48 protein-coding genes (2 of these 48 only partly in view) are annotated in these 57,513 nt (G+C 68.0%); 22 read left to right on the forward strand and 26 right to left on the reverse strand.

Annotated elements, in window-relative coordinates:
* Window positions 1–295, forward strand: partial view of a CobW family GTP-binding protein gene (locus ACFQ9R_RS16455; RefSeq protein WP_378991481.1) — the 3' end only. The gene continues 737 nt to the left of window position 1, outside the view; only the last 295 of its 1,032 coding nucleotides appear in the window; the start codon falls outside the window, past its left edge; it ends in the stop codon at window positions 293–295.
* Between the two features lie 2 nt (window positions 296–297).
* On the opposite strand, the gene ACFQ9R_RS16460 is transcribed toward ACFQ9R_RS16455, so the two are convergent.
* From ACFQ9R_RS16460 to glp, 3 genes are read right to left on the reverse strand one after another with little or no spacing between them, the layout of a single operon-like run.
* The gene (locus ACFQ9R_RS16460) at window positions 298–729 is read right to left on the reverse strand and encodes a molybdenum cofactor biosynthesis protein MoaE (protein ID WP_378991482.1); all 432 of its coding nucleotides are present in this window, start codon (window positions 727–729) and stop codon (window positions 298–300) included.
* The gene (gene moaCB / locus ACFQ9R_RS16465) at window positions 722–1,804 is read right to left on the reverse strand and encodes a bifunctional molybdenum cofactor biosynthesis protein MoaC/MoaB (protein ID WP_378991483.1); all 1,083 of its coding nucleotides are present in this window, start codon (window positions 1,802–1,804) and stop codon (window positions 722–724) included. Before moaCB ends, ACFQ9R_RS16460 begins: the two co-directional genes overlap by 8 nt.
* The gene (gene glp / locus ACFQ9R_RS16470) at window positions 1,801–3,006 is read right to left on the reverse strand and encodes a gephyrin-like molybdotransferase Glp (RefSeq protein ID WP_378991485.1); all 1,206 of its coding nucleotides are present in this window, start codon (window positions 3,004–3,006) and stop codon (window positions 1,801–1,803) included. Before glp ends, moaCB begins: the two co-directional genes overlap by 4 nt.
* A gap of 143 nt (window positions 3,007–3,149) precedes the next feature.
* Here glp and moaA point away from each other — a divergent pair, with 143 nt between their 5' ends.
* From moaA to ACFQ9R_RS16485, 3 genes are read left to right on the forward strand one after another with little or no spacing between them, the layout of a single operon-like run.
* Window positions 3,150–4,208, forward strand: coding sequence for a GTP 3',8-cyclase MoaA (moaA, locus tag ACFQ9R_RS16475; protein ID WP_378991486.1), 1,059 nt, complete (start codon window positions 3,150–3,152; stop codon window positions 4,206–4,208).
* Complete coding sequence (locus ACFQ9R_RS16480) at window positions 4,201–4,443, forward strand: MoaD/ThiS family protein (protein WP_056812377.1); 243 nt, start codon at window positions 4,201–4,203, stop codon at window positions 4,441–4,443. Before moaA ends, ACFQ9R_RS16480 begins: the two co-directional genes overlap by 8 nt.
* A gap of 2 nt (window positions 4,444–4,445) precedes the next feature.
* Window positions 4,446–4,835, forward strand: coding sequence for an iron chaperone (locus ACFQ9R_RS16485; protein WP_378991488.1), 390 nt, complete (start codon window positions 4,446–4,448; stop codon window positions 4,833–4,835).
* On the opposite strand, the gene nadE is transcribed toward ACFQ9R_RS16485, so the two are convergent.
* On the reverse strand, window positions 4,832–5,656 hold the full coding sequence (nadE, locus tag ACFQ9R_RS16490; protein ID WP_378633155.1) for an ammonia-dependent NAD(+) synthetase: 825 nt from the start codon (window positions 5,654–5,656) through the stop codon (window positions 4,832–4,834). The two genes, ACFQ9R_RS16485 and nadE, sit on opposite strands and share 4 nt — an antisense overlap.
* A 6-nt stretch (window positions 5,657–5,662) precedes the next feature.
* Window positions 5,663–6,310 (reverse strand): TetR/AcrR family transcriptional regulator, encoded by a 648-nt coding sequence (locus ACFQ9R_RS16495; protein ID WP_378991491.1) that lies wholly within the window; start codon window positions 6,308–6,310, stop codon window positions 5,663–5,665.
* Window positions 6,311–6,406: 96 nt separating this feature from the next.
* Here ACFQ9R_RS16495 and ACFQ9R_RS16500 point away from each other — a divergent pair, with 96 nt between their 5' ends.
* The 5 genes from ACFQ9R_RS16500 (at window position 6,407) to ACFQ9R_RS16520 (ending at window position 11,057) form a co-directional block, all read left to right on the forward strand.
* Entirely contained in the window at window positions 6,407–6,976 is a 570-nt protein-coding gene (locus ACFQ9R_RS16500; RefSeq protein ID WP_378991493.1) for an NAD(P)H-dependent oxidoreductase, read from the forward strand.
* A gap of 387 nt (window positions 6,977–7,363) precedes the next feature.
* On the forward strand, window positions 7,364–7,597 hold the full coding sequence (gene nrdH / locus ACFQ9R_RS16505) for a glutaredoxin-like protein NrdH (RefSeq protein WP_358063548.1): 234 nt from the start codon (window positions 7,364–7,366) through the stop codon (window positions 7,595–7,597).
* Between the two features lie 30 nt (window positions 7,598–7,627).
* Window positions 7,628–8,101, forward strand: a complete 474-nt coding sequence (gene nrdI / locus ACFQ9R_RS16510) for a class Ib ribonucleoside-diphosphate reductase assembly flavoprotein NrdI (protein WP_378991494.1) — start codon at window positions 7,628–7,630, stop codon at window positions 8,099–8,101.
* An 11-nt stretch (window positions 8,102–8,112) separates the two neighbouring features.
* Window positions 8,113–10,242: a class 1b ribonucleoside-diphosphate reductase subunit alpha gene (nrdE, locus tag ACFQ9R_RS16515; protein WP_378991634.1), complete on the forward strand. Its 2,130-nt coding sequence runs from the start codon at window positions 8,113–8,115 to the stop codon at window positions 10,240–10,242.
* A 32-nt stretch (window positions 10,243–10,274) separates the two neighbouring features.
* On the forward strand, window positions 10,275–11,057 hold the full coding sequence (locus tag ACFQ9R_RS16520; protein WP_378991495.1) for an NUMOD3 domain-containing DNA-binding protein: 783 nt from the start codon (window positions 10,275–10,277) through the stop codon (window positions 11,055–11,057).
* A 68-nt stretch (window positions 11,058–11,125) separates the two neighbouring features.
* On the opposite strand, the gene ACFQ9R_RS16525 is transcribed toward ACFQ9R_RS16520, so the two are convergent.
* Both ACFQ9R_RS16525 and ACFQ9R_RS16530 read right to left on the reverse strand, forming a co-directional pair.
* Complete coding sequence (locus tag ACFQ9R_RS16525; RefSeq protein ID WP_378991496.1) at window positions 11,126–11,566, reverse strand: RDD family protein; 441 nt, start codon at window positions 11,564–11,566, stop codon at window positions 11,126–11,128.
* Between the two features lie 71 nt (window positions 11,567–11,637).
* Window positions 11,638–13,122, reverse strand: coding sequence for a cellulase family glycosylhydrolase (locus ACFQ9R_RS16530; RefSeq protein WP_378991497.1), 1,485 nt, complete (start codon window positions 13,120–13,122; stop codon window positions 11,638–11,640).
* Window positions 13,123–13,240: 118 nt separating this feature from the next.
* On the opposite strand from ACFQ9R_RS16530, the gene ACFQ9R_RS16535 reads away from it, so the two are divergent.
* Both ACFQ9R_RS16535 and ACFQ9R_RS16540 read left to right on the forward strand, forming a co-directional pair.
* The gene (locus tag ACFQ9R_RS16535) at window positions 13,241–13,369 is read left to right on the forward strand and encodes a hypothetical protein (RefSeq protein WP_378991498.1); all 129 of its coding nucleotides are present in this window, start codon (window positions 13,241–13,243) and stop codon (window positions 13,367–13,369) included.
* Between the two features lie 156 nt (window positions 13,370–13,525).
* Window positions 13,526–14,014, forward strand: a complete 489-nt coding sequence (locus tag ACFQ9R_RS16540; protein WP_378991499.1) for a DUF3558 family protein — start codon at window positions 13,526–13,528, stop codon at window positions 14,012–14,014.
* A gap of 17 nt (window positions 14,015–14,031) precedes the next feature.
* Here ACFQ9R_RS16540 and ACFQ9R_RS16545 read toward each other — a convergent pair whose 3' ends face one another.
* Both ACFQ9R_RS16545 and ACFQ9R_RS16550 read right to left on the reverse strand, forming a co-directional pair.
* Window positions 14,032–14,487, reverse strand: coding sequence for an RDD family protein (locus tag ACFQ9R_RS16545; RefSeq protein WP_378991501.1), 456 nt, complete (start codon window positions 14,485–14,487; stop codon window positions 14,032–14,034).
* A gap of 41 nt (window positions 14,488–14,528) precedes the next feature.
* On the reverse strand, window positions 14,529–15,521 hold the full coding sequence (locus ACFQ9R_RS16550; RefSeq protein WP_378991502.1) for an LLM class F420-dependent oxidoreductase: 993 nt from the start codon (window positions 15,519–15,521) through the stop codon (window positions 14,529–14,531).
* Window positions 15,522–15,706: 185 nt separating this feature from the next.
* Between ACFQ9R_RS16550 and ACFQ9R_RS16555 the strand changes: the two genes are divergently transcribed.
* Window positions 15,707–16,234: a hypothetical protein gene (locus tag ACFQ9R_RS16555; protein WP_378991503.1), complete on the forward strand. Its 528-nt coding sequence runs from the start codon at window positions 15,707–15,709 to the stop codon at window positions 16,232–16,234.
* Here the strand turns inward: ACFQ9R_RS16555 and ACFQ9R_RS16560 are convergent.
* Entirely contained in the window at window positions 16,213–16,899 is a 687-nt protein-coding gene (locus ACFQ9R_RS16560) for a DUF899 family protein (protein WP_378991504.1), read from the reverse strand. The two genes, ACFQ9R_RS16555 and ACFQ9R_RS16560, sit on opposite strands and share 22 nt — an antisense overlap.
* An 80-nt stretch (window positions 16,900–16,979) precedes the next feature.
* On the opposite strand from ACFQ9R_RS16560, the gene ACFQ9R_RS16565 reads away from it, so the two are divergent.
* Together ACFQ9R_RS16565 and mgtE are read left to right on the forward strand one after the other, a co-directional pair.
* Complete coding sequence (locus ACFQ9R_RS16565) at window positions 16,980–17,555, forward strand: TetR/AcrR family transcriptional regulator (protein ID WP_378991506.1); 576 nt, start codon at window positions 16,980–16,982, stop codon at window positions 17,553–17,555.
* A 361-nt stretch (window positions 17,556–17,916) separates the two neighbouring features.
* On the forward strand, window positions 17,917–19,365 hold the full coding sequence (gene mgtE, locus ACFQ9R_RS16570; protein WP_378991507.1) for a magnesium transporter: 1,449 nt from the start codon (window positions 17,917–17,919) through the stop codon (window positions 19,363–19,365).
* On the opposite strand, the gene ACFQ9R_RS16575 is transcribed toward mgtE, so the two are convergent.
* From ACFQ9R_RS16575 to ACFQ9R_RS16585, 3 genes are all read right to left on the reverse strand, one after another.
* Window positions 19,362–20,342: a peptidase gene (locus ACFQ9R_RS16575; protein ID WP_378991508.1), complete on the reverse strand. Its 981-nt coding sequence runs from the start codon at window positions 20,340–20,342 to the stop codon at window positions 19,362–19,364. The two genes, mgtE and ACFQ9R_RS16575, sit on opposite strands and share 4 nt — an antisense overlap.
* 136 nt (window positions 20,343–20,478) lie before the next feature.
* Entirely contained in the window at window positions 20,479–21,423 is a 945-nt protein-coding gene (locus tag ACFQ9R_RS16580; RefSeq protein ID WP_378991509.1) for a hypothetical protein, read from the reverse strand.
* A gap of 19 nt (window positions 21,424–21,442) precedes the next feature.
* Window positions 21,443–22,429: a hypothetical protein gene (locus tag ACFQ9R_RS16585; protein WP_378991510.1), complete on the reverse strand. Its 987-nt coding sequence runs from the start codon at window positions 22,427–22,429 to the stop codon at window positions 21,443–21,445.
* A gap of 393 nt (window positions 22,430–22,822) precedes the next feature.
* Here ACFQ9R_RS16585 and nrdF point away from each other — a divergent pair, with 393 nt between their 5' ends.
* Window positions 22,823–23,785, forward strand: coding sequence for a class 1b ribonucleoside-diphosphate reductase subunit beta (gene nrdF / locus ACFQ9R_RS16590; protein WP_056812336.1), 963 nt, complete (start codon window positions 22,823–22,825; stop codon window positions 23,783–23,785).
* Window positions 23,786–23,837: 52 nt separating this feature from the next.
* On the opposite strand, the gene ACFQ9R_RS16595 is transcribed toward nrdF, so the two are convergent.
* Window positions 23,838–24,815 (reverse strand): cupin domain-containing protein, encoded by a 978-nt coding sequence (locus ACFQ9R_RS16595; RefSeq protein ID WP_378991511.1) that lies wholly within the window; start codon window positions 24,813–24,815, stop codon window positions 23,838–23,840.
* Between the two features lie 112 nt (window positions 24,816–24,927).
* On the opposite strand from ACFQ9R_RS16595, the gene ACFQ9R_RS16600 reads away from it, so the two are divergent.
* The gene (locus ACFQ9R_RS16600; protein ID WP_378991512.1) at window positions 24,928–25,623 is read left to right on the forward strand and encodes an alpha/beta hydrolase; all 696 of its coding nucleotides are present in this window, start codon (window positions 24,928–24,930) and stop codon (window positions 25,621–25,623) included.
* Between the two features lie 18 nt (window positions 25,624–25,641).
* On the opposite strand, the gene ACFQ9R_RS16605 is transcribed toward ACFQ9R_RS16600, so the two are convergent.
* Window positions 25,642–26,604: a helix-turn-helix transcriptional regulator gene (locus ACFQ9R_RS16605; protein WP_378991513.1), complete on the reverse strand. Its 963-nt coding sequence runs from the start codon at window positions 26,602–26,604 to the stop codon at window positions 25,642–25,644.
* A 63-nt stretch (window positions 26,605–26,667) separates the two neighbouring features.
* Between ACFQ9R_RS16605 and ACFQ9R_RS16610 the strand changes: the two genes are divergently transcribed.
* Entirely contained in the window at window positions 26,668–27,819 is a 1,152-nt protein-coding gene (locus ACFQ9R_RS16610; protein WP_378991514.1) for an epoxide hydrolase family protein, read from the forward strand.
* A gap of 244 nt (window positions 27,820–28,063) precedes the next feature.
* On the opposite strand, the gene ACFQ9R_RS16615 is transcribed toward ACFQ9R_RS16610, so the two are convergent.
* Together ACFQ9R_RS16615 and ACFQ9R_RS16620 are read right to left on the reverse strand one after the other, a co-directional pair.
* Entirely contained in the window at window positions 28,064–29,617 is a 1,554-nt protein-coding gene (locus ACFQ9R_RS16615; RefSeq protein ID WP_378991515.1) for an AMP-binding protein, read from the reverse strand.
* Window positions 29,611–30,903 carry a lipase family protein gene (locus ACFQ9R_RS16620; protein WP_378991516.1) on the reverse strand — a complete coding sequence of 431 codons (1,293 nt, stop codon included), beginning with the start codon at window positions 30,901–30,903 and terminating at the stop codon, window positions 29,611–29,613. Before ACFQ9R_RS16620 ends, ACFQ9R_RS16615 begins: the two co-directional genes overlap by 7 nt.
* A gap of 95 nt (window positions 30,904–30,998) precedes the next feature.
* On the opposite strand from ACFQ9R_RS16620, the gene ACFQ9R_RS16625 reads away from it, so the two are divergent.
* Complete coding sequence (locus ACFQ9R_RS16625) at window positions 30,999–31,676, forward strand: TetR/AcrR family transcriptional regulator (protein ID WP_378991517.1); 678 nt, start codon at window positions 30,999–31,001, stop codon at window positions 31,674–31,676.
* 22 nt (window positions 31,677–31,698) lie between these two features.
* On the opposite strand, the gene ACFQ9R_RS16630 is transcribed toward ACFQ9R_RS16625, so the two are convergent.
* The 9 genes from ACFQ9R_RS16630 to ACFQ9R_RS16670 form a co-directional block, all read right to left on the reverse strand.
* Window positions 31,699–33,330 (reverse strand): PQQ-binding-like beta-propeller repeat protein, encoded by a 1,632-nt coding sequence (locus ACFQ9R_RS16630; protein ID WP_378991518.1) that lies wholly within the window; start codon window positions 33,328–33,330, stop codon window positions 31,699–31,701.
* A gap of 187 nt (window positions 33,331–33,517) precedes the next feature.
* Window positions 33,518–34,426, reverse strand: a complete 909-nt coding sequence (locus ACFQ9R_RS16635) for a dioxygenase (RefSeq protein WP_378991519.1) — start codon at window positions 34,424–34,426, stop codon at window positions 33,518–33,520.
* Between the two features lie 86 nt (window positions 34,427–34,512).
* A complete protein-coding gene (locus tag ACFQ9R_RS16640) occupies window positions 34,513–35,607 on the reverse strand; it encodes an ABC transporter substrate-binding protein (protein ID WP_378991520.1) in 1,095 nt (364 codons plus the stop codon).
* Window positions 35,608–35,655: 48 nt separating this feature from the next.
* Window positions 35,656–36,444: an ABC transporter permease gene (locus ACFQ9R_RS16645; protein WP_378991521.1), complete on the reverse strand. Its 789-nt coding sequence runs from the start codon at window positions 36,442–36,444 to the stop codon at window positions 35,656–35,658.
* On the reverse strand, window positions 36,444–37,262 hold the full coding sequence (locus ACFQ9R_RS16650) for an ABC transporter permease (protein ID WP_378991522.1): 819 nt from the start codon (window positions 37,260–37,262) through the stop codon (window positions 36,444–36,446). Before ACFQ9R_RS16650 ends, ACFQ9R_RS16645 begins: the two co-directional genes overlap by 1 nt.
* On the reverse strand, window positions 37,259–38,269 hold the full coding sequence (locus tag ACFQ9R_RS16655) for an ATP-binding cassette domain-containing protein (RefSeq protein ID WP_378633221.1): 1,011 nt from the start codon (window positions 38,267–38,269) through the stop codon (window positions 37,259–37,261). Before ACFQ9R_RS16655 ends, ACFQ9R_RS16650 begins: the two co-directional genes overlap by 4 nt.
* Window positions 38,266–51,792 carry an amino acid adenylation domain-containing protein gene (locus ACFQ9R_RS16660; protein WP_378991523.1) on the reverse strand — a complete coding sequence of 4,509 codons (13,527 nt, stop codon included), beginning with the start codon at window positions 51,790–51,792 and terminating at the stop codon, window positions 38,266–38,268. The genes ACFQ9R_RS16655 and ACFQ9R_RS16660 overlap by 4 nt, the downstream gene beginning before the upstream one ends.
* 144 nt (window positions 51,793–51,936) lie before the next feature.
* Window positions 51,937–52,356 (reverse strand): AMP-binding protein, encoded by a 420-nt coding sequence (locus tag ACFQ9R_RS16665; protein WP_378991525.1) that lies wholly within the window; start codon window positions 52,354–52,356, stop codon window positions 51,937–51,939.
* Between the two features lie 188 nt (window positions 52,357–52,544).
* A complete protein-coding gene (locus tag ACFQ9R_RS16670) occupies window positions 52,545–53,348 on the reverse strand; it encodes a VOC family protein (protein ID WP_378991527.1) in 804 nt (267 codons plus the stop codon).
* A gap of 297 nt (window positions 53,349–53,645) precedes the next feature.
* On the opposite strand from ACFQ9R_RS16670, the gene ctaD reads away from it, so the two are divergent.
* The 4 genes from ctaD to ACFQ9R_RS16690 all read left to right on the forward strand — a co-directional run.
* Window positions 53,646–55,388 (forward strand): cytochrome c oxidase subunit I, encoded by a 1,743-nt coding sequence (gene ctaD, locus ACFQ9R_RS16675; RefSeq protein ID WP_378991529.1) that lies wholly within the window; start codon window positions 53,646–53,648, stop codon window positions 55,386–55,388.
* Between the two features lie 81 nt (window positions 55,389–55,469).
* Window positions 55,470–56,699, forward strand: a complete 1,230-nt coding sequence (gene serB / locus ACFQ9R_RS16680; protein WP_378991635.1) for a phosphoserine phosphatase SerB — start codon at window positions 55,470–55,472, stop codon at window positions 56,697–56,699.
* A 79-nt stretch (window positions 56,700–56,778) separates the two neighbouring features.
* Entirely contained in the window at window positions 56,779–57,204 is a 426-nt protein-coding gene (locus ACFQ9R_RS16685) for a hypothetical protein (RefSeq protein ID WP_378991531.1), read from the forward strand.
* A 110-nt stretch (window positions 57,205–57,314) separates the two neighbouring features.
* Window positions 57,315–57,513 carry the 5' end (the start) of a peptidyl-tRNA hydrolase gene (locus ACFQ9R_RS16690; protein WP_378991533.1) on the forward strand. It continues 584 nt past the right edge of the window, so only the first 199 of its 783 coding nucleotides appear in the window; its start codon is at window positions 57,315–57,317; its stop codon lies off the right edge, out of view.

Genomic DNA, 57,513 nt, shown 5'->3' on the forward strand with positions numbered 1-57,513 from the left:
GCTGGTGGCCTTTCTGGAAGATCCGCCGTCAGGACTGTTCCGTGCCAAGGGATGTGTCGCGTTCGCGGTGGCAGGGGAGCGCCGCAAGTTCGAAGTCCACCTGGTAGGCAGGCACGTGGTCGTCACCCCCGGAAGCTGGGCGCGCGGCGAGCGCCGTGTCTCGAATCTGGTGCTGATCGGTGCCGGACTGGATACGGTCGCGGCGTTGAAACGCTTGGACGACACCGTCTTCGACGGCGAGACGCCGTTGGACGAGCAGGAGATGCTCGGCGTGTGGCGGTACGCCACGCAGTAGCGTCAGCCGCAGGCGTTGACCCATTCGGAAAGCCCGTCGGCGAACAACTGCCGCTTCCAGATCGGCACCTCGTGCTTGATCCGGTCGACCAGCTCGGCGCAGACGGTGAACGCCTCGGCCCGATGCGGCGCGGCCACCGCCACCACGATCGCCAGTCCGCCGATCGTGAGCGACCCGATGCGATGCGTCGCCGCGACCGGAAGTCCGCTCGCCTGCGCCACTTCCGCGCAGATCGCGTGCAGGAAGCGCTCGGCCTGGGGATGCGCGGAGTACTCCAGCGAGGTCACCGCCTGGCCACCGTCGTGGTTGCGCACCTTGCCGGTGAACACCACCACCGCGCCGAATTCCGGTCCGTCGACCGCCTTTTCGACGGCGAGGGGATCGAGGTCGTGATCGCTGATGGTCGCCAGCCGAACCGCACCGAAGTCACTCATGGTTGCCGCCTCCGGCTACTTGCGCGAGCAGATGATCCAACAGCGGTTCCAGCACCGCCGTCCCGTCCTTCACCCCGCCGGGCGAACCGGGCAGGTTCACGACAACGGTCCCACCGGCCAGCCCGGCAACGCCGCGACTCAGCGCGGCGAGGGGGAACTTCGCGGTCCCACGCTGCCGAATGGCATCGGCGACACCGGGTAGCTCACGATCGAGCACGGCGCGGGTGGCCTCGGGTGTCGCGTCGGTGGGCGAGGCACCGGTGCCACCGGTGGTGACGACGAGCGCCGGCGCCCCGCTGAGTGCGTCGGCCAGCCCGGCGGCGATCTCGGCATCGGCGTAGACCAGTGGCCCACGCACCGAAAAACCTCGCGCGGTCAGCCAGTCGACGAGGACGGGCCCGGTGGTGTCGGTGCGGGTACCGGCCGCGGTACCGGTAGACGCGACAACCACGACCGCGGTCCGCGAAAAGATCGGGGCGTCAGGCGATTGCGCCGCAGCGCCGCCCTGGGATTCGGTGGTCGCCGGCAGCGCGGACTCGGCACCGGCGCTCGCGTCCACCTGTGCCGATCGGTCGAGCGCCGGTGTGCCGGTGTCGGATCGATCTTCGGGTCGCACCCAATGCCCGTGCTTTCCACCCTCTTTGGTGACCAGCCGAACCCCGTTCATCACGGCAGCGGGATCCACCGCCTTCACCATGTCGTGCAGGGTCAGCCCGGCCACGGCTACCGCGGTCAGTGCCTCCATCTCGACCCCGGTGGGCCCCTTGGTCTTCGCCGTCGCCTCGACTGTGATGGTGGTCTCGGTGAACCCGAACTCCACCTTCACCGACGACAACGCCAGCTGATGACACAGCGGAATCAGCTCGGAAGTCTTTTTCGCACCGGCGATTCCGGCCAGTCGTGCCGTGGACAGCACATCGGCCTTGGGCATTCCCTCGGCCCGCACCAACGCGACCACTTCCGCGGTCGTCTGCAATTCGCCTGCGGCGACAGCGATCCGGGTGGTGTCGGCTTTCGCGCTGACGTCGACCATGCGCGCGCGACCCTCGCGGTCGACGTGGGACAACTCGCTCATAGCGATAAGATTCGCACAGCGACACCGGCGGCCAGCGAGGTGACCTCGGCGGGAACGTCGACCAGGACATCGGCCCAGGCCATCCCCGCGATGAGATGTGAGCCGGGGCCCGAGATCACTTCCACCCCGTCCTCGGTCAGCAGGCCGCGTAGGTATTGGCGACGACCGGCGGGGGAGCGAAGCGGTGTGAGCAGAGTCGTCTCGCCGCTCACGAGCTCCGGCAATCCGGCCAGCGCGCGTACGGCGGGGCGCGCGAACACGGCGTAGGACACCATCGTGCTCACCGGGTTGCCCGGGAAGCTGAGCACGGGGACCTCGTCGACCACCGTGTAGCCCTGCGGTCCGCCCGGCTGCACCGCGACCGAGCCGAAGGTCCCGCCGAGCGGGCCCAGCACATCCTTGACGACCTCGAAGTCACCCTTGGACACGCCACCGGAGGTGAAGACCAGGTCGGCGACGGCGGTCGCGGCGTGCAGTACCGAGGCGAACACCGCGGGGTCGTCGGTGCTGTGCGCGACCTCGACCACCTCGACACCGTCGGCCCGCAACGCGGCGGCCAGCGCGATGCCGTTGGAGTTGTAGATCTGGCCCGGGGCCAGCACGGCGCCCGCGGGCTGGAGTTCGTCCCCGGTGGTGATGCAGACAGCGCGTAATCGGCTCAGGGCAGGCACCGTGGGCAGGCCGACAGCGGCCAGTGCGGCGATATGGCGGGGCGCGAGCACCGTGCCTGCCCGCGCGACGAGCTCGCCGGTGCGCACATCGGTACCGGCTTCGCGCACGAATTCGCCACGTCCGCGGCCACGTTCGACCACGATCCGTCCCTCGCCCGCCTGCACATCCTCGACCGGCACCACACAGTCGGCGCCGGGGGGCATCGGCGCACCGGTCATCACCTTCACCGCGGATCCGGCGGGCAGCGCGTCGGTGCCCGGCCTACCCGCCGCCACCACGCCGGCCACCGGCAGCGTGACCGGGGTGACGGCCACATCGGCCGCCCGCACCGCGTAGCCGTCCATCGCCGAGTTACGGAACACCGGCAGATCGATCGGCGACACCACATCGGCCGACAGCGTGCGGCCGAGCGCCTCGGGGACCGGCACCTGTTCATCCGGGCGGTCGGCGAGGCGGGCCAGCAGCGCGGCGACGGTGTCGCGGTACTCGTCGACGCTGCGCGCCGACGCGGTAGCGGGCCGGGGAGTCATGCTGCCCAGCTTAATCGTCGGTGTCGGGGCCGGTCGGGGTCGCGTTGCTCACGGTGGTGGGTGGGCGACGGTGAGCTGACGAGTTCGCGAAGAATCGGCCCGGCGCACGGAATGTGACGGGCCTTACGGGTCATACTGTAGAGATGACGCTGGTCGAGATGGGGATACCCGCCGTGCGATCGGAGCGGCCGTCCCTGGACGGCAGGCCCGAGACGCCGTTCCTCGTCGACCGCTTCGGCCGGATCGCTCGCGACCTGCGCGTGTCCATCACCGAGAAGTGTTCGCTGCGCTGCACCTATTGCATGCCCGAAGAGGGCTTGCCGCCGATCCCGCGCCAGGAACTGCTCACCGCCGACGAGATCGTGCGGCTGGTGTCGCTGGCGGTGCGCGAGCTGGGTGTGCGGGAGGTGCGGTTCACCGGCGGCGAACCGCTGATGCGTCGTGAACTGGAACAGATCATCGCGGGCTGTCATGCGGCGGTGCCCGGCACCCCGCTGGCTATGACGACGAACGGCGTCGGCCTGGAACATCGCATCCATAAGCTCGCCGCGGCCGGTCTGACCAGGGTCAACGTCTCCCTCGACACCGTCGACCGGGAAGATTTCACCCGCCTCACCCGCCGCGACCGGCTGGAGTCGGTCCTCAACGGCATCCGTGCCGCGCGCGACGCGGGGATGGCGCCGGTGAAGGTCAACGCCGTGCTGATGCGCCAGAATCTGGCGGGCGCGGCCGACCTGCTCGCGTGGTGCCTGGCCGAACAGTGCGAACTGCGCTTCATCGAGGAGATGCCCCTCGACGCCGACCACGAGTGGGCCCGCGATCACATGGTGACCGCCGCCGACCTCCTCGACGTCCTCGGCGAGCGCTTCACCCTGACCCCCACCGCCCGTGCCGACCCGTCGGCCCCGGCCGAGAAATGGCTGGTCGACGGTGGCCCGGCAACGGTCGGGATCATCGCCACGGTCACGCGCAAGTTCTGCGACAGCTGCGACCGCACCCGGCTCACCGCCGACGGCATGCTGCGTTCGTGCCTGTTCAGCGACCAGGAGTTCGACGTGCGCACCGCGCTGCGGGCAGGCGCCGACGACGACGAGGTCGCCGAACTGTGGCGCGGTGCCATGTGGCAGAAATGGGCCGGTCACGGTATCGACGCCGCCGGTTTCGTCCCCCCGGAACGCACGATGGGAGCCATCGGTGGTTGAGGTCCGCTATTTCGCCGCCATCGCCGACGCGGTCGGCAAGAACACCGAATCTCTCGACCTCCCCGACGGCGCCACCGTCGCCGACCTGCGCGCCACTCTCGCCGCCACCTATGGCTCCGACATCGACAGCCTCGTCGGCGTCTGTGCCTTCCTCATCGGCGACGAGCTCACCCGCGACCCGTCGGCCATGCTCCGCGACCGAGTCGACGTTCTCCCGCCTTTCGCGGGCGGCTAGCCGTGGTCCAGAGCAAGGCCCCCGACGTAGCGACCTACCTCGCCGAAGTCCCGGCGGATCGCCGCGAGGCGCTCACCAGGCTGCGCGACCTGTGCCTCCAGGAGCTGCCGGGCTTCACCGAGGTGCTGTCCTACGGGATGCCCGCCTACGAACGCGACGGCACCGGCGAGGTCGCCTTCGCCGGCCAGAAGCACTACATCTCCTTCTACCTCCTGCGCGCGACGTCCGCGCGGCGTTCGCCGACCGTCTCGCGAGCCAGGACATGGGCAAAGGATGCCTGCGCTTTCGCAAAGAACCGGACTACGAGCTGGTTCGGGACCTGCTGCGAGCTACCGCGTCCGGTGAAGGCGCCCAGATCTGCTGATCCGGTGGGGCCGGGAGCACGCCCCTAGCGCCACCAGGTGTCGAGCGGTGTCACCGGGACGGTGCGCTTGTGGCGGGTGTTGGTGAAGATCGACTCCACGCGGGCGGCCACCTCGGGGGTGACGTCCTTGCCTTCGAGGTAGTCGTCGATCTCGGCGTAGCGCAGGCCGAGTGCGTCCTCGTCGGCGAGGGCGGGGCGGTCGTCTTCGAGGTCGGCGGTGGGGACCTTGGACCAGATGCTCGAGGGGGCGCCCAGTTCTTGCAGGAGGGCCGCGCCCTGGCGCTTGGTGAGACCGGTGAGGGGAGTCAGGTCGACACCGCCGTCGCCGAACTTGGTGAAGAACCCGGTGACCGCTTCGGCCGCGTGATCGGTGCCGACCACCAGCAGGCTTTCCTGGCCCGCGAGGGCGTACTGGGCGACCATCCGCTCACGCGCCTTGATGTTGCCGCGCACGAAGTCGCGCAGGCGCTCGTGATCTAGCGCGCCCGCCACCTCGATGCCCACCGCATCGGCGCTGGGCCGGATGTTCACCACGACCGTGCGATCGGGGTCGATGAAATTCAAGGCGGTCTGCGCGTCGTGTTCGTCGGCCTGCACGCCGTAGGGCAGCCGCACCGCGAGGAACTTCGCCTCGACACCGTCGGCGCGCAGCTCCTCGACGGCCAGCTGGCACAGCCGACCGGCCAGCGCACTGTCCTGGCCGCCACTGATCCCGAGGGCGAATCCCTTGGCCGGGGTGGTGGCCAGGTAGTCCTTCAGGAAGTCGACGCGCCGCCGGACCTCCTGCTTCGCCTCGATCTCGGGCAGCACACCCAATTCGGCAATGATCTGTTCACGCAGTGTCCCCATGCGGTCTCACTCTACTTGGGGGACAGGCGAAACGACCCGGCGAACGAGCCATTCCCAGTTGTCGCCGATCTGATCGCGCGTGTAGCCGAGCACTTCGACCTGGTGGATGACCAGCGCCGCCGTCAGTGTGGACAGCAGGGTGTCGGCGATCAGCGGAACCTCACCGTCGACGCCGATCGCGCGAAGCAGCAGCATGACGTGCGCCTTGTGCAGGGCGTAGGGTCCGCCACCGAAACGCCCGTCCTTCTCCGCGGCCTGGTGCAGATCGCCCTCGACCTCGATATCGAGCAGCCGGGTGCGCCCGAAGGCGATCAGCCGCTCGACCGGGCCTGCCTCGGGACCGAGCGGCGCGGGCCCGAACATGAACGCGGCCTGGAATTTCTGCTCGGAGTGATCCAGCAGGGCCAGCATGAGCCCGGTCCGGTTGCCGAACCGGCGAAAGACCGTGCCCTTGCCGACCCCCGCGCGTTTGGCGAGCGCGTCCATCGTGAGGCCGTCGACGCCGTGCTCGCGCACCAGCTGCTGGGCCGCGTCGAGCAGCAGCGCGCGATTGCGCGCGGCGTCGGCACGTTCGACGGGTTCCGCGCTGCCGGGCAGCGGCCGCCCGATCCCCAGCAGGGGCGGCTCGTCGGACTGGGGTGTGCCATAGCTCACGCCGCTCACACGTCCTCCGCGGGAAGTAATCGGACCGGGGTCCGGTTAATGTCGGATGAAACTTGGATCATTCCACTGAGTACACCAGGAGTCGCAATGAGCGAGACCCGCATCCTTACTCTCGTCGGAAGCCTGCGCGCGGGCTCCATCAATCGCCGCCTGGCCGAGGCTGCCGTACAGACCGCGCCCGCCGGTGTCGATATCGCCATCTACGAGGGTCTCGGCGAGATTCCGTTCTACAACGAAGACCTCGACGTTCCCGGCGAGGTGCCCGCGCAGGCCGAGGCACTGCGTGCCGCCGTCGCCGCCGCCGACGCCGTCCTGCTGGTCACCCCCGAGTACAACGGCACCCTGCCCGCCGTGCTGAAGAACGCCATCGACTGGGCCTCGCGTCCGTACGGCGCCGGTGCGATCAAGGGTAAGCCGGTCGCCGTGGTGAGCGCGTCGATCAGCCCGAACGCCGCGGCGTGGGCGCACGGCGACACCGTCAAGTCCGTCGGCGTGGCGGGCGGCGTCGTCGTCGAGTCGGCGCATGCGCAGTTCGCGACCATCGGCGAGCGCTTCGCGCAGACCCATCCGGCCGAGGACGCCGAGGCGCTGACCCAGCTCGGCGCGACCGTGCACGAGTTGGTCGCCGCGGTGAACGGCACGTTGGTCACGGCGTAAGCTGGTCGTTCGGCAGGGCGTCGCATCCGTCACGGATGCGACGCCCTTTCGCTGTCCACCGAGTTTGCTGAAGACTCGCCGGTAGATGAAATCGTGATCTGAACCACTGTTTTCCCTGCTGGCCGGTGGCCCGTCCTGGGACTTACCGCGTGGGAATTACATCCGTGCGACTCGCAACACCTTGTGTTGTTCCCATCTGTCGGACACTAGGTGTAGTGTCTGTCGTACTGGAAGACGGTGTGGAGCCACCACTGATCGGGCCCAAGGGAAGGGGTTGCGAGCAGGGCTTTCTTCGCTAGATCCAGGAGTTTGCGCAGCATCACCCGTTCGTGCATTGCATACGGATCACAGGCTGTGGATCAGGCATAGGAGAGAGGGACTTCCATCATGACCATCACCGTGTACACCAAGCCCGCTTGCGTGCAGTGCAACGCCACCTACAAGGCTCTCGACAAGGTCGGCGTGGACTACGACGTCATCGACATCTCGGAGAACGACGAGGCGCGTGACTTCGTCATGGCGCTGGGCTACCTGCAGGCGCCGATCGTCGTCGCGGGTGACGATCACTGGTCGGGCTTCCGTCCCGATCGCATCAAGGCGCTCGCCGTCGCGGCTGCCTAGTTCGCACCGGTTCGCCGGTAAGGAGGCGCCATGCCCGAGCAGAGGACTCCGGGCGGGCTGGTCTACTTCTCCAGCGCTTCGGAGAACACTCATCGTTTCGTCGAGAAGCTCGGTCTTCCGGCAACTCGACTTCCGCTACACACCACCGCTGAATCGCCGCGGATCGACGAACCCTACGTGCTGATCACCCCCACCTATGGTGGTGGTCGGCACGTCATGGGTGGAGAGCGTCCCGACAAGGACCTCGTTCCGCGGCAAGTCGCCAAGTTCCTCAACGACCCACACAACCGCGCGCTGCTGCGCGGGGTGATCGCGGCCGGCAACACGAACTTCGGCGATACCTATTGCGTTGCAGGAGACATCATCTCGCAAAAATGCGGGGTGCCGTATCTGTATCGCTTCGAACTCATGGGAACCGCTGAGGACGTCGCGCGCGTCCGAGAGGGATTGGGATTGTTTTGGCAACAGCAACCACAGCACCGGCAGGCAAGTCAGCACGCCTAGAGCAGTCGGCGGTGCGCGGCGAGGCGGGCGAGGTGCTCGACTACCACGCCCTCAACGCGATGCTGAACCTGTACGGCCCCAACGGCGAGATCCAGTTCGACAAGGATCGCGAGGCCGCGCACCAGTACTTCCTGCAGCATGTGAACCAGAACACCGTCTTCTTCCACAATCTGGACGAGAAGCTGGACTACCTGGTCAAGGAGAACTACTACGAGACCGAGGTGCTCGACCAGTACGGTCGCCCCTTCGTCAAGCAGCTGTTCCAGCAGGCCTACGCCAAGAAGTTCCGGTTCCCGACCTTCCTCGGCGCGTTCAAGTACTACACCTCGTACACGCTCAAGACCTTCGACGGTAAGCGCTACCTGGAGCGTTTCGAGGATCGCGTCTGCATGGTCGCGCTGACGCTGGCCGCCGGCGACGAGGTGCTGGCGAGCAACCTGGTCGACGAGATCATCGACGGCCGGTTCCAGCCCGCCACCCCCACCTTCCTCAACTCCGGCAAGAAGCAGCGCGGCGAGCCCGTGTCCTGCTTCCTGCTGCGTATCGAGGACAACATGGAGTCCATCGGGCGCTCCATCAACTCCGCGCTGCAGCTGTCCAAGCGCGGTGGCGGTGTCGCGCTGCTGCTCAGCAACATTCGTGAGCACGGTGCCCCGATCAAGAAGATCGAGAACCAGAGCTCGGGTGTCATCCCGATCATGAAGCTGCTGGAGGACTCCTTCTCCTACGCGAACCAGCTGGGTGCGCGTCAGGGCGCGGGCGCGGTGTACCTGCACGCGCACCACCCCGACATCTACCGTTTCCTCGACACCAAGCGCGAGAACGCGGACGAGAAGATCCGCATCAAGACGCTCTCGCTCGGTGTCGTGATCCCCGACATCACCTTCGAGCTGGCGAAGAAGAACGAGGACATGTACCTGTTCTCGCCCTATGACGTCGAGCGTATCTACGGTGTGCCGTTCGCCGATGTGAACGTCACCGAGAAGTACTACGAGATGGTCGACGACAAGCGCATCCGCAAGTCGAAGATCAAGGCGCGCGAGTTCTTCCAGACCATCGCCGAGCTGCAGTTCGAGTCGGGCTACCCCTACATCATGTTCGAGGACACGGTGAACCGGGCCAACCCGATCAAGGGCAAGATCACCCACTCGAACCTGTGCTCGGAGATCTTGCAGGTCTCCACCCCCTCGGAATTCAACGATGATCTGTCGTATTCCAAGGTGGGCAAGGACATCTCGTGCAACCTGGGTTCGCTCAACATCGCCAAGGCGATGGATTCGCCCGACTTCGGTCAGACGATCGAGACCTCGATCCGCGCGCTCACCGCCGTCTCGGATCAGACCCACATCTTCTCGGTGCCCTCGATCGAGCAGGGCAACAACGAGTCCCACGCCATCGGCCTCGGTCAGATGAACCTGCACGGATACCTGGCCCGTGAGCGGGTCCACTACGGCTCCGAAGAAGGTGTGGACTTCACCAACATCTACTTCTACACCGTGGTCTACCACGCGATTCGGGCCTCGAACCTGATCGCCAAGGAGCGCGGCTCCGCGTTCGGTGGGTTCGCCGACTCCAAGTACGCCAGCGGCGAGTACTTCGACAAGTACACCGACCAGGCATGGGAACCCAAGACCGACAAGGTGGCTCAGATGTTCGCCGACGCCGGCGTGCGCATCCCCACCCAGGACGACTGGCGTCTGCTCAAGGCCTCGGTGCAGGAATACGGCATCTACAACCAGAACCTGCAGGCCGTGCCGCCGACCGGTTCGATCTCCTACATCAACCACTCGACCAGTTCGATCCACCCGGTGGCGTCGAAGATCGAGATCCGTAAGGAAGGCAAGATCGGCCGCGTCTACTACCCGGCCCCTTACCTGGACAACGACAATCTCGAGTACTTCGCTGACGCATATGAAATCGGCTACGAAAAAATCATCGACACCTACGCCGCGGCCACGCAGCACGTGGACCAGGGCTTGTCATTAACCCTGTTCTTCAAAGACACTGCAACCACCCGCGACATCAACAAAGCCCAGATCTACGCCTGGCGCAAGGGAATCAAGACGCTCTACTACATCCGATTGCGCCAAATGGCCTTGCAAGGGACTGAAATAGAGAATTGCGTCAGCTGCATGCTGTAATTCCTCGTTAGCAAACTCGGCGCGGAGGTCAGATGGGCACGGCAACTGCTGGTGTGATCTACGGAGTTCGCCTCCGCGCCGAGTTCGACTACCGCTACGTAGGGCTGACAACAAAGTCGGAGCATGTGCGACTCCGTCAGCACTTCAAGGTCGCCAGCACTGGTCGAAAGACCCCGTTCTATGACTGGCTGCGAAAACAGGACCGCGACGAGGTGATAGCGGATGTCCTGGATTGGGTATGGGGCCTGAAGAAGCTCGGTCGGGCTGAGATCGATTGGATCGCGTACCTTCGTAAGGAAGGCCAGCCGCTACTCAACCTGGCTGATGGCGGACTCGGGCCTGTTGGGGTGGTCTGGACTGCGGAAATGCGGGAGGCGGCGCGGATCCGGTCGACTGGTCGGCCCGGTGTGAGTCGGTACGGCGAAGAGAATCCATTTCACGGGCGCACTCACTCGGCTTCACAGCGAGAGAAATGGTCGCTCGAACGCAAAGGCACATACGAAGGCGAAGCCAATCCGAACTATGGGAAGTTCGGCCCAGAACACCCTGGATTCGGCCGTGTGATGTCGGAGCAATCGCGTCTGCGCCTTTCGGAGACGAGAACCGGCGCGGGAAATCCGAACTACGGGCGGACAGCCAGCGCCGAGACTCGAGCGAAGATGTCTGCTGTTCGGAAGGGGCGGCCAATGCCCTCTAGCAGACGTAACGCACACACTCGCTATCATACGAACAAGGCTGTGTTCAAAGAATCTTGTGCGTATTGCGTTGAGGATCTTGCGACGCGCGACGATCCCAAACCGGATGCCGATAGCTGAACCCTCGCTGCCAGCAGATGGGTCAGGCAATCCAAATTCTTTGTCGCGAGCCGATCCGGTCCCTGGTGTCAGTCGGTAGTGCTGAAGAGGTCGAAGCAGGACCAGCCGCCGCGGAACCACTGGACGGTGAGCTGCCAGGTCGATGGGTAGGTGCCGTCGGCGTAGCGCAGTCGGAGTCCGTACCGGCACTTGCCGATCGTTGTCCGGGTGAGGTGCTGGATGACCGTGCGGTGCAGGAAGGACGCGCTCAGCCAGGCGAGGAGGCCGTACAGGACGGCTGTCGGGCCGGGTGCGAGGTACCAGGCGGTGGCGCCGATCGCGGCGTGCAGCGTCATATCGATGAGGAACGCGGGGATCACGCCGGTCTCGTCGCCGCTGGAAGTGCGTCCGGTGAGCGGGAATTCGTCTGTCGAGCGCTCCCGCGTTTCGGATGTGACGAACATCGGCTCGGCGTCACGTTCGTATCCGCGCTCCCGCGTCGCGTGCCGGGACGGTGCTGCGTTGCTCATGGAGGTCAGCGTGGTCGACACCGCTTAACAAGCACCCGGTGCCGACCTTGCCGACCTGATCACCGCCGGTGTCAGCCCGCGGATCCCGATGACAGCCAGGGGAATCCGGAGGCCGAGCCGGTGCCACCGCCGGAGGGAAGATCCGCTCCCGCCGAGCCGGGGCGGTGGATGCGAACGGTGACCGGGTCGGTGCCGTCGGCTTCCACGGTGACGATGCGCGCGCCGGGCGCCGAGGTGACCCGGCCGCCGGTGACCTTCACCTCGTAGCCGTCCGGATGGAACAGATCCGAGACGTAGATCTCGGTCGGCGCCGAGGCCTGGCGAGGCCGGTACCGATACGCGAAATCGCCTGTGCTGGAGTCGAAGACCATGCCATCGGGAATTCCCGCGGTGGCTTGTGGATAGGTGCGGACCAGTTCGCGCCCGAGTTCACCGCGGAAAGGATCACCGTCGCGGGCGCTGTAATGCCAGTAGTGCCAGCCGACGAACCGTTCGTCGGCCCGGGTGGTGGTGTTGCGCAACACAGTCGGATCGCCGTCGCCGAATTCGGTGACCATGGTGGGGATGTCGGTGCGGTCGGCGAACGCGTCGATGTTCGACCAGGTCCGGTCCTGCTGCGGCGGGCACAGGGCGCGCAGCTCCTCGGGCAGGCCGAGGTAGATCGCGAGCTGGCTGGGAATGCAGTAATCGTGCGGGGAGAAAACGATGTTCGGGCTGGTGATCGGTGGATTCTTGCCCAGGTGGCTGGGCATGGTCTCGTTCCAGGTGACATTCGGTTCCCAGAACACCGGCACCGTGGCATTGCGTGCCCGCACCGCATCGGTCAGCTGTTGCAGCGCCCGTTGATATTTCACGTCGAAGTCGGGGCAGCCGTCGGGATAGCAGGTGAGAAACGCTGAGCCGGGCCACGGTTCGTTGAGCAACTCGATCCCGAGCACGCTCGCGCGCCCGGTCATGCGCTCGGCGAGCGCGCCCAGCGCCACCCCCAGATGGTTCAGCACCCCGTAGGTGTTGTTCCACACCTCGTCCCACCCGGCATTCATGCTCGGCATCAGGTAGTACAGCGGGAATCCGGGATTCGGCTCACCGTCCGCGGGCCGGGCGCGGATCGCCCATTCGGGAAACCCGTTGCCGTTCCAGATCTTCGACAATCCGTCCTGGTGATTGTCGAGCAACGTGTAGATGCCGTGCGCGGCAAGGGTATCCACGACATTCTCGACCCGGTCTAGGTAGGCGGTATCGACAACACCCGCCGTCGGCATCAGTCCGTCGAACGAGACCCCGAGCCGGACTGTGGTGAACCCGTGCCGAGCCAGTGTCGCCGCCGCTTCGTCGGTGAGGGTGAATCCGTCACCGGGTTGCAGGTAGGGCGCGTCCTTGTCGACGGTGTTCACCCCGTGGAGCAGCACGGTGCGTCCGTACCCGTCGATCAACGCCGACCCCTGTGCCCGCAGGGGCGTCAGCGGTCTCGCGGGGTCGGCGGTCACCGGGGCGCTGCTCACGGCCAGCCCGGCTGCGAGTGCGAGCGCCGTCATCCAGCGCACCGGTCGCCTCATCGTCCTCATCATCTGCGTCCTCGATCCCCAGGTGGACGCTCGTTCAACTGAACGAATGTCCAAGTCTGTTGGCGAGAGAACATAGCCGGACCGCCATGATGTGGTCAAGGCCACAATCATGAAAGAGCCTGAATCGCTTCGTGTTCGATGCCGGATCTGCCTCGCCGCCGCTGTCGACGAGCTGCTGGCCGCGGGCTGGGCTATCGCGGATCCGCTGTCGGAGCACGCCGGCAGTGAACGGGGGTAACCCTCGGCCTGTGGCCGGTGCGGGGTGTGAGTGTTCGTCACAGTCGTGGTGTGAGTGAGGTGGTGACCGGACCAAGTCTTGTCGAACGATCGCTCGGTGAGGTTGCGAGCCTTGTTAACGTGGCCGCGTTTTGCGATGCACGGTGAGAGGGAACGGATGAAGCGCGCGCTCATGGTGGTAGCGACCGGGGGATTGGCGTTGGCGACGCTCGTCGGATGCTCGAGCGCGGAGCCCGAGGCCGCGCAACCGAAGGCATTGTTCGAGCCGTGCACCGGAGTCACCGCGGACGCACTACAGAAGGCCGGTGTCGACCCCGCGACGAAGGTGGCGGCAGGTGCGGTGTCCGCCGGTTGGCAGACCTGCGAATGGACCGGCGCCACCGCCTACCTGAGGGTGTTCTCGACCTCGCGAACTCTCGCGGAGTTCGAGAAGGAAGCAGGTCCGACACCTTTCACCGACTACACGGTCGCGGGCCGCGCCGGCCGTCGCCTCGGCGACACCCCTACCTCCTGCGACATCCTCTTCGCCGCGTCCCAAGGCGTCATCCGCATGGTCGTGGTGAACAACCCCACCCAGCAGACCGCCGATGCCTGCGCCACCCTGCGCCACATGGGCGATTCGATCATTCCGACCTTCCCGACCTGAGCCGAGTCCGACTGGGTTCAGCCGAACGAGCAGCAGAGTTCGATGGTGCAACCGACGCCGCGAAACCATTCTGCGACGAGGCGGCCGAGGGTGGGGTAGGTGCCGTCGGCGTAGCGGATTCGAAGGCCGAACAGCGACTTGCCGAGCGTTGTTCGGGTGAGGCGCTGGACGAAGGTCCGGTGGATGAACGAGGCGGCCAGCCAGGCCAGGGCGCCGTACGCGAAGGCCACCGGGGTCGGGAACACGAACCAGACAGCGGCGCCGATCGCGAGGTGCAGTGCCATGTCGATGGGGAACGCGAGCCACATCCAGGTGGAGCTGCCGTGTGCGTTCGTCGCGAGCAGCGGGAACTCGGGTTTCGGCTCCGGCTTGTCGGGGACCGCGGGAACGAAGATCAGTCTGCCGTCAACATCTCGCTCGTATCCGGCGGCGAGAACCTTCGCCTCGTTCCGCACGGTCACCGGGTCGCTCATGGACGAAAAGGTAGGTGGCGACGCTTATGACCGGCCGTGGATTACGCCAATGCCGGGATCACCTCGCGTTCGAAGAGTTCGATGCCGGAGGTGTCGTAGGCGGCTTCCGGGAAGTTGACGATGGTGTAGGCGAGGCCGAGGTTCTTCACCTTCGTGAGGCGTTCGACGATTTGTTCCGGGGTGCCGACGGCCGCGCTGGCTGCGAACTGTTCGTGCACACGGGCTTTCGCCTCATCGGCGCCGAGGAAGGGAGTGAAGCGGTCGACGATGGTCGAGAGTCGTTCTTGTACTTCGGTTTCGGTGGTACCGACAATGGCGTTGAAGTTCGAGCTGCGGGTGATGGCGGAGAAATCGGTACCGACCTCTTCGCAGTGCTGGCGCAGGATGTCGGACTTGCGGGCGAACTCGTCGGGGTCGCCGCTGAAGTTGGTGTAGTCAGCGTATTTGGCGGCGATGCGCAGGGTCTTCTTCTCGCCGCCACCGGCGATCCAGATCGGAATCCCGTTCTCCTGCAACGGTCGTGGGTGCACGATGGCGTCGTCGACCTGGTAGTACTTGCCGTCCAGGGTCGCTCGTCCGGTCTTCCACGCCTCGCGGAAGATCTGGACACCTTCGTCGAGGCGGCCGAGGCGCTCACCGGCGGACGGGAAGCCGTAACCGTAAGCGCGCCACTCGTGTTCGTACCAGCCGCCGCCGATGCCCATCTCCACCCGGCCACCCGAGATGAGATCGACGGTGGCTGCCACCTTGGCGAGGTAGGCGGGGTTGCGGTAGCTCATGGCAGTACACATCTGGCCCAGCCGCACCCGGGAGGTGGTGGCCGCGAACGCCGCCATCAACGTCCATGCCTCGTGGGTGGCTTCGTCGGTGGGAACGGGCGTGGTGTGGAAGTGGTCGTAGACCCAGATCGACTCCCAGTCCGAGCCCGCGTCGAACCGCTGGGCCAGTTCGCGCATCACCGACCACTGGTCGGCCGGTTCGATACCGACCAGATCTAGCCGCCAGCCCTGGGGAACGAAGATGCCGAAGCGCACAGGTTTTCTCCTGGAGTGAATGGAACTCGAGCGGCGCGCCACACGCCGCGGCTGTCGAGATCCACTGTTCCACTTCTGCGCGCTCAGGCAACTATTGTGCGCGCACCGCGCTGAACCCTGGACCGGCCGTTATGCGCCGAAAATCAGTTGGCACGCGGGGAAAACCCGGGCATGCTTGCAGACGTATGAACAATATTTCGCTACCCCGCCTCGGCGTCGACTTCGGCCGAGTGATTCAGGGGGCCGCGCTCACACCGGGCGCCGCGGACACCGTATTCCTGTCGGGCGGCTTCGACGAAGCAATGAGCACTCCACCCGGTCCCGACGCGTTCGCGGTGCTCAACCGGCTGGTGAGCCGCTTCGACGGCAACGCCTGGGTGATCTCGAAATGCGGTCCGCGCATCGAACAGCGCACCAGGCAATGGCTCGACCATCACGACTTCGCCGCCCGCACCGGCATTGCCCGAGAACACTTGCGCTTCTGCAGAACTCGCGCGGGCAAGGCGCCGCACTGCGCCGAACTCGGCATCACGCACATGATCGACGACCGGCTCGAAGTGCACGCGACCCTGCGCGATCTGGTGCCCAGGCTGTACCTGTTCGGCGCGCAGACCGGGCCGATCCCGTCGTGGCTGACCCACACGCCCGACTGGCCCGCGGTCGAGCGTGCGGTCGGCGCGGATCTCGCAGGTCAGACGCTCGGATCGCCGTAGGACGCGGCGATGTCCTTGCTGCTCGGCCACCCGCTGTAGGTCGGTGATTGCGGCCAACCCTCGGGGCTGTCCTGCCATTCCTCTTGGCGGCCGTAGGGAAGCGCGTCGATGAGGCCGAAGGTGTAGGCGAGTTGTTCGGTGCCGCGGCCGTCGGTGTGCCAGCTGCGGTAGACGGTGTCGCCGTCGCGCAGGAAAGTGTTCACGGCGAAACCCGCGCCGGGGCCCGCGCCCATGTCGGCGCCGAACGGGCTGTCGGCGGTCGAATACCAGGTCATCGCGTTCCCGACGCGCTTCTTGTAGGCGAGTGCCTCGTCCATCGGCCCCTGCGTCACGATGACGAATCGCGCGTCGTAGCCGTCGAGGAAGTCCAGTCGTGCGTACTGCGCGGTGAGGCCGGTGCAGCCGGGGCACTGCCAGGTGTTTCCCGGTGTCCACATGTGGTGGTAGGTGATCAGTTGCGAGTGTCCGTCGAAGACCTCGGCGAGTGAAACGCCGCTGCCGTCTTCGGCTGTGAGCGTGTAGTCGGGCAGGCGGACGGCGGGCATGCGCCGGCGCTGGGCGGCGACGGCGTCGAGTTCGCGGGTCGCGGCCTTCTCCCGGATCCGGAGCTGATCGAGTTCGGCCTGCCAGACGTCCTGATCGACGATGGTGGGCAATGCGGTCATGGTGAGCCACCCTTCAATGTGTACGGCGTGCACATTTGATATGTTCACACCGTACACTCTGGCGAAAGGGGCTTCAAGAGTTGGCCTATCACCACGGTGATCTCGCGGCGGCCTTGGTCGAGGCCGGGCTGGAACTCACCAGGGCCGGCGGCCCCGGCGCCTTGACCATCCGTGCGGTCACCCGCCAGGTCGGCGTCACACCGAACGCCGCCTACCGGCACTTTCCCGACCGGCGTGCCCTGCTGCGCGCGGTCTCGGACGCGATCGAGTCCAGGATGGCCGAGGGGATGGAGCGCGGCCCCGCGACCGGTCGTGCGAGCCTGCGCGCGGTCGGTCTCGGCTATATCGGGTTCGCGCTGCTCGAGCCCGGCTGGTTCGCGGTCGCGTTCTTCGGTGCCGGTGACACCTCGCCCGAGTCGGTCGTCGACTCGCCCGCCTACCTCGCCCTCGCCGACGCGCTCGACATGATGGTGCACATCGGCGAGCTCGCTCCGGCGGCGCGTGCGGGTGCGACCTGGAGTTGCTGGTCCACCGTGCACGGATTCGCGGAACTGGCGTTGCGCGGGCCGTTGCGGCACCTGGACCGCGCCGAACTGTGGCCGCTCGCCGAGCAGGCCGTCGACACGGTCATCGCGGGGCTGCCGTCGGTGGTGTGATCGGTATCACTGTGACCAGTGGTACGCGAGCTGAAGGTGAAACGATCGGCCCTCGCATGTAGTCTCATCAGTGGAAGGGTGTGCCCGAGTGGGTACTCCAAGCGATCCGCGGAGCGATCACCCGCGGCGACTGCGAGGAGGTGGGGTTGCAATGCGCAACGAACCTCCCAGTCGAAGGCCGCGCGGCGTCACCCCTTCGTCCTCGTACTGCCGATCCTGACCTGCTCGGTCCGGTCTGTGCGTGCCGGCCTCGGTGGTGGACGCCCCGCGGTGTGAACCACCGTCACTCGTTCCACTTCTCGCGCATCCTGTAGCTGTCCGTGCCGCAGGCGTGCGCGCTGTCACGCCAGAGGACTCGATCATGTCGAACGTCGATCTCGTCACCACCCGTCATGTGCCCACCGAAACCGTTGTGCCCGAAGTGGTTTCACCACGCCGCGCGGCGGTGGAAGACCACGCTGTCACCGAGGCGCTCGCGATCCTGTCCGAATCGGTACGCGACATCGTCGAGACCCACCGGGTCTGTGGCGGCCTGGACTGGCTCGACAACCGGCCGCCGCACGTCATCGCCGACGCGCTGGCCCGCATGGACGCCGTGCAGGCCGGTGTCGTGTTCCGGCTGCTCGACAAGGAGCGCGCGCTCAGCGTGTTCGAGGAGCTGGAGCCGGTCGACCAGCAGCAGATCCTGCAGGGCCTGCGCGAGAAGAGCTTTCGCGATCTCGTCGAGGCGATGGACCCCGACGACCGCGCCCGCATGCTGCACGAAGCGCCCGCCAAGGTCGCCAAGAAGGTCCTCGCCGGGCTGAGCCCGCGCGAGCGCCGGATGACCGCCACGCTGCTCGGCTACCCCGAGGGCTCGGTCGGGCTGTACATGACGCCGGAAGTCGTTGCGCTGCCGGACAATCTGACCGTCGCGCAGGCGCTGGGTTGTGTGCGCGCCAAGGGCGCCAACGCCGAAACGGTCTACACGCTGCCCGTGGTCGATCGCGGCCGCCGCCTCACCGGCATCGTCGAACTGCGCGAGCTGGTGCTGCACGCGCCGGACGCGATGGTGTCCGAGCTCGTCGTCACCGAGCCGCCGTTCGTGCGGGCCACCGATGCCGCGGAGAAGGCCGCCCGGCTGATGAGTTCCACCAACCTCATCAACCTGGTGGTCGTCGACAGCGAGGACCGGGTGGTCGGGCTGCTCACCATCGACGACGCGATGGAGGTGCTCGAGGCCGCCGACAGCGAGGACGTCGCCAAGCAGGCCGGTTCGGCGCCGTGGGAGGGCCACTACATGGCCGCCAAGGTGTTCCAGCTGGCGCGGTATCGGGCGCTGTGGTTGATGCTGCTGCTGTTCGCGGCGACCCTGACCGTGAGTGTCACCGACATGTTCGCCACGACGCTCGAACAGGCCGCGAGCCTGGCGCTGTTCATCCCGTTGCTGATCGGCGCGGGCGGCAACGCGGGTGCGCAGGCGGCGACGGCGTGCGTGCGCGCGCTGGCCGTCGGCGAGGTGCGGGTCTCGGATCTGTTCAAGGTGATCTGGCGCGAATGCCGGGTCGGGCTGGTGCTCGGCAGCATGCTGGCCGCGGCCGGACTGCTGATCGGCACGGTGTTCGTGGGGCCGAAGATCGCCATCGTCGTGGCCATCACGTTGGTGGTCATCTGCGGCTGGGCGGCGACCATCGGCGGCACGATGCCGTTGCTGGCCAAGAAGTTCCGGATCGACCCCGCGGTCGTGTCGGCGCCGATGGTGACCACCCTGGTCGATGCGACCGGGCTGATCATCTACTTCACGACCGCGAAGCTCGTGCTGGGGATCTAACGCTGCGGAAAGAGTGTGAGCGCCTGTGCCATGACGTCTTTCGCGACGTCGTCGGTGGCGGCGACCACCTCGACCACGGGGATGCGCCTGCCGAAAACGGTGGATTCGGCGGGCAGTTCCGGGCCGACGGCCGCGGTGTAGATCGGGATCGAGCTGTCGTACACCGAGACCGAGCGGTGCACGGTGCGGCCGTTGATGTGGTCCTCGGTGCTGTTGGCGGCGAGATACTCGGGCACGCGGTACTCGTAGCTCACGGTGATCTTCTCGCCGCGATAACCGAACAGGCACTGAGTGAGTCGCTGTTCGTCGTCGGGGACGGCGCCGGCCAGTCTGCCCCGGACCGTGCACGGATCCGCGCCGAGCAGCACCGTCGGCGCGGTGTCGGGGGAGGTGCCCTGTTTCGGCGACTGACGCCAGCGCTCGATCATGCCGGGCACGAGTTCGTCGGCGACCGCGCACGGGTTCTTGCCCGGTGTGGAAAGGCCGAGATAGAAGGCCGCGCTCGACGGGAACTGGGCGGTCACGCCGCAGGCGCGCGGTTCACCCGTATCGCGGTCGGGGACCGTGCGGACGTTCGCGTCGCCGATCTGCCGCGTGGTGCCCCGGCCACCGGCCGACAGGCTGCTCAGCAGGGTGGCGTGCCAGGTCAGGGTCGAGCCCTCACCGGCTTTGTCGCTGCCGATGATGGCCCGGCACGAATCCAGGCCGACGGTCACGCTCTTGACCTCGCCGAGCCGTGCCAGCGTGTCGCGCGGAAGCAGCGCGCAGACATCGACCTGGCGGGTCGCCTGGGCGACCTCGGCTCGCTGGGCGAAATCCTGGGGGACCTTCGACCAGAACTCGGGGGGCTGGGCGGGTATCACCGGTGCGGGCGGCGGCGGCAGCTCCCCGTAATCGGGTGGGTTGCCCGCGTCGTCACTCCCGCATCCGGCGCACACGAGCAACGCGGCAGCGGCCAGCGCCATCCTGCGATCCATCGGCACCCCTGTCCTCGACAGATACGGGCCCGGACCCGCGCCCGACCACCGAGTCTGCCCGTGACGGCAACTCTCGTGCAAACGTCACGCCAGGTCGTTCTCAGAACGTTGTCGTCATCGCACCGGCGCTCAGGTGTCAGCGAACCAACGGCAAGGTTTCGCGCATGACCTTCTCCGCGATCGTCGAGTGGGCGGTGACCGAGACCGTCGGCACGCGCCGACCGAGCAGGGCGTCGGTCGGTCCCGGTGCGAGTCCGGGACCGACGACGGCCGACAGCGACGCCATGTCGGCCTGGGCCGTATCGAATCGGTACACCTGGCGCGAGCCCACGGTGAAGGCCGGGGTGTCGTCGATGATCGAGCGTTCCTCGTTGTAGTCGAAGGTGACGATCGCGTCGTGCCCGTCGACGCTCATCTTGCACGTGGTGACGCGTTGATCGGCCACCGGCACCCGAACGCCGAGCAACGGCGCGACCGCGCACGGATCGGCTCCGGTGATCACCGCCCGATCCGAATCCGGCGAGGAACCCTGGGGCGGCGCCTCGCGCCACTCGGTCAACGCGATCCGCACCAGCGTCTTCGCCGTCGCGCACGCGTCCTGCGGCGCCCGCACGCTGAAGGACAGGTCGGCGCCCGCCACGAACCGCGCCCACGCCTGACAGGCCCCGCGCACCTGCGGATCATCCGACGCGGCGGGCTCGTCGTTGAACAGCACCCGCACGTCGCCCATCGACTCCTCGTCCACCGGGCCGTCCATGCTCGGCTCGCCCTCGAACATCACCCCGGTGCTCCAGGTCGCGTCGATGCCGGTGAGATGCCCCGGCACGGCGATACTGAGCCGGCACTGATTCGGATGCACGTTCTCGATGTCGCGCACGGTGCCGAGGGTGCCCAGTGCCACGCGGGGGAGCAGCGCGCACACATCGATCGCCCTGACCTTGCGCAGAACCGCGACCTTCTCCTGGTCGGAAACCGCTGCGGTGGACCAGAATCCACCCTCGGGCATGGAGTCCGGTGCGGGTTCGCTTCCGCAGGCGACCATCGTCAGCACTGCGGTGGCGATCAGGATGAGCTGTCGCACAGGGGTTCTCCTTGTCCGGTCAGGTGGCGGGGAAGAGTTCGGTGGTCGAACGGAGGACGGATTCGAGGGCGGCACGGTCCGTGCCGAAGACCCGGATGGTGGGGACGGCGGGGCCCATCAGCTCGGATCCGGGACCGGGCAGGCTGGGGCCGACTATCGCTGTGTACGAGACGTATTCGCTCGTGTCGTCGCTGGGGCCGTACCCTGTGTGGCCGTTGACGGTGAAGAGGGACTTGCCGGTGTCCGCGTAGCCGCGCGCCTCGTAGCCGTAGTCCACATCGATGGCCGCACCTCGGAAAGTGAACTGGCAGGACCATATCCGTAGGTCGAGGACGGTGACCGCAGTGTCGAGCGCGGTGGCGACCTCGCACGGGTCCTTGCCGTGCAGCGCGGTCCGCGGGGTGTCCGGGGAGGTGCCCTGTGCTGGTTCGGCGGCGAGTCCGCCCATCGCGCGGGCCAGTGCGGACTGGGCGGCCGGGCACGGTTCGGTGCCCAGTGGTGTTCGCACGTGGACCGGGAGCGTGGTCGTATTGGCGAAAGCCGCGGTGGCGAGACAACTTCGGTCGAGCTGTCCTTCGACCTGGGGGCCGTTGTCGAGATCGCGCAGAACGCCGACGGTGATGCCGTCGACCTCCTCGCGCCGGGACTGTCCCCAGCCGTACCCGGTCGGCGCGACACCGATCGCCCAGCTGACCGAGGTGCCCTTGCCGCTCTCGGTGGAGTCGAACGTCGCTTCGCACTTGTTCGGGCCGTCGTTCTCGACCGCGAGCAAGGTGCCGATCTTCGCCAGGTCGGTTCGGGGGATGAGCGCACACGGGTCGATCGCGCGCAGCCGGCGCAGCAGTTCGAGGCGCTGATCGTCGGAGGTCGGCGCCGTCTTCCAGTACGCGGGCATCGCGGACGCCGCCTCGATCGGGGTGACCGGCCGGTGCCCGGGCAGCTCCTCCTGGCAGGCGGTGAGCCCGATCATGACAGCGGCGGCCACCGCGCAACGACGCCACAGCATCGACAATCCCCCTCGCGCGGGACGACTCCCGCCTCCCTCCGGCTCACGTTCGAGCCCTGTCGAATGCCCAGTGTGCCGGAATCGGCGCCCCGTATCCGCACCGGGCCAGGGTGCGCCGGGCAGTGGCGGCGCTCACCGGTGCGGCGGGTGCCGGCACACATGTGGCGAATCACTGGCGATGCGATGGTGGTGAGTTCGCGATCGTGCCGCACAATGGGGGCCGCGTGTGTGGTGTGGGTGTTCGGCCGGTCGGGTCGAGTTCCGCGCGCCGCAACACAAGCTGTAGTGCTCCCCGAGGTTGTCACCCACTACGAGTAGTGTTTGTGGGTGAAGGGCTTCGCGCACGGCGGCGGGTGCGGGTCAACAGGTCTGGCGGAAAGGTGTGGAGGCGGAATGAAGCTCATCGATCGGGCGTCGGCCATCAATTGGAATCGGGTGCCCGATGAGAAGGATGCCGAGGTCTGGGATCGGCTGACCGGCAACTTCTGGTTGCCCGAGAAGGTCCCGGTGTCCAACGACATCCCGTCCTGGAACACCCTCACGCCCGACGAGAAGCAGCTCACGATGCGGGTCTTCACCGGCCTGACGCTGCTCGACACCATCCAGGGCACCGTCGGCGCGGTCTCGCTGATCCCCGACGCGATCACCCCGCATGAGCAGGCGGTGTACACCAACATCGCGTTCATGGAGTCGGTGCACGCCAAGAGCTACAGCTCGATCTTCTCCACCCTGTGCTCCACCAAGGAGATCGACGAGGCCTTCCGCTGGTCGGAGGAGAACCGCAACCTGCAGCGCAAGGCGGAGATCGTCCTGGGCTACTACAACGGCGACGACCCGCTCAAGCGCAAGGTGGCCTCCACGCTGCTGGAGAGCTTCCTGTTCTACTCCGGCTTCTACCTGCCGATGCACTGGTCCTCGCGGGCCAAGCTCACCAACACCGCTGACATGATCCGGCTGATCATTCGCGACGAGGCCGTGCACGGGTACTACATCGGCTACAAGTACCAGAAGGGCCTCGAGCTGGTCTCCCAGGCCGAGCGCGACGAGCTCAAGAACTACACGTTCGAGCTGCTCTTCGAGCTCTACGACAACGAGGTCGACTACACCCAGGACCTCTACGACGAGGTCGGCCTCACCGAGGACGTCAAGAAGTTCCTGCGCTACAACGCCAACAAGGCGCTGATGAACCTCGGCTACGAGGGCCTGTTCCCGAAGGACGAGTGCGAGGTGAACCCGGCGATCCTGTCGGCCCTGTCGCCCAACGCCGACGAGAACCACGACTTCTTCTCGGGTTCGGGTTCCAGCTACGTCATCGGTAAGGCGATCAACACCGAAGACGAGGACTGGGAGTTCTGAGCGCGCCAGTACTGTGAACGACGGCGCACCTGTTCGGGTGCGCCGTTGTTGTCTATGGCGCGGTCTTCGGATGACCGCGTTTGCGCCACCGCAGCGGTGGCATGCCGAACCGGCGGTGGAAAGCGCGGTTGAACGCGGCTTCCGAGTGATAGCCGACGGCGCCGGCGATCCGGCCGACCGGTTCGGCCGTCGAGCCGAGAAGGCGGGCCGCGTGTTCGAGGCGCCGGTCGGTGACGTAGGCGCCGGGTGACTGCCCGAGCAGCCGGGTGAACCGATCGGTGAACGTGGACCGCGACATCGCGGCCTCGGCCGCGAGTTCGGCGATCGGCCACGCGCGGTCCGGATTGTTGTGGATCCTGGTGAGTACCGGACCGAGGGCGGGGTCGAGGGCGGCGGTGAGCCATCCGGGCGCGGTCGTGTCGTCGGCGGACCAGGCCCGCAGCGCGTGGATGAACAGTAGGTCCAGGATGCGCGAGATCATCACTGCGGCACCTGGTCTGGCGTCGGTGATCTCGACGACGAGCAGGTGCAGACTCGGCGTCAGCCAATCACGGTCGTCGCCTCCCGCCCGGATCAGTACCACCGGCGGCAGGACCGACAGCAGTGGATCGGCGATAGCCTCCTCGACGCCGAAGGTGCCGGTGACCCAGCGTGGCGCCGCCGGATCGGCGAGTTCGGTGACGCGGCGGACGCTGTCGGCGGCGGTGAGCCCGCGTGCGGGCACCGAGGGTGTGCCCACGGAGATCACGTGCGGGTCGCCGCGCGCGAGCAGCGCCATATCACCGTCACGCAGGGTGTAGGACCGGTCGCCCACGCGGAGCTCGAGGTCCCCGCGTTCGGCGATGTGCAGCAGCCGGATGCCGCCGGGCAGCCCGATCGAGAAGGGTGCCGGGGGTGCGCAGCGGATGAGCCGATCGCCGCGCAGCCGGACGGTGTGCAGGATGTCCGACAGGGCGTCGAGGGTGGTGTCTCGCGCGAGGGGGTCACCGGCGATCGGTTGATCGGCAAAATATACCGGGTCTTCGGTCATGGTATTTGCCTCATCATCCAAATATCGTCAATGGTGCTCGTCGCGTCAATCGGCTCCGCGGTATCGGGCCGATCCGGCAGGCGAGAAATCCGACCGAGAGAGAGGCCTCGCAATGGCTGCCAAGCCGACAATCGTTCTGGTCCATGGATTCTGGGGTGGCGCCGCGCACTGGGCGAAGGTGATCGTGGAATTGAACCGACGCGGTTATCCGGGGCAGTACGCGGTCGAGAACCCGCTCACCTCGCTGGCCGACGATGCCGAGCGCACCAGGAAAATGGTGGCGCAGATCGACGGCCCGGTGCTGTTGGTCGGTCACTCCTACGGTGGCGCGGTGATCACCGAAGCCGGTGATCTGCCCAACGTGGCGGGCCTGGTCTACGTCGCGGCCTTCGCGCCCGATGCGGGGGAGAGCCCCGGTGCGATCAGCGAGCAGTTGCCGCCCGCCGCGTTCGCGAACATCGCGCCGGACTCCGACGGTTACCTGTGGATCGCGCAGGACAAGTTCCACGAAAGCTTCTGCCAGGACCTGACTTCCGAGGAAGCGCTGGTGATGGCCGTGACGCAGAAGGCGCCACTCGGCTCGACGTTCGGTGACACGGTGACCGCGCCTGCCTGGAAGGTGAAGCCCACCTGGTACCAGGTGTCCACCGAGGATCGGATGATCCACCCCGACAACGAGCGGCGGATGGCCGCGCGGATGAACCCGCGCAAGACCATCGAACTCGCCGCGAGCCATGCCTCGCTGGCCTCGCAGCCCGGCGCGGTCGTGGATCTGATCGACGCGGCCGCGCTGGACATCGCGGGCTGACCCGGCTTCGTCGCCGCGCTACTCCGGCGCCACGCTGATCGCGCGGGAGTAGCGGGCGGCGATCCGGCGTAGGTGCTCGGTCAGTTCGGGGCCGCGTTCGATGTCGAAATCGGTGTCGAGGGCGCCGAGGAGGAAGGTCAGGCCGCGCGGGTTGTCGGCGCCGATCTCCAGGCGGCAGGTGTCGGCGTCGATCGGTTCGATGGTGCCGTAGGTGGCGGCCGAGCGCGCTTGTTCGGAGTCGGCTGGGACGTGTAGCCGCACGGTGGCGCGGTAGGGCCAGAGTTGGGCGACACCTTTCGCCACGTGTTGCGCCGCGTTGCCACCGGGGATCTCGCGCGGCGAAAACCGCGGGCCCACCGGGATGGTGGGCTGCATTCTGTCGACGCGGAAGGTGCGCCAGTCGTCGCGGTCGATATCCCAGGCGACGAGGTACCAGCGTGGGCCCCAGGTGACGAGTTCGTGCGGTTCGGTCTCGCGACGCGATTCGCGGTCGCCGCTGCGATAGTCGAATCGCAGGCGTTGACGGTCGCGGCACGCGGCCGCGATGGCGGACAACACCGCCGGATCGACATCGACGCGAGCCCGGCCGGGGGTCTGGACGTTCGAGACCTGCATAGCGTGCACTCGGTGCCGCAATCGCGCTGGCAGCACCTGCTCGAGTTTGACCAGCGCGCTGAGCGCGGTCTCGCCGATGCTGCTCACTCCGCTGATCGACGCTGTGCGCAGCGCGATCGCCATCGCGACGGCTTCCTCGTCGTCGAGCTGCAACGGCGGCAGCTGCGCGCCCGCCTCGAGGTGGTACCCACCGTCGATGCCCTTCACCGCGCGGACCGGGTAGTCCAGCGCGCGCAGCTTGTCGACATCGCGGCGCACTGTTCTGGTGCTCACGTCCAGGCGCGCGGCGAGCTCGTCGCCGGACCATTCGCGCCGGGTTTGCAGGAGCGAGAGCAGCCGAAGCAGCCGCGCCGAAGTTTCTTTCACGAATTCGACTCTGCCAGTTCTATAGGACAGAAGGTGTCCGCTTGTGGTCATAACGTTGTCCTCATGAGCAACGAGATCATCCCGTTTCACCTCGACATCCCGCAGTCCGAGCTGGACTGTCTGCAGGCCAGGCTGACCGACGCGCGCTGGCCCGCCGAGCAGCCCGGCGCCGAGTGGAGTCGCGGTGTGCCGGTCGCGTACCTGCGCGAGCTGGCCGAATACTGGCGCACCTCCTACGACTGGCGCGCGGCCGAGGCGGAACTGAACAAGTTCGCGCAGTTCACCACCGAGATCGACGGCCAGCGCATCCATTTCCTGCACGTACGTTCGGCGAATCCCGACGCCACGCCGCTGATCCTCACGCACGGTTGGCCGGGTTCGGTCGTCGAGTTCCTCGATGTGATCGGTCCGCTCACCGACCCCGCGGCCCACGGCGGCGATCCGGCCGACGCCTTCCACCTGGTGATTCCGTCGCTGCCCGGCTTCGGCTTCTCCGGTCCGGTCGCCGAGGAGGGCTGGGATCCGGCGCGCATCGGCAAGGCGTGGGTCGAGTTGATGAGCAGGCTCGGTTACGAGAGCTACGGCGCACAGGGCGGTGACTGGGGCGCGTTCGTCACGCCGGAGGTGGGGCGCGCGGGCGGTGACAAGGTGATCGGCGTGCACGTCAATGCCGCGACCTTCGGTTACATCCCGTTCGGCCCGGTCTCCGACGACGAGAAGGCGACGATGACGCCCGCCGAGCTCGCCCGGCTGGAGCGCCTCGCCCGGTTCAAGGGCGAGGGCAACGGCTACTTCACGATCCAGGCATCACGCCCGCAGACCCTGGCCTACGGCCTGCACGATTCGCCGATCGGCCAGCTCGCGTGGATCGTGGAGAAGTTCAAGGAGTGGACGTTCCCGGCCGCGGGCCTGCCCGAGGACGCGGTGAACCGGGATCGGCTGCTGACCAACGTGATGCTGTACTGGCTCACCGGCACCGCGGGTTCATCCGCCGCGCTGTACTACGAGGCCACCCACGTCCGCTCCAGGGAGACCACGCCGCTGACCACGCCCGTCGGCGTCGCGGTCTTCGCCGAGGACATCGCGATCCGGCGCTACGCCGCCGCCGACATCGTGCACTGGTCGGAGTTCGATCGAGGCGGCCACTTCGCGGCGATGGAAGTGCCGGACCTGCTGGTCGGCGACATCCGCGCGTTCTTTCGCGGACTGCGCTGAGTCAGCGGTCCCAGGGCGGTGGTCGCGGGGCGCCCACGGCAGGTCGAGATCGGCGGCGTCGTCGGATGCGGGTGGGACTCGATCATCGGAATGCTGAGCCATGGTTCCTCCTCGGGCGCTGGGTGGCCGAGCGGCGTCGCGACGTCATGGAGCACTGCTGGCCATGATAGCAATCGGCCGTCTACCAGTGGTTTTCTCGATCGAGCCGGCGGCGTCGACCCCTCGTCGGCGCCGCCTGGTCCGTTCAGCCGAGCGCGGCCAGACCGCGGCGATCGATCTTGCCCGTGGGCGTGCGGGGCAGTTCGTCGACGAACAACACGTCGCGGGGAGCCTTGAAACGGGCGAGATGGGTTTTCACGTAGTCGCGCACGGTCTCGGCGTCCATCTCGCCCGCGGGCACCACGAACGCGGCGAGCCGCTGACCGAATTCCTCGTCGGGGACACCGATCACGGCCGCTTCGGTGATCGACGGGTGCCGGTAGAGCAGGTCCTCGATCTCGCCGGGGAAGACGTTCTCACCGCCGGAGACGATCATGTCGTCATCGCGTCCGTCGATGAAAAGCCTTCCGCAGGAATCGAAATGACCGAGATCGCCCGTGCTCATCAAACCGCCACGGAGTTGCTTGGACCCGCCACCGGAGTAGCCCTCGAAGGCGATGGTGTTGCCCACGTAGACGGTGCCGACCGCGCCGGGCTCGGTGATCCGGGTGCCGTCGGCGTCGTAGAGCGCGACGGTGATCCCGACCGGGGGTTTGCCCACGGTGCCCGGTGCGGCGATCCAGTCTCGCGGGGTCGCGATGGTGGCCGTACCGGTTTCGGTGCAGCCGTAGAAGTTGTAGATCACCGGGCCGAAGGTGTCGATCGCCCTGGTGCCCAACGCCGACGGCAACGCCGCTCCGGCGGTGAACACGATTCGCAGGGAGCTGGTATCGGTGGTGGACAACGACTTCGGGCCCAGATCGAGGACGCGGCGCAGCATGGTCGGTACCAGCACGACCATGTCGGCGCGATGCTCGGCGATCTGGGCGAGCGCGCGGGTGGCGTCGAACCTGCCGTGCAGCACGATCGTCGACCCCAGATTCAGCGAGAGGATGAACTGGGACAGCGCGGTGCCGTGGAACAGCGGCGCGCACAGCAGCACCGTCTGCCGGCGTCGGAGCGGGACCCGGTCGACGAATTGTGCGGCGGCCAAGGGTGATTCGACTCGTCGTGGTGCGCCCTTGGGCGTCCCTGTGGTGCCGCCGGTGAGCAGGACGAAACCGCCCTGCTGTGCGGGGGTGCCGATCGGTGGGGCGTCGGAGCGAATCACGCTGTCCAGCAGGACTATCCGTTCGGGTAGATCCTGAGCCATCGTGGACAGGGCGGGGTCGAGCACGAGAGCGCTGACCCTCTCCCGGTCCAGCACGTCACGCAACTGCGCCGCGCCGAAGCCGGTATTGAGCAGCACCAGTCGAGCGCCGAGTTTCGCGGTGGCGGCCATGGATTCGACGAGCCGCACTCCGTCGGGACAGAGCACGCCGACCGTGTCACCCGCGTCGAGGCCGCCGGCGTGCCAGGTGGCCGCGAGTGCGTCGGTACGTCGATCGAGTTCCCGGTAACTGACCCGCTCGCCGTCGCAGATCAGCGCGATGCGGTCGGGTGCGCGGCGCGCCGAGGAACGGATCCCACCGGCGATCGGGCCGAACGCGCGCATGGTGCGGGCGGTGCGCAGGATCTGCGCGGGACGACGCGGATCGATGATCCCGGCCCGTGCCAGGGCGCGGATCTGGCGTAGCGAGGTCTTGGCGGCGCTCAACATACTCGCGGCCCCGGGTCGGCGCCCGCGGTGACCGCGAGCAACCAGGCGACCGTGCCCAGTTCGGGGACGATCTCGGCACTGATGTGCTCGGAGAACGGCACCCGGATCATCCGCATGTTCACGCCGCGGGCGCAGTAGCCGGCGGCGATCGTGTCGATCGCCAGTTCGGCGGGCAGCAGTTGATCGGTGGTCGAATGCCACATCAGCAGCGGCATATCGGGGGTGTTCTCGGGTCTGCCGAAACTCGCGGCGGACAGTGCGGGTCGCGCGGCGGCCAGCGCGGCCTCCGGATCGGTCAGGTACTGCGTCATCGGGCGGAGCAGGGTGGTCGCCACGGAAGTGTAGAGACAACGTTCCCGCAGGTCGTCGGCCACTCGGCGGCCTTCCGGAGTCAGGTATCGCTGTAGTTGGGCGTCGAATTCGGGGTATTCGCGAGCCAGTCCGAGCACGGCGAGCCAGCCGGTGAAGTTGGCTTGCGGCTGCTGTCCCGAGATCGCGAACGGGGCGATCGCGACCTTGTCGCCGGGGATTCCGCCCTGCGCGCTGCCCTTGATGTCGAGCTCGGGAGCGTAGTGGCGGCGTTGCTCGGCGGCCGAGGCGGACGCGTTGCCGCCCCCGGAATAGCCCCACAGCCCCACCGGTGCGGCGTCGAGCCCGAGACCGCCGCGCTGGGCCGCGCGAATGCCGTCGAGCACCATCCGGCCCTCGCTGGGCGACATGATCGTGTTCTCTGTGCCGTCGAAATCGGTGACCACCACGGCCGCGCCCGCCGCAAGGAACTGGCTCATGATGGCCACCTCCTTCTGGATGCCCGCGCGCAGGGTGTAGGACGGATTGCACTGGCGGCCGAGGCTGTCGATCGCCTCCTGATACGAAATCAGCGGGCGCGCACCGGGACCCGGCCACGGGATGCCCGGCATCAGCACGGTGGTGGCGGTGGCGATCGGGTTGTCGTGTACGTCGGAGCTGCGGAGCAGGAGCTGGGTGGTGTGGACGGGAGCCGGGAGGCCGAGCACGTGGGTCTGCACCACCCGGCTGCGGATCACGTCGCCGTTGGCGTAGCCGGCGAGGTCGGCCGGATCGGCGTACCAGGGGTCGTGCTGCGGTGTGGGGATCGGCACGACCGCCGGATACACCTGCGCCTCGTTCGGCAGTGGCGGCAGTTCGAAATCCTGGGCGCCCGCCGGACCCCCTGCCGCCAGCGCCGTCATCGCGAGCAGGGGCAGGGCTCGGGCGCCGAGCCGTCGGAGCCGGGGCGACCGGCGGGTGGCCGTGCTGCGCTGCATGGCATCTCCTTCGATAGGTGATGCTGATTACAGCATGACGTCTTGTTGAGAACAAGAGTTCTTGTTTATATTCGGCAATCTGTAGGCTGAGCTGCGTGACGTCGACCGACAAGAGCCAAGTCCGCTCCCGGCGCATCCAGGGCCTGGACGCCGAACAGCGCCGCGCGCGCAGGCGCGAACAGATCCTGGCCGCCGCCTTCGACCTGATCGCCGCCGAGGGCTACGTCAACACCGCGATCGAGCAGATCTGCCAGACCGCCTTCGTCGGCAACAAGGCCTTCTACGAGCTCTTCGACAGCAAAGAACACTGCTATCTGGCGCTGCTGCAGCAGCAGAGCGAACGCGCGCAGGACCGGGTCGCCACCGCGCTGTCGGAATCCCCGGGCACCCGCGACGAGGTGGTCGCCGCCGTGATCGGCGCCTTCGCCCACTCGATGGTCGACGACCCCCGGGTAGCGAAGGTGACTTTCGGTGAGGCCAGCGGCATTTCGGCGAAGGTCGAACAGCAGCGGCGCGTCAACCGCCGCTGGGCCGCCCAGTTCCTCGAAACCCTGTGGCGCGAATACGGATTCGTGCCCCCCGCGGGAATCGGCGTCGACCTGCACGCCCTCGCTGTCTCCGCGATCGGCGGCCTGTTCGAAACCGTCGCCGACTGGCTCCACACCGACGCGGGCGCGACAGGCGACATCGACATCCTGATCAGAGATCTCACGGCCTTCATCGAGATCGTGCACCTGGGACTGGCCGCCGCCGCGGACCGTTCAGGGCGCTGAGGTCGCTGTGTGGCGCCTGTGGTCAGGGCGCGAATCCGATCAGCTGTCGGCCTGCGGATTTGTCGGTGAAGGGGACCAGGATTATGCCGGGTGCGGCAATGATCTGGGAAGCCTGTCCGGATCCGAGGGGTACCGGGGATGGGTTCTCGGCGAGGTCTTCTCGCCGCCAGGTACGCAATTGCTCCCCGCTGACAGTGACCAGTTCTTCGGTGAGCAGCATCGAGTCGGACGGTTTCAGGCTGACCGATCGTGCTACGGGGTCGGCCCGTGACCGAGCTGGATCCCCACCCTCCGACAGAGTGATTCCGGTATCCCCGGAGATGGTGACGACCGTGCCGGTCGCGGGATCGAGGGCGATCACCTCGACATGGCCGGCCGTGACGGCGGCAACGCTGAGCAGTTCGGGAGAGGTGACGACCAGGTGGTCGAGCGGTGCGTTCCGGTAGCGCCAGTCGACCGACAGCGCGTCCTTGCTCACGGAAACCGTCGGTGCGCGATCGGGGTCGGGGTTGGGGAGATCCCGCTTCGCGATCTGCGTGCCGGTAGCGGGATCGAGTGCGAGAACGGTGGTCCACGCGGACTCCGCATTGCGGCAGATCAGGACGTGGTAGACCGCGGGGGCGGTGACCGCGATCTGCGACCCCTTCTTGGCGCAACCCTCGGGTGGGGCAGGTTCGGACCATATGTGTCGCCCGGTGCGAGCGTCGTACCGGGCGAAGTTACCGAGCGAAACGCCGAAGAGTTCGTCATCGACCAAGGCAAGCGCGGTTTCGCCGGCGGTGCCGAAGCCTCGGGCGACTCGCATCTCGGATCGGCTGTCATCGGCGAATTCGGATTCGGTCCAGAGCTTTTCGCCGGTGGTGGCGTCGAATGCGATCCACCCCAGGTGGTTCCAGCTGGTGACGACAACATTCTCGGCCGGGATGGACAGCAGGTTTTCCGCGCGGTGGAAAACACCGCTTTCGGCGGCGTCCGGCCGTAGGTAGTTCCAGCGGACAGTGCCCGTCGCTCCGTCATAGGCCGTGATGCCGGCTGTGGTGCCGACGACGAAGCCGGGACCACCGACGACTGTGCTGCTTCCTTCCTGCAGGTCCATGCGAAATCGCTCCTGTCCCAGTCGATTCGGGATCGGCGGTGCGACTACCGAAGCGGCGGTGCGATGGTCGACGGACCGGTCGTCGTCACCGGCCCACAGCGCCGCGCCGGTGGCAAGTGCGCACAGCAGCAGGCCGATCGTGGCAGGCACCGCGATCGTGCGCGTCGTCGGTGTGAAACGTGGTGCGATGGTGAGGGGATAGCAGAGGGCAAGGATGCCGAGGCACACGAGAACCCAGGCGGCGAGCGCGGTGGGCAGCCGGGGAAAGGCTGTGTAGTGCTCGAATATCTGCTCCGTGACGGACGGAACGTGCAGTTGCACTGTGCGCCCGATGGCGACGGTCAAGACCAGATATATCGTCACGCCGGGGTTGCCGAAACCTGCGGCGCGCAGTCGTCGCGCCGCCAGGAGAACGACAGCGACGACGAGCAGTGCCGCGCCGCCGACCACGATGGCCGACATTCCCAGGGCGTCGGGTAGCTCGGCTGGAGCATCGTCTTGTGGCGTGACCGGGTTCGCAGCGGCGAGGAACCGACTGTAGAGGCCGCGTGACGCCACCGATCAGTACCGCGGTACCGAGGGCTGCGGTCGACGTTGCCAGCCGCGAACAGTCCGGTAGCCGTGGCAAAGACGTAGTGCGGCTGTTGTTCATCGACCCTCCCCAGCGATGGTGCGACAGAGTCGCGTCCTGAGGATAGCGGGCTCACGGCTACCCGACCGTTCGGCGTCAGTACCCGCGGACTCGTCAGCGGGGTGCTGGGCCGCCGGGTGGTGGGCCGCCCGGCGCCCCGTTGCCGGAGGGAGGCGAGCCCGGGAAACCGTTGTCGGACTGGGTGTTCTGGGATTTGGCTGCTACGCCGATGGTGAGTGCGACGGACAGGCCGGTGGCCGGGGTGCCGGTGACGGTGGCCAGTTCGGCGTCCCAGCCGTCGCCGAAGACGCCGTCGGAGGCGAGGGTCACGCCGGACAGGTTGCGGGTGCTGTTCACGTATCCGGAGTCGGCGTCGAAGACGGCGGTGCACGCGTCTTGGGGGAGGGCGATCTGGGAGGTGAGGCGGGCGTTGTCACCCGCGACCGCGGTGGCGAGGGAGTCGTAGACCTCGAAGTGGATGTGGGGCCAGCGCCCGGCGTAGCAGGCGGGGAAGATCGAGGTGAACCGTACGGTGCCGTCGTCGTCGGCCACCTGGACACCGCGCAGGTAGTTCTGTTCGGTGGCGCCCTCGGTGTAGAGGGAGTACCGGCCCTCGCGGTCGCAATGCCAGACGTACACCGCCATTCCGGTGCCTGCCGCGTTCTTCACGAGGTCGCGCAGATTCAGCGTGAGTGTCATCGGAACACCCTGGGCGGTACCGGAATACGCGCCGAAGCTGGTGGTGATATCGGAGCGCACCACACCGGATTCGATCAGGACATTGGGTCCGTTGGAACCGTCACCCGGGTAGGGGCCCGCCGTCTCCTGCGGTGCCGCGGCGGGTGTTTGCGCTGACGCGGAGGTGGCACTGCCGGCCGAGCTCGTGCTCGTGCCGGAGCTGTCGGTCGCGGCCGCGCAACCCGCCGCCGCTGCCGCGACCCCGGCGACGCCGAGGAAACTCAGCGCTCGCCGCCGTGACATCACTCGAAGATCGTGCCCGAGTCCCAGATCGTGCTCGCCCATAGCTGCTCCTTCGCTGCCTTGTTGCCGACCACGCTAAGCAGGTGGACTGCGCTGGGACTGCGAAGACGCTGGGAGTCAGCTGGGAGTCAATCGGTGACGTAACCGTTGAGGCTGTTGCGCAGGTCGGTGAGGACCGCGCGGGCGGCGGTGAGCCCTGTGGTGTGCCAGATCTTGTCGTCGACCGCGAAGACCCGCTTGTCGGTCGAGGCGCCCAGTTCCTCGAACTGGTCGGAGCGCAGGACCTGTTTGCCGTGTTTCTCGCCGTCCGGGCCGTCGAACATCACGTAGATGACGTCGCCTTCGGCTTTGGTGGCGAGGTCGGCTTCGGTGATGTCGAAGGACGGTCCGCGCTGGGCGGTCGGACGCTGGACGCCGACATCGGACAGGACGTGGGCGGCGAAGGTTTCGGCGCCCTGGACCTGCGTGGTGTCGGCGGTGAAGCGCAGCACCGAAGCTTGGGACTGGCGCGCGTTCAGTGCGGCGCCGAGGTCGTGCGCCTCGGTGAGGTAGTTCTGCAGGGCGGTTTCGGCGGCATCGTTGCGGTTCATCCCCGCGGAATAAGCGGCGAAATCGGACTGCCAGCTGCCGCCCGCTCCGATCAGCACGGTGGGCGCGATCTTGCTCAGCGCCTCGTACCCGCCCGCGGCCGGTGCGACGTCGCCGAGGATCAGATCGGGCTTCAGCTCGGCGATGCGAGCCGGATCGGGCTGACCGATCGGTCCGATGCTGGGCACCTTCACCACGCCGTACCCCAGGTACATCGGCTGCGAACGGTCGCCGTCGAGGGTCACCGCGCCCGCGACCCGCTCCCACAGACCGACCGCGCAGGCCGCGTCGAGCGCCGAGGTGGTGAGCACGACGATGCGTTGCGGGTCGGCGGGAACCTGCGAGGTACCGGCGGTGTGAGTCACCGTTCGGGTGCCGCCGGGGCCCGCGTCGGGCGCACTCGGCAACGGGCACGCGGTCGCGGTGTCGCGATCGGCCCCGACCACGCCCGCACCGGCGATATTCGTGGTGGTGCGGATGATCGTGCTCGCGTCGTCGTGCTTGTCCGCGCATCCCGCGGTGAACACGGCGGCGCACAGCACCGCGGCAGCCACGACGACGCCGCGTGAGCGGACGCGCCCGCCCTGCTCTGCGGTGCGACGGAATCGGGTGCGGTTTCGGACGCTCGCCAGCATGCGCACGAGGGTACTGCGTAGCCGACGGCGTGAATGCCGCGGGCCGAGCTACCGGCGGCTCGCGCGCCGGAAGCCGACGGCGGCGGGCACGGCGAACACCAGGAGCGCGGCGCCGGACCAGGCGAGGGTGAGCAGCAGGGGTACGGCGATGGGACCCTTGTCGGACAGTCCGCGCATCGCGTCGACGGCCACCGACATCGGCTGGTAGCGCACCACCGGCTGAATCCAGGTCGGGAAGGCGACGAGCGGCACGAATCCGGTGCTGAAGAACATCATCAGCGAGGCCAGGATCGTGATGCCCTCGACCAGTGAGGCCTTCGCGCTGTAGACGGCGACGGCGGTGACCATGGTGGCGAAGGCGAGGCCGAACACCACAGGGATCGCCAGGAATACCAGGCCGGCCAGTGGACCGTGGTGGAAGCGGAACCCGAGCAGGTAACCGACGATCAGCACCGTCACGGTGCCGAGCAGGATCCGGCAGCCCTCGGCGAGGATGCGCGAGATCAGGCCCGACGCCCGATGCACGGGCAGCACCCAGAATCTGGCCAGCAGACCCGCGTCGCGTTCACGCCCGAGCAGCACGCCGCTCGCGACGGCGCCGGACAGCGCGCCGACTAGGGCGACCATCGGCACCGAGCCGTAGAGGGCATCGTCGCCGGTGAACTTCTCGATCTGACCGCCCACCACGATGTTGAGCATCACCAGCAGCAGACACGGGATGAGCAGGGTCTCGAGCAGCGTGACCGGGTTGCGTGCCCAGCGCACCAGCAGCCGCTCGGTCTGGATCAGTGTGTGCCGCAGCAGCGACACCGCCGAGGTCTCCGAGTGTTCTGCCATCAGGCCCTCCTGGAACTCAGCCGGATGGCCACCGGCGCGCAGATCGCCAGCATCGCGGCCAGCCAGAGCAGCGACGGGGTCACCAGCGACCAGGTCACCGTCCCGGCGTTGCCCTTGGTGTCACCGGCCAGCGCGCGCAACACGATCGCGAACTGGGAGACCGGTTGATTGCGCACGAACCACTGGATCCACTCCGGGAACTGGCTCGCCGGTGCGAGACCGGTCGAGAGCATGCCGAAGATCAACGGGGGCAGCAGCAGCGCCTGCGAGGTGGCTTCGGGGCTCTTGGACAGCGTGCCGATCACATCCGCGCCGAGGGTGAACGCGAGTCCGATGAGTACCGAGAATGCCAGATAGCCGAGGGTGTGCGCGGCGTCGAGCCGGAATCGGAAGCCGATCACATAGCCCGCGGCGATCCCCGCGGCCAGCGCGATCAGCAGCCGGAACAGGTTGGCCGACATCCGCGCCGCGACCGGAACCAGCGGGCGCAGCGGCATCGCGCCGAAGCGGCGGTTGAGGCCCGCCACGGAATCGGTGGCCGAGCGGAACGCCGCCGAGATGGCGGTGAACGCGGCGGCCTGCAGGATCACCAGCGGCATCATGTATTGGGCGTAACTGCTGAAACCGTTGCCGGAGAACGTCATCACCGTTTTCAGCGGGATGTAGAAGCTGGCCGTGAAGGCCGCGGGCGCGAGCACCGAGGCGAGGAACTCGCCGGTCTTGATCGAGGGCACGATCAGCCGGGTGCTCAGGACCCACCACTGCTGCACCGTCTCCGGTGTCGCGCGCACGGAGGTGTTCCAGGTGATGGCGGTCATGGGGTGGCCGCCGATTCGTCCTCGGTCGAGGCGAGGTGACCGGTGAGCTGCAGGAACACATCGTCGAGCGAGGGCCTGCGCAGGGCGATGTCGACGAGTTCGACCGAGGCGTTGTCGAGTCGCCGCAGGGCCTCGGCGAGTGTCTTGGCACCGTCGGGCGCGGGGATGGTGATGCGATCCGATTCGGGAGTGAGCGCGGCCAGGTTCTCCGCGGGAAGCAATGAGCCGAGCGCGGCGACGATGGTGGGTAGCCCTTCCAGATCCAGCGGCACGATCTCGCAGTAGCTTCCGCCGGTGCGGTGTTTCAGCTCGTCGGCGGTGCCGGAGGCGATCACCACGCCGTGGTCGATCACGATGATCTGGTCGCTGAGCGCGTCGGCCTCCTCCAGATACTGAGTGGTGAGCAGGGTGGTGATCCCCGCGGTCTTGAAGCTGCGCACCAGATCCCAGACGCCCTGTCTGCTGCGGGGATCGAGGCCGGTGGTCGGTTCGTCGAGGAAGACGACATCGGGTCGCACCACGAGACCGCACGCGATGTCGATGCGGCGCCGCATGCCGCCCGAATAGGTGCCGACGCGCCGATTCGCCGCCTTCTCCAGATCGAATTCGCCGAGTAGTTCCCTGGCCCTGACCTGCGCCGCCGGTTTGCGCAGCCCCATCAGCCTGCCGAACATGACGAGGTTCTCGTAGCCGCTGAGCATGTCGTCGAGCGCGGCGTACTGCCCGGTGAGCATGATGCGTTTGCGCACCGCGGCGGGGTCGGCGACGACGTCGTGGCCTGCGACCACCGCTCGCCCGCTGTCGGGCGTGACGAGGGTGGACAGGATGTTCACCATCGTCGTCTTGCCCGCGCCGTTGGGGCCGAGGATGCCGAGCACCTCACCGGGGGCGGCCTCGAAATCGACGCCGCGCAGCGCGTGCACGTCGCCGAAGGACTTCTCGATCCCTTCGACCACGACGCCGCCGGTGCGCGGGTTGCTCTGCACGAGAGTGTGTTCGACGCTCATATCCGGTCTCCTGCTTCCAAGTGGTCATCGAGCAGTGGCGAGATGATCGACAGTGCGTAGGGATTGGTCATGTCGTCGTGGGTCACGTCGACGTCGTGGTCGGTGATGTCGCCGGTGACGTAGGGCCGCCAGCCGTCGGGGCCCATCCATTCGGCGGGATCGACCGTGGCGCGGAAATAGACGACGTCGCCGTGGTAGACCGGGCGCTGATATCCGGTCCGGGTGCCGGCGGAGGCGTTGTAGGAGCCCGCCATGCGCTCGATCGTGGCCGCGTCGATGAGCTCGACCCCGCCGAGCCGGGCGGTGATGAGCTCGGCCGCTTGTTCGGCGGTCGATTCGGCGGGCACGTCGTCGATGCCGAAGATGGCGCCGAAGGTGTTGATGAAGGCACCCGGCGACAGGCGCTCGATGGTGTCGCCGTCGATGTCGGCGGTATCGGTGTCCAGCAGTGCCACGACGCCGACCTGCTCGCCCGCCGCCTGCAGTTGCACCGCCATGGCCTGGGCGATGAGTCCGCCGAAGGACCAGCCGAGCAGGTGATAGGGGCCGCTCGGCTGCACCGCGCGGATCTCGCGCACGTAGCGCTGGGCGAATTCCTCGATGGAACGGGCGGAGGGTTCGCGGCCGCTGAGGTCGGGTGCTTGGAGCCCGTAGATCGGGCGGCCCGGCCGGAGCTGTTCGGCGAACCCCAGGTAGCTCCACGACATTCCGGAGGAGGAGTGGACGCAGAACAGCGCGGGTCGATCGCCGTCGGGGCGGATCGGTAGCAGCACGTCGAGACCGAGTCCGGTCGGTCCGGGCTCCGCGACCGCTGCCGCGCGGGCGGTCATGGCGGCGGCTTCGTCGGCCGAAGCGAGCTGGGCCGCGGGGGTTTCGGCGAATCGCGCCGCCGCGTCGAGTGCCTCGACCCAGAGCTGCGCGAGTTCGGCGACGTCCGCACGATCCAGCAGCTGTGCCGCGTAACCGAAGTCGGCCTGTAGCCGGTTGCCGACGACCATGGCGTTGATATCGATCGGCGACATGATCGGCACCTCCGGATGCTCGGCCGCCTCGAGCTCACCGAGCGCGTCGGTGGGTAGCCAGCCGAGACCTTCCAGGCCGGGCGGTGTGTCGACCGAGGTGTGCCTGCCCAGGTAGTTCACACAGATCTGGCCGGGGAGCCGGGTCGGAAGATGCTCGGCTGCTTCGGGATTCAGGTAGCGCAGCAGGCTGAATCCGATGCCCTTGTCGGGCACCGCGAGCAGATCGTGCTTGACCCGGCGGATGGCCGCGCCCATGGCGGGGCCGCCCGCCAGCGCGTCGTCGATGTCGATGTCGGTGAGATCGAGGCGCACCGGGTACAGGTTGGTGAACCAGCCGATGGTCCGCGACAGATCGGCGCCGGGCACGACTTCTTCCTGTCTGCCATGGCCTTCCAGACGCAGCAGCGCCGAGGGTTCGTCCACGCCTCTGCGCGCACGCCAGCGCACCAGCGCCACGGCCAGGGTGGCGAACAGCGCGTCGGTGACACTGCCCTGGAACAGGCGGGGCAGGGTGGTGAGCAGCGCTGTGGTGGTGTTGTCGTCGACCTCGATGTCGAGGCGGCGGACGGTCTGGCCCTGATCGGTGCCAGGATCGAGGTGACGGGCGCCGAGCAGCGGGTCGGGGCCGTGCACCACCGCTTGCCAGTACGGGAGTTCGGCGCGGCGCCGCTCGGAACGGGCCTGCTCGGTCATGGCGTGCGACCAGCGCCGCATCGAGGTGCCGATATCCGGGAGGGTCGGGGTGGCGCCCGCCGATACCTGGGCCCAGGCGGCGATCAAGTCCTGCACCAGGATTCGCCACGACACGCTGTCGATCGCGAGATGGTGCGCGACGATGATCAGGCGTCCGGGCCCGGTGTGCGCGCCGGCGTCGCCGACCGGATCCAGCCACACGAACTGCAGGACGACCCCGTCCGCCGGATTCAGTCGGTTCATCGCGGAGTCGAGCTCGGTCTGGGCGTATTCGCGCAGCTCGATCGGGTCGATGGCGGCGTCGAAGGCCGTGCGGTGCACCAGTGCGTCGACCTCGATCGAACCGGGGTCGGCCACGCGCAGCCGCCAGCCGTCCTCGGCTGCCCACAGGCGGGCTCGCAGCATGTCGTGCCGGTCGATCACGGCCGAGACAGTGGCGACGAGTTGCGCGCGTTCGATGCCGACTGGCAGTTCCAGCACCGCGGTTTGGGCGAACCGGTCGAAGTCGCCGCCGCGTTCGACCATGTAGCGCACGATCGGTGTCAGCGGCAGGTCACCGGTGCCACCACCGGGCAGTTCGGCCAGCGCTTCCACCGTCTCGGCGGCATCGACGGCCGCACCGAGCGCCGCCACCGTGCGGTGTTCGAAGACCTGCAACGGCGTGCAGTGCACGCCGCGCAGCTTCGCCTGGGTCACGAGCTGGATGGCCAGGATACTGTCGCCGCCGAGGGCGAAGAAGGAGTCGTCGATGCCGACCCGTGCGCGACCGAGCAGTTCGGCGTAGACCTCGGCGAGTACCAGCTCGGTCGGCGTCTCCGGTGCGCGGTACGGGGTGTCGTCGGTGACGAACACCGGCTCCGGCAGTGCTTTTCGGTCGAGTTTGCCGACCGCGTTGATGGGGATCTCGTCCAGCACCACGAAAGCGGCGGGCACCATGTACGCGGGGAGCGTGTCGGCGGCGAGGGCGCGGATATGTGCGATGTCGAGTTCGGCGCCGGGCATGCGCACCAGGTAGGCGGCCAGGGCGGTGGCACCGGTGGGACCCGGAACACCCAGCGTCACAGCGAGATCGACACCGTCGACGGCGCCGAGCACCGCATCGATCTCGCCGAGCTCGATGCGCTGGCCGCGCACCTTGACCTGGAAGTCGGTGCGGCCGAGGTATTCCAGCGCCAATCCTGGAGACGTACCAGCGGGGTTCTCGGACAGGGCAGGGCTGTCGGACCGAGTGGCGCCGACACTGTGTACCGGGGTGTTCGTGCGAGTCCACCGGACCAGATCACCGGTGCGATAGAGGCATTCGCCGGGCAGGCCGAAGGGGTTGGCGATGAATCGGGCTGCCGTCAAGCTCGGCCGCGCGTGGTAGCACCGCGCGAGCGCGGTGCCCGCGAGGTACAGCTCACCCGCGACGCCGACGGGTACCGGGCGCAGGCGGTCGTCGAGGACGAGTGCGGACGCACCGCGAACGGGAGCGCCGATGGTCACCGGCTCCGCAGCGGACAACGGCGCGGAACCTGTTGCCCAGATGGTGTATTCGGTCGGGCCGTACAGGTTGACCATCGTCCGCCCGCCGGCGCCGCCGCACCAGCGCGCGACGAGATCGGGGCCGACCGCCTCACCCGCGACCGCGAGCACCCGCAGGCTCGACACGTCGGCGGGATCGATGGTGGCCAGCGCCGACGGCGTGATCACCATGTGGGTGACCTGCTCGGCGGCGATCAGTTCCGCGAGGGGGGCGCCGCCGAAGACATCCGGCGGGGCGATCACCGAGGCGCCGCCGCAGCCGAAGGCCATGAGTGCCTCGAAGATCGACGCGTCGAAGCTCGGCGAGGCCACCTGCATCACCCGGGCGTGTTCGTCGAGGGCGAGGTCGGTGCGCTGGGAGGCGACCAGGTCGGCCAAGCCTCGATGGGTGACGGTGACGCCCTTCGGAGTACCGGTGGAGCCGGAGGTGTAGATCATCCAGGCCGGGTTCTCGACCCTGATCGGAACCGGCAGTTCCGCGGGCGTGAGGTCCGCGTCGTCGGTGGCGGCCACGCGGGTGGCGAAGCCGGGGTCGTCGAGGATCAGCCAGTGGGTGGTGTCGGACAGCTGCGGCCGGTATGCGGCGAGGGTGATCCCGACTCGCGCGCCGGAATCGGAGAGCATGTGGTCGATGCGGTCCGCCGGATGTTTGGGGTCGACCGGCAGGAACGCCGCGCCCACCTTCGCCGCGGCCCAGATGCCGACGTGGAGCTCGACACACCGTGGGAGACCGAGGGCTACCACAGATTCCGTGTGCGCTCCCGCCTCGATGAGCAACCTGGCCAACTGATTCGACCGGGCGTGCAGCGCACCGTAGGTGATCGTGTCGGATACCTGTGTGGGTGGTGCCGCGGCGTCGGCGGAGGTGGGCTCGGTCGGGGAGATGGTGCCGGTGGCCCGGGTCGCGGTGGCCGTCGCAGTGCCGGTAACCAGGGCTGGTCGGTCGGGGAAGGTCGCGGCGGTGGCGGTGAGCAGGTCGGCCAAGGTCGTCGTGCCCGCGGTAGCGGGGCCGTGGACCGGGACGAGTTCCGCGCGTTCGGATTCGGCGAGGAGGTCGATATCGGCGAGGCGGATGTCGATGTCGGTGAGGACGGTGGCGAGCACCTGCCGCCATCGGGTCGCGAACGAGGTGACGGTGGCGGCGTCGAACAGATCTGTCGCGTAGGTGAGGACGCCGTCGATGCCCGCCGGGCCGGTCTCGTCGAACCGTTCACGCAGGTCCAGGGTGAGGTCGAAGGCCGAGGAGCGGCGGTCGAAGTCCTCGACCTCGAAACGCAGCCCGGGCAGTTCGAGCACCGGTTCGATGAAGTTCTGCAGCGACAGCGACACCTGGAACAGCGGGTGATGGGCGGTCGACCGGGTGGGGTCGAGGGCCGCGACGAGCTGCTCGAACGGTACGTCGGCGTGGCCGAAGGCGTCGAGGTCGGTGTCGCGGACGGTGGCGAGCAGCTGCTGGAAGCCGGTGCCGGGGTCGACCGGTGTGCGCAGGGCGAGGGTGTTGACGAACATGCCGACGAGATCGTCCAGCGCGGCCGCACCGCGACCTGCGATCGGCGTGCCGATGACGACATCGCCGGTCCCGGCGAGCCGGGCCAGCAGCACCGCGAGGGCGGCGTGGACGACCATGAAGACGCTGACATTGTTCGCGGCGGCGAAGTCGATCAGCGCACGGTGGGTCTGTTCGTCGACGGTGAAGTCGATATCGTCGCTGCTCATGGTCTGCACCGCCGGACGGGGGCGATCGGTGGGCAGTTCCAGCGCATCCGGTGCGCCCGCGAGTGTTTCGCGCCAATACCGGATCTGCTGGGCGGCCACGGACTCCGAATCCGTCGCGCTGCCGAGAAGCTCGCGATGCCACAGCGCGAAGTCCGCGTACTGCACCGTGAGCGGCGGCTGCGTGGGTGCTGTACCCGACACCCGCGCCGAGTAGGCGGCGACCAGGTCCGCCGCCAGGGGGGCCATCGATGCGCCGTCGGCGCTGATGTGGTGTACGACGAGGACGATGACATGCACTGATACAGGGTCTTCGGATCGATAGGCATTGCGGGGTCCGGTCTGGGCTGGGTGACTGTTGAGGCGGAACAGGCCGACACGCAGTGGTGCCTGACGGGTGAGGTCGAAGCCGGTGCCTGCCAGTTCGTTGATCTGCTCACGCAGTGGCGCGCCGTCTTCGGTGTCGACCAGCGGTAGCGACGGAACCGCGGTGTCGATACCGACGACGACCTGACGCGGGCCCTCGGCGTCGGCGGGATAGCGGGTGCGCAGGCTCTCCTGTCGTTCGACCACGTCGGCGAGAGCGCGGCGCATGGCTTCCACATCGAGGGTTCCGGTGAGGCGCAGGGCGATCGCGATGTTGTAGGCCGACGAGTCGGGGTCGAGTTGATTGAGCACCCACATACGCTGCTGGGCGGGGGACAGGGGGATGCGGTCCGGGCGCAGGCGGGGAGCCAGCGCGGGGAGGCCAGGACTGCCCTCGGCGGCGGGGACGACCCGCGCCGACAGTTGGGCGACGCTCGGCGCGTCGAAGAGATCACGCAGCGCGATGGTGGAGCCGAGCGCCGAATTGACCCGGGCGACAACCTTCGTCGCGCTCAGCGAGTTGCCGCCGAGTTCGAAGAAGGACTGGTCGACGCTCACCCGTTCGCTGCCGAGGACATCGGCGAACACCGCGGCGACGGCCTCTTCGATCGGGGTGCGCGGTGCGAGATAGGACTGCTGGGTGGCCGAGAAGTCCGGTATCGGCAGGGCTTTGCGGTCCAGTTTGCCGACCGGAGTGAGCGGGATATCGTCCAGGACGACGATATAGGCGGGCACCATGTATCCCGGCAGTTCCGCCGCGACCTGAGCGCGCAACCGTTCGGTGTCGAGTGCGACATCGGGCACGGCGAGCACGTAGGACACGAGCACGGTGGCGCCCGCCGGTCCTTCGCGTCCGATCGTCACCGCGTAGTCGACCTCGGCGTCGCGCGAGAGCACCGCGTCGATCTCGCCGAGTTCGATCCGCAGGCCGCGAATCTTCACCTGGAAGTCGCTGCGGCCCAGATATTCCAGGGTGAGCGCGGCGTTCTCGCCCGTGACCCAGCGCACCATGTCGCCGGTCCGGTACATCCGTTCCCCGGCGACGCCGAACGGGTTGGCGACGAACCGGCTCGCGGTCATCTCGAACCGGTTGAAGTAGCCGCGCGCCAGCGCGGGCCCGGCCAGATACAGCTCACCGGCGATGCCGACCGGCACCGGACGCAACCAGCTGTCCAGCACCACCAGTGCCGCACCGCGAATCGGTCCGCCGATCGTGACCGGTTCGCCGGGGAGCAGTTCGGCGGGACCGGTTGCCCAGATGCTGAACTCGGTGGGGCCGTACAGATTCACCATCCGCCTGCCCGCGGCCCACTTCTCGATGAGCTCGGGGGTGGCCGCCTCACCGGCCACCGACAGCACCCGCAGCTCGGTGAGATCGGTGGGCTCCATCGTCGCCAGCGCCGACGGGGTGATCACCGCGTGGGTGACCCGCTCGGTGCGCAGCAGCGTCTCGAGCTCACCGCCGCCGTAGACCTCCGGCGGTGAGACCACCAGGCGTCCACCCGCCGCGTGCGCGGTCAGCATCTCGAAGACCGAGGCGTCGAAGCTGGGGGAGGCGACCTGGAGTGCGCTGGCGGTCGGGTCGAGCGCCAGGGTTTCGCGCTGGGCGGCAACGAGATTCGCGATGCCGCGATGGCTGAGGAGAACCGCCTTGGGCTTGCCGGTGGAACCGGAGGTGTAGATCAGGTAGGCCGTGTGGTCGATATCGAGCGGGCCGCCGCGTTCGGCGTCGGTGATCGGCGCGTCGGAGACCAGCATGGCGCGGCGCATGGTGTTCAGGTCGTCGAGCAGCAGCCAGTCGATGGACCCGGGCAGGTCTTCGCCGGTAGCCGTCACGGTGACGCCGATCGGGGCCTTCGAATCGGTGAGCATGTGCTCGATCCGCTCCACCGGATAGCTCGGATCCAGCGGGACGAAGGCCGCCCCCGTCTTGGCCAGTGCCCACACGGCGACCACCGATTCCAGCGACCGGGTGAGCGCGAGCACGACGAAGATCTCGGGCCCGATCCCGCGGCGGAGCAGGACCCGGGCGAACCGGTTGGACCAGGCGTCGAGGTCGCCGTAACTCATTCGCAGCTCGCCCGAGCTGACCGCGATCGCGTCGGGATCGATGCGCGCGCCTGCGGTGAGGATGTCGGGCAGCGTGCGCATCGGCAAGGGCGGTGGCCCGTGCACCGGTGCCAGCGTGGCCAGTTCGGCGTCGCTGCAATTTCGCAGTTGCGAAACCAGGGTGTGCGGATTCTCGGCGAGTTGGGTGAGCACCCGGACGAACCGGTCCAGGAGTATCTGTGCCGCAGTGGGTTCCAGCTGATCGGCCATGAACTTCACCGTGATGCGCAGGGCGTCGCCCGCACCGGCCTCGCCGCGCAGCGGAATCACCATGAGGTTCAACGGGTACGGCGTCGCGTCGGTGCCCTCGACATCGAGCACCCGCATGCCCGCGATGTCCAGGGCCTGCGACAGCGCCTCCCGATCGATGGGGTAGGACTCGAAAACGGTGAGCGTGTCGAACAATTCGGCCAGCCCGACCACGCGGTGGATGGCGGCGAGGCCGACGTGCTGGTGGTCCATGAGCCGCGCCTGCTCTGCCTGCACGCGAGCAAGCAGGTCGCAGACCTTTTCCGACGGATCCAGCGTCACCCGCACCGGAACGGTGTTGATGAACAGCCCGACCATCTCCTCGACACCGGGCAGCTCCGGCGGCCGACCGGACACCGTGGCGCCGAACACCACATCGGTGCGACCGGTGAGCATGGCCAGCAGCAGCGACCAACCGGCCTGGACCAGCGTGTTCACGGTCGCACCCGCTTCTCTGGCCGCGGATTCGAGTACCGCGACCGTGGCTGAGGACAGATCGTGCGAGAGCATCGCGGTCTCGGTCGACTCGATGCCGACGAGGGTGGGGACGGCGCGGGTCGGCGTGTCGATCCCGGCCATGGCCTGTTTCCACGCCGACAGCGACGCCTCCGCATCCTGGTCTCCGAGCCAGGACAGGAAGTCGCGGTAGGACGGGGCGGGCGGCAACATCGACGTGTCGCCCGCGGTGACGTACAGGGTGAGCAGCTCGCGCACCAGCAGCGGCGTCGACCAACCGTCCAGCACCAGATGGTGATTGGTCATGACGAGCCGCAACGTTTCCGCGCCGGTCCTGACCAGGGTGAAGCGGAGCAACGGGGGCCGGGTCAGGTCGAAGCGGGTCAGCGCGTCGAGTTCGATCACTCGGTCGAGCTCGCGAGCTCGCTGGTCTTCGTCGGCGATCTCGGTGAGATCTACTTCTTCCCAGCGGATCTCGGCGGCGGACAGGACGAGCTGACGCGGGCCGTCGTCGGTCTCGACGAAGGCCACACGCAGGTTCTCGTGCCGATCGACGAGCGCCTGTGCGGCACCGCGCAGCCGGGTGGCGTCGACCGTGCCCGCGAGGGTGAGCAGTGATTGGACCGTGTAACCGTCGGCGGTGTCGGAGTCGTAGAGCGCGTGGAAGAGCAGGCCGTATTGCAGCGGCGAGAGCGGCCAGACGTCGGTGAGCGCCGGGTAGGTGTGCTCCCAGCGCTCGATCTGCGGCTGATCGACCGTGACGAGCGCGAAATCCGAGGGGGTGCGGCCACCCGCATCGCCGGTCGCGGCATGGGTGACGAGCGCGCGCAGGGCCTGCGACCACAGCTCGGCCAACGCGCGCACGTCGGCCTCGTCGAGCAGTCTGCTCGCGTAGGCCCAGGTGACTTCCAGCCCGGCATCGGTCAGCACCGCGTTGATATCGACGACGGCGGCCAGTGGGGCTCGGTCGTCGTTGGTCGCGGCGAAACGTCGCGGAACCCAGGGATCGTCGCCGGTCACCGCCCTGCCGAGATAGTTGAAGCTCAGCTGGGGTGTCGGCGCGCCGGCCAGTGCCGCTGCGGACTCGTCGTTCAGATAGCGGAGCAAGCCGAAGCCCACGCCGCGATCGGGCACCGACCGCAACTGCTCCTTGGCGGCCTTGATCGCCGAACCTGCCGCACGGCCGCCGGCGAACGCGTCGCCGAGATCGATCCCGGTCAGGTCGAGTGCGACCGGGTACACGCTGGTGAACCAGCCGACCGTGCGCGCGACATCGGCGCCGGGCAGCAGGGATTCGTCGCGGCCGTGGCCCTCCAGCGTCAGCAGTGCGCCGGTGCGGTCGCGCCATCGGCACACGGCCATGGCGAGCGCGGCCAGCAGCACATCGTCGGCGCCGCAATGGAACTGCTCGGGCACGCCGTGCAAGACGGTCTGTGCGACGTCCGAAGGCACCGTCGACTGCCACTGCGCCATCGTGGCGACCACGTCGAGGGCGGGGTCGAAGGCGCAGGCGGTCTCCGCTACCGGGTCGGACAGCTCGGAGGCGGCAGCCGGCGCGGCGGTCTGGGCCGTGTCGCCGGACCGATCGGAAAGAGTCGAGGTGGTCGTCGCGCGGTCGGCGCTGCGACGGTCGGTGCGGGCGAACGGCGGGTCGGGTGTGGCCAGGATTCGCTGCCAGATCGGCAGTTCGTCGAGACGTGTCGCGGCGTTCTCGGGCTGGCTGTGCGCCCAGCGGCGGAAGGAGGTGCCGACCGGGTCGAGCGTGCCGCCGAAGGACGCGGTCGCCAAGTCAGGCAACAGGATTCGCCAGGAGACACCGTCGGTGACCAGGTGATGCAGGACCAGCCAGCACAGTGGGGCGGCGTCGGCGCGTTCGACCAACACGAACCGGGCAACGACACCCGCGGGGGGATCGAGCGGGTCCGCGGCGTTCTGCAAGGCGCGCTCGACCGCGTCCTCGGTGTCGGCCCGGGTCACCTCGATCAGATCCTCGGCGTCGACCGCACCGCGGTCGGCCACCACCCATTCCCAGCCGTCGGCCGTCGGTCGCAGCGACGAGCGGAGGAGATCGTGCTGGTCGAGCAGCACCTGGAGCGCCGCCGCGAGCCGCGGACGGTCGAAACCGTCGGGCAGCCCGATCAGGACGGCCTGCCCGTAGCGACCCCAGGTGTCCGGGTGCTCGACCATCGCGTGCACGATCGGAGTGAGCTCCACCGCGCCGACCCCGCCGCCGGGCAGCTCGTCCACCACCGGTACCTGGGTGTCGTCGGCGACAGCGGCCAGCGCGGCGACCGTCTTGCGTTCGAAGACATCGCGGGCGCTGAACGAGATACCGGCGGCCTTCGCTCGCGAGACCAGCTGGATCGACACGATGCTGTCGCCACCGAGCGCGAAGAAACTGTCGTCGACACCGACGGTGCCGAGTCCGAGCACCTCGGCGAAGAGGGCTGCCAACGCTTCCTCGCGCGGCGTGGACGGAGCCCGGCTCGCGACGGTGCGCGCACCGAAGTCCGGTGCGGGCAATGCCTTTCGGTCCACCTTGCCGAGCGGGGTCAGCGGCACCCGGTCGAGCACCATCACCACGGCGGGCACCATATAGGCCGGAAGCGTTTCGCCGACAGCGGCTTTCACCGCTTCTGGATGGACCTCGGCACCCGGCTCGGCCGTGACATAGGCGACGAGCGCGGTGGCGCCGGTCGGCGACTCGGCACCGAGTGTGATCGCGAAGTCGATCTCGGGTAGCCGCTGCAACGCGGCGTCGATCTCGCCGAGTTCGATCCGGTAGCCGCGCACTTTCACCTGGAAGTCGCTGCGCCCCTGGTATTCCAGGGTGACGCGGCCCTCGGCGTCGGTCCAGCGCACCAGATCGCCGGTGCGATACATCCGGTCGCCGGGTGCGTGCGGATTCGCCACGAACCGGCTCGCGGTCAAGCCGCTGCGCCGGTGGTAGCCGCGCGCGACACCGGGGCCCGCGAGGTACAGCTCACCCACGGTGCCCGCCGGTACCGGGCGCAGCCACGGGTCGAGGACCAGGCCGCAGACGCCACCGACCAGGCTGCCGATCGTCACCGGGGCGCCGGGCACCAGCGGTTCGCTCAGGGTGGTGGTGATGGTCGTTTCGGTGGGCCCGTACCCGTTGATCAGCGAGCGTCCGGCCCATTTCGCCACCAGTTCCGGCGGGCACGCGTCACCGCCGACCACGATCGTGCGCAGGTCGGGCAGCGTCACCGGGTCGAGTGAACCGACAACCGCCGGGGTGACATTGAGGTGGGTGACGCGGTGGGTGCGCAGCACGTGCGCCATGTCCTCACCCGCGTAGGCCGACGGCGGGACCACCGCGAGGGTGGCACCGGCGGCCAGCGTCACCACGATCTCCTCGACCGAGATGTCGAAGCTCGGCGAGACCGCGTGGGCGACCACGGAGTCCGGCTCGACCCCGAACCCGGCCCCCGAACTCGCCGCGAGGTTCGCCAGGCCGCGATGCGAGACCAGCACGCCCTTGGGCAGACCGGTCGACCCGGAGGTATAGATGACGTAGGCGACCTGATCCGCCGCGATCGCGGCCGTGCGGTCGGCATCGGTGATCGGCGCGGGGTCATGGGTGGCGAGTTCGGCGGTGATCAACGGGTCGTCCAGCGAGAGCCAATCGACCTTGTCGGGCAGCGACTTTCGCGCCTCGTCGACCGTCAAGCCGGTGACCACCCCGCTGTCGTCGATCATGTGCTCGATGCGATCGTCGGGGTAGGTCGGATCGATGGGAACGAACGGCGCACCGGTCTTGGCCACCGCGACGGTGGCGAGCACGGACTCCGCGGACCGCGGAATCGACAGCGCTACCGCGTGTTCAGGCCCCGCGCCGGCGGCGATCAGCAGGCGGGCCAGGCGATTGGTGTAGTCGTCGACCTCGCGATAGCTCAGTGTGTTGTCGGTACCCCAGCGCAGCGCCACCGCGTCCGGGTCGAGCGCGGCGCCCGCCGCGAGGATCTCGGGCAGGGTGCGCGTCGCGACGCCGGCCGGGCCCCGCGCGGGCACCGAGGCCGCCTGCTCGGCATCCGAGAGAACGGGCACCGTCGACAGCGGGGCGTCCGGCCCGGCGACGAGGAACCGATGCAGGAACAGCAGGAATCGCTCGTGATGGCCCGCCAGGTCGGCGTCGCTGTACAGGTTCGCGTTGCCTTGCAGGTCGATGTGGGTGCTCTCGCCGCCGACGCCCGGGTACAGGTTGACGAACAGGTCGTCGATCAGGCCGGAGGTGAGCACGTGGAGCCGCCCGACGACCGGGCCCAGCGCGATCTTGGTGTCCACCATCATGAGATTCACGGCGGGGCCGAACGAGGCCGCCTCGTCCATCGCCCAGCCGAGATCGCGGACGATGTCCTCCTGGCGGTAGCGCTGGCGTCGCAACGCACCGGTCAGCTCGCTCTGCACGGCGAGAATCGCCGCCCCGACGGTGGTGGTGGGATCGAGGCGCACGCGCAGCGGCACGACATTGGCGAGCATGCCGCCCGAACGACGCAGGGTCGCCGAGGTCCGCGCGGAGACCGGCAGGCTCAGCACCACTTCCGGCGCGCCGGTCATCGCGGCGAGATAGGCGCCGAAGGCCGCGACCACGGTCGGCGCGACACCCGAGTTCACCGATGCCGCAACCGAATCCAGCAGGGTGCCGGTCTCCGCGGGCAGCGCGCCCGATACCCGGTTGGGGTGGGCGTCGACCTCGGCGTCGCGGCCGGCGAGCGTTACCGGATCGGCCAGCGCGGCCAGGTGCTCGCGCCAGTAGTCGCGGTCGGTGGTGAAACGGCCGGAGGTGCGGTAGGCCAGATCGGCATCGACGATCTTCTGCAACGGCTCGGCCTTGGTGGCCGGCGGCTCACGGCCGTCGAAGGCGGCGTTGTAGAGCTCGCCGACGCGCTGAACCAGCGCCAGCGCGCCCATCCCGTCCAGCACGATGTGGTGCATGCGCGCGTACCAGAACCAGCGATCCTCGGCGACACGCAGCAGGGCGATGCGGACTAATCGGTCGTGCATCACATCCAGTGGTGCGGTGTACTCGGCGCGCATCCACGCGTGCGCGGCCGCTTCCGGGTCGGGGCGGTCACGCAGATCCAGTTCGGCCACGTCGTCGTCGAGGGTCAGATCGACGACCTGATGGGGGTGACCGTCGATATCGACCAGCCGCAGATAGCCGGTACCGAACTCACGACCGGTCCGCTGGACCGCGTCGATCAGCAGCGCGAGGTCGACCGCGCCGGACAGCTCCACGTACTGGGCGATGGAGATGGGGGTATCGCCCGCGATGTGCTGGGCGAACCAGATGCCGCGCTGGGCGGCCGACAAGGGAAAAGGGCCTTCGGGTGCGACGGCATCCGACGCATGCGAAGAGGACTGGATCATGAGCGAACCTGCGTTCTCATGTCTGGAGCTGGGCGTTCACCTCTGGTTCCCGACCGTCGGGTAGCTACCTGGTAGGTAGTACCCGCCGTTGCGTACTGCGCTCTATGTTCATTCTGAACCTGTATCGAGCGCATCGGAATGGGTTCAGCAGACTGCGCGCAGTTCCGTGGCCGCCAGCGGCGCGTCGGAGGTGACCAGATAGCGCTGCAGGGTCGAGCGGTCGTCGAGCACCAGCCAGTCGGCGCCGCCGCCGAGCTCGCCCCGGCGGGCCTTGGTGGTGATCCCGAATCCGGCGCCGGGGGCGGTGGACGCGCCCTCGGCCTGCGACACCGGGATCGCACCGATCTTGCGCACCGCGGCCTCGGCGACCACCGACTCGATCCGGGGGTCGACAGCGAGGGCGATCCGGTCCCCGGCGTCGGCGCCACGGGTGAGCAGCAGCCGGGCCAGGCGGTTCGCCCAACGGTCCAGATCGGCATCGGCGAGCTGACCGGCGACCGGCGCGCCGGAGCGGCTGCGCATCGGGATGACGTTGTCGGCGGGTGCGGTGACCAGGGTGCTCATCGTGTTCCCCTTCGAAGGCTTGACGGGTGTCTGTGGGTACACCTCTAATCTCGTCTTCGGGAGGGGGATCCGACAGCAACCCCAGCGTTGATGCGCAGACTCCCAGGGGGATCGATTACCACCCCTGGGTGGGCGAACCCCGGCGGCGGCGGCCTCGTGCACGCACCGCCGACCGCCGTGGCCTCGCCTCAGCGGGCGTTTCCGCCGATGCTGAAATGCGCGCCGGTGGGGTCGATCAGCCCGGCGAGGCGGCCGTAGGGGGTGTTCATCGGTTCGAAGGCGATGGTGCCGCCGAGGGCCACCGCGTGTTCGGCGGACTTGTCGACGTCGTCGGCGCCGAAATAGACCGTCCACGAGCCGGGCACGCCCTCGGCGAGGTGACCGTTGGCGTCGAGGACGCCGCCGCCCATGGGAGGAACGGTGTGGATGGTGGTGTAGCGGAAGTCCGCGGTGTCGGCGATCGTCAGGGTGTCGCGCCAGCCGAAGACGTCGCGGTAGAAGGCCAGCGACTCGTCGTAGGCGCGGGTCATCAGCTCGAACCAGGACGGGACGCCGACGTGGTCGGTCCAGGTCCCGTCCGCGACGATGCCGACCGCGTCGAAGCCGGCGAAGGTGTCGGCCTGCCAGACGCCGACACCGATTCCGCCGACATCGGCCAGTACCGCCATCGCACCGAGATCGGCGATCGCCATCGGCTCGACGATCACATTGCCGCCCGCCGCGCTCGCCGCGGCTGTCGTGGCCAGGGCATCGGGGGAGTTCAGATAGACGGTCCAGCGGTCCGGATACGGGTCGCCGGGATCGTCGTGGCGGCCCATCGCACCCGCCACCGCCCGCCCGTCCTTGCGCAAGGTGGTGTAGCCGCCGAATTCCTCGCCGCCGCGTTCGGCGGTCCAGCCGAACAGCTCGCCGTAGAAGGCGATCGCGCGGTCGAGATCGGTCGTGTAGAGGTCGACCCAGGTGGGATCGCCGGGTTTCGGGCTGAACGACATGACTTCTCCTCGGCTGAAGGGGTAGCGCGTCAGCGACGCTGGCATGTTCGCGCGTCGGCATCGATCATGGCGCGCCGACCGCCGAAAAGTCATCGCCGACAACCGTTGCACCCACGCGACCTGCGGAGGAAGATCGGGATCGCGAACTACGGCGCGCCGAATACGACACAGAGTAGGACCCGCGCGGAATGCTGCGGCAGCACGGTTTACGATTCACTCCAACGCATGTCTGCTGCTGTCCGTCATGGAGGCGCGGCCGGCTCTGCGAGTGACGTACAGGCATCTTCAGGAGGATCAGTGACTGCGGTAGAGCCCAGGCCAGTCCCTCAGTTGGAAGCGACTCGACCGTATCCGGCCCGGACCGGTCCGAAGGGCTCGTTCCTCTACAAGGCGGTCACCACCACCGACCCCAAGGTGCTCGGCACCATGTACTTGGTGACGGCGATCAGCTTCTTCCTGGTCGGTGGACTCATGGCGCTGCTGATGCGCGCCGAGTTGGCCCGTCCGGGTCTGCAGTTCCTTTCGCCCGAACAGTTCAACCAGCTGTTCACCATGCACGGCACGATCATGCTGCTGTTCTACGCGACGGCGATCGTGTTCGGCTTCGCCAACATCATCCTGCCGCTGCAGATCGGCGCCCCCGACGTCGCCTTCCCGCGACTGAACGCGTTCAGCTACTGGCTGTACCTGTTCGGTGGCTCGATGGCGACCGCGGGTTTCGTGACCCCCGGCGGCGCGGCGGACTTCGGCTGGACGGCGTACGTGCCGCTCACCGACATCCTGCACTCGCCCGGTGTCGGCACCGACCTGTGGATCCTGGGTCTGGCCGTGTCGGGTCTGGGCACCATCCTCGGTGGCGTCAACATGCTCACCACCGTGGTCTGCCTGCGCGCACCCGGTATGACCATGTTCCGCATGCCGATCTTCACCTGGAACATCGCGGTGACCTCGGTCCTGGTGCTGCTGGCCTTCCCGCTGCTCACCGCGGCGCTGTTCGGTCTGGCCTACGACCGCCACCTGGGCGGCCACATCTACGACCCGGCCACCGGCGGCATCCTGCTCTACCAGCACCTGTTCTGGTTCTTCGGTCACCCCGAGGTCTACATCATCGCGCTGCCGTTCTTCGGCATCGTGTCGGAGATCTTCCCGGTGTTCAGCCGTAAGCCGATCTTCGGTTACACCACGCTGGTCTACGCGACGCTGGGTATCGCGGCGCTGTCGATCGCGGTGTGGGCGCACCACATGTACGCCACCGGCGCCGTGCTGCTGCCGTACTTCTCCTTCATGACCTTCCTCATCGCGGTCCCGACCGGTGTGAAGTTCTTCAACTGGATCGGCACCATGTGGCGCGGTCAGCTGACGTTCGAGACACCGATGCTGTGGTCGATCGGCTTCCTGGTGACCTTCCTCTTCGGTGGTCTGTCGGGCGTCATCCTGGCCTCGCCGCCGCTGGACTTCCACGTCACCGACTCGTACTTCGTCGTCGCGCACTTCCACTACGTGCTCTTCGGCACCATCGTGTTCGCGACCTTCGCGGGTATCTACTTCTGGTTCCCGAAGATCACCGGCCGCATGATGGACGAGCGTCTGGGCAAGTGGCACTTCTGGACCACCTTCGTCGGCTTCCACACCACCTTCCTCGTTCAGCACTGGCTGGGCGCCGAGGGCATGCCGCGTCGCTACGCCGACTACCTGCCGTCCGACGGTTTCACCACGCTGAACACGATCTCCACGATCGGTGCGTTCATCCTGGGCTCGTCGATGCTGCCGTTCATCTGGAACGTCTTCAAGAGCTACCGCTACGGCGAGGTCGTCACGGTCGACGACCCGTGGGGCTACGGCAACTCCCTCGAGTGGGCCACCACCTGCCCGCCGCCGCGCCACAACTTCTACGAGCTGCCGCGGATCCGGTCCGAGCGCCCGGCGTTCGAGCTGCACTACCCGCACATGGTCGAGCGCATGAAGGCCGAGGCACACGTCGGCTGGGGCTCGGGTAAGCACAGCACGCACGTGTCCGAAGGCGCGCTCGCGAAGAAGTAGGACACCACCGAACGACAGGGTGTGCACCTGCTGGGTGACCAGCGGGTGCACACTCTTTTTGTGGGTAATCGAACGGAGCAGATCGACTTGGCCGACACCACAGTTCTCGTGACCGTCACCGGCCCCGACCGACCAGGCGTCACCTCGGTGCTGCTGGCGACGTTGTCCCGGCATCAGGTGAGCTTGCTGGACGTGGAGCAGGTGGTCATCAGGGGTCGACTCACCCTCGGGGTGCTGGTGTCGTGCCCCAACGACCCCGAGGCGTTGCAGGACGAGCTCGAAGAGGCGATGAACACCGTCGGCATGCAGGTCGACGTGTCGGTCGACGCGCAGATCGGCAAGCCGCCGATGTCCACGCACGCGGTCGTGGTGCTCGGCGCCCCGGTCACCGCGAAGGCGTTCAGCGCCATCTCGCGTGAACTCGCCACCGGTGGCGCCAATATCGACTCCATCCGTGGCATCGCCGACTACCCGGTGACCGGGATGGAACTGATGGTCACCGCGACCGACACCAGCGACGAAGGCGACGCGCGGCTGCGCACCGCGCTGGCCGAGGTGGCCGTCGCCGAACAGGTCGACATCGCGGTGGAACGGGCCGGGCTGGCCCGCCGGGCCAAGCGCCTGATCGTGTTCGACGTCGACTCCACCCTGATCACGGGCGAAGTGATCGAGATGCTGGCCGCGCACGCCGGCGTCGAGGATCAGGTCCGCGAGGTCACCGAGGCCGCGATGCGCGGCGAGCTCGACTTCGCCGAATCGCTGCGTCAGCGCGTGGCCACCCTCGAGGGCCTCGACGAGTCGGTGATCGAGGAGGTCGCCGACCGGATCGAGCTCACCCCGGGCGCGCGCACCACGATTCGCACCCTGCGCAGGCTCGGCTTCCGCTGCGGTGTGGTCTCCGGTGGGTTCCGGCAGGTGATCGAGCCGCTCGCACACGAGCTGGAGCTCGATTTCGTGCAGGCCAACACCCTGGAGATCATCGACGGCAAGCTCACCGGGCGGGTCGTCGGCGAGATCGTCGACCGGGCGTTCAAGGCGACCGCGCTGCGCAAGTTCGCGGCCGAGGCGGGGGTGCCGATGGAGCAGACCGTCGCGGTCGGTGACGGCGCCAACGACATCGACATGCTCAACGCGGCCGGGCTCGGCGTGGCGTTCAACGCCAAGCCCGCGCTGCGCGAGGTGGCCGACACGGCGCTGTCGCATCCCTACCTGGACGCGGTGCTGTTCATCCTCGGCGTCACCCGCGACGAGGTGGAAGCGGCCGACGCGCGTGACGGTGGCGTACGACGGGTTCCGCTGCTCGGCCGGTAGCGTCACGCGGAATCGCGACCTCACCGACGTAGAGTGACCGCACAGGCACGTCGTCACCGCTCGTCACCGGGAGGTTGTTGTGCGCAGGTCATTTCTCGTCCTGGTCGCCCTGGCGGGGCTCGGCGGATCGACCGCCGGATGCGGTGGCGACAAGACCGAACCGTATGACGTCACCCTCCAGCCGACCGCCGTTGCGCAGTCCGCGGCCGATCCGCTGACGATCGAGCTGTTCGCCAACGGCAGCACGGTGGTGGCCACGGTGGGCCAGCGCCTGCTGGTACGTCTGCCGCGGGATCCCGCGTCGACCGGCGAGTGGGGGATGGTCAACGCCGAGAAGGGCATCCTGATCGCCGACGGTGGGCCGACCAGCGAGGGCAACGCCACGGTGTGGCCGTTCCGGGCGATCGAGCGGGGGGCGACCTCGCTGCAGTTCACGTACGGGCCGGCCAGCGAACCTTCGATCGGCCCCGAGCCGACCTTCATGGTGGATGTCCGGGTGAGCTGAGCCGGGTCGGCGCGCGGCGACGCTCGCCTCCGGGAAAGGCCCGGGAAGGCCACGCGCCCGCGCTATTAGGCTGGCGGGCGGACTGGTGTCGATCGAACGGGTGTTGTGGCATGGGTAGTGGGTTGGAAACCGAGGAGCAGGCCGAGGCCCCGGTCCGCGACGAGGCGGCCGAATTCGCCGCTCGGCACGCGGAATTGGCGCAGGGCTACGGCGGCGGCGGTGACCCCGACGACCCGGCGATGGTGCAGGCGATGCAGATGGTGCTGCACATCCCCAAGGCTGACCCACCCGCCCGCAGCGCACTGCTGG

It is taken from the genome of Nocardia sp. NPDC056541 (genome assembly GCF_042794235.1).
Lineage (GTDB): Bacteria > Actinomycetota > Actinomycetes > Mycobacteriales > Mycobacteriaceae > Nocardia.

Bases quoted from the DNA above. Each gene is read 5' to 3' on its own strand.
- ACFQ9R_RS16650 (WP_378991522.1), bottom strand. From the start codon at position 37,262: ATGACCGCCATCACCTGGAACACCTCCGTGCGCGCGACACCGGAGACG.
- glp (WP_378991485.1), bottom strand. From the start codon at position 3,006: ATGACTCCCCGGCCCGCTACCGCGTCGGCGCGCAGCGTCGACGAGTAC.
- nrdI (WP_378991494.1), top strand. From the start codon at position 7,628: ATGCCCGAGCAGAGGACTCCGGGCGGGCTGGTCTACTTCTCCAGCGCT.
- ACFQ9R_RS16665 (WP_378991525.1), bottom strand. From the start codon at position 52,356: ATGAGCACCCTGGTCACCGCACCCGCCGACAACGTCATCCCGATGCGC.
- ACFQ9R_RS16645 (WP_378991521.1), bottom strand. From the start codon at position 36,444: ATGGCAGAACACTCGGAGACCTCGGCGGTGTCGCTGCTGCGGCACACA.
- ACFQ9R_RS16660 (WP_378991523.1), bottom strand. From the start codon at position 51,792: ATGATCCAGTCCTCTTCGCATGCGTCGGATGCCGTCGCACCCGAAGGC.
- ACFQ9R_RS16525 (WP_378991496.1), bottom strand. From the start codon at position 11,566: ATGAGCAACGCAGCACCGTCCCGGCACGCGACGCGGGAGCGCGGATAC.
- ACFQ9R_RS16670 (WP_378991527.1), bottom strand. From the start codon at position 53,348: ATGTCGTTCAGCCCGAAACCCGGCGATCCCACCTGGGTCGACCTCTAC.
- moaCB (WP_378991483.1), bottom strand. From the start codon at position 1,804: ATGAGCGAGTTGTCCCACGTCGACCGCGAGGGTCGCGCGCGCATGGTC.
- ACFQ9R_RS16535 (WP_378991498.1), top strand. From the start codon at position 13,241: ATGAAAGAGCCTGAATCGCTTCGTGTTCGATGCCGGATCTGCCTCGCC.
- nadE (WP_378633155.1), bottom strand. From the start codon at position 5,656: ATGGGGACACTGCGTGAACAGATCATTGCCGAATTGGGTGTGCTGCCC.
- nrdF (WP_056812336.1), top strand. From the start codon at position 22,823: ATGAAGCTCATCGATCGGGCGTCGGCCATCAATTGGAATCGGGTGCCC.
- ACFQ9R_RS16620 (WP_378991516.1), bottom strand. From the start codon at position 30,903: ATGCAGCGCAGCACGGCCACCCGCCGGTCGCCCCGGCTCCGACGGCTC.
- mgtE (WP_378991507.1), top strand. From the start codon at position 17,917: ATGTCGAACGTCGATCTCGTCACCACCCGTCATGTGCCCACCGAAACC.
- ACFQ9R_RS16520 (WP_378991495.1), top strand. From the start codon at position 10,275: ATGGGCACGGCAACTGCTGGTGTGATCTACGGAGTTCGCCTCCGCGCC.
- ACFQ9R_RS16560 (WP_378991504.1), bottom strand. From the start codon at position 16,899: ATGACCGCATTGCCCACCATCGTCGATCAGGACGTCTGGCAGGCCGAA.
- ACFQ9R_RS16615 (WP_378991515.1), bottom strand. From the start codon at position 29,617: ATGTTGAGCGCCGCCAAGACCTCGCTACGCCAGATCCGCGCCCTGGCA.
- ACFQ9R_RS16600 (WP_378991512.1), top strand. From the start codon at position 24,928: ATGGCTGCCAAGCCGACAATCGTTCTGGTCCATGGATTCTGGGGTGGC.
- ACFQ9R_RS16545 (WP_378991501.1), bottom strand. From the start codon at position 14,487: ATGAGCGACCCGGTGACCGTGCGGAACGAGGCGAAGGTTCTCGCCGCC.
- ACFQ9R_RS16540 (WP_378991499.1), top strand. From the start codon at position 13,526: ATGAAGCGCGCGCTCATGGTGGTAGCGACCGGGGGATTGGCGTTGGCG.
- ACFQ9R_RS16655 (WP_378633221.1), bottom strand. From the start codon at position 38,269: ATGAGCGTCGAACACACTCTCGTGCAGAGCAACCCGCGCACCGGCGGC.
- moaA (WP_378991486.1), top strand. From the start codon at position 3,150: ATGACGCTGGTCGAGATGGGGATACCCGCCGTGCGATCGGAGCGGCCG.
- ACFQ9R_RS16610 (WP_378991514.1), top strand. From the start codon at position 26,668: ATGAGCAACGAGATCATCCCGTTTCACCTCGACATCCCGCAGTCCGAG.
- ACFQ9R_RS16640 (WP_378991520.1), bottom strand. From the start codon at position 35,607: ATGCTGGCGAGCGTCCGAAACCGCACCCGATTCCGTCGCACCGCAGAG.
- ACFQ9R_RS16555 (WP_378991503.1), top strand. From the start codon at position 15,707: ATGAACAATATTTCGCTACCCCGCCTCGGCGTCGACTTCGGCCGAGTG.
- ACFQ9R_RS16530 (WP_378991497.1), bottom strand. From the start codon at position 13,122: ATGAGGCGACCGGTGCGCTGGATGACGGCGCTCGCACTCGCAGCCGGG.
- ACFQ9R_RS16500 (WP_378991493.1), top strand. From the start codon at position 6,407: ATGAGCGAGACCCGCATCCTTACTCTCGTCGGAAGCCTGCGCGCGGGC.
- ACFQ9R_RS16595 (WP_378991511.1), bottom strand. From the start codon at position 24,815: ATGACCGAAGACCCGGTATATTTTGCCGATCAACCGATCGCCGGTGAC.
- ACFQ9R_RS16575 (WP_378991508.1), bottom strand. From the start codon at position 20,342: ATGGATCGCAGGATGGCGCTGGCCGCTGCCGCGTTGCTCGTGTGCGCC.
- nrdH (WP_358063548.1), top strand. From the start codon at position 7,364: ATGACCATCACCGTGTACACCAAGCCCGCTTGCGTGCAGTGCAACGCC.
- ACFQ9R_RS16460 (WP_378991482.1), bottom strand. From the start codon at position 729: ATGAGTGACTTCGGTGCGGTTCGGCTGGCGACCATCAGCGATCACGAC.
- ACFQ9R_RS16585 (WP_378991510.1), bottom strand. From the start codon at position 22,429: ATGCTGTGGCGTCGTTGCGCGGTGGCCGCCGCTGTCATGATCGGGCTC.
- ACFQ9R_RS16635 (WP_378991519.1), bottom strand. From the start codon at position 34,426: ATGGGCGAGCACGATCTGGGACTCGGGCACGATCTTCGAGTGATGTCA.